48 protein-coding genes and 1 pseudogene (1 of these 49 cut by a window edge) are annotated in these 51,702 nt (G+C 68.4%); 19 read left to right on the plus strand and 30 right to left on the minus strand.

The window, feature by feature from the left end; all coding sequences use genetic code 11:
* The 11 genes from aspS to HAV18_RS30670 all read right to left on the minus strand — a co-directional run.
* Positions 1–1,765, minus strand: partial view of an aspartate--tRNA ligase gene (gene aspS / locus HAV18_RS30620; RefSeq protein WP_166963565.1) — the 5' portion only. 38 nt of this gene lie to the left of the window's left edge; 1,765 of the gene's 1,803 nt are visible here — the first part of the coding sequence; the start codon lies at positions 1,763–1,765; its stop codon lies off the left edge, out of view.
* Positions 1,766–1,832: 67 nt separating this feature from the next.
* Entirely contained in the window at positions 1,833–2,483 is a 651-nt protein-coding gene (locus HAV18_RS30625; protein WP_047898998.1) for a DUF502 domain-containing protein, read from the minus strand.
* Between the two features lie 61 nt (positions 2,484–2,544).
* Positions 2,545–2,892, minus strand: coding sequence for an FmdB family zinc ribbon protein (locus tag HAV18_RS30630; protein ID WP_166963567.1), 348 nt, complete (start codon positions 2,890–2,892; stop codon positions 2,545–2,547).
* A gap of 95 nt (positions 2,893–2,987) precedes the next feature.
* Positions 2,988–3,620 carry an SAM-dependent methyltransferase gene (locus tag HAV18_RS30635; RefSeq protein ID WP_166963568.1) on the minus strand — a complete coding sequence of 211 codons (633 nt, stop codon included), beginning with the start codon at positions 3,618–3,620 and terminating at the stop codon, positions 2,988–2,990.
* Between the two features lie 17 nt (positions 3,621–3,637).
* Complete coding sequence (gene ubiB / locus HAV18_RS30640; RefSeq protein WP_166963570.1) at positions 3,638–5,215, minus strand: ubiquinone biosynthesis regulatory protein kinase UbiB; 1,578 nt, start codon at positions 5,213–5,215, stop codon at positions 3,638–3,640.
* A 12-nt stretch (positions 5,216–5,227) separates the two neighbouring features.
* Positions 5,228–5,854 (minus strand): SCP2 domain-containing protein, encoded by a 627-nt coding sequence (locus HAV18_RS30645; RefSeq protein WP_166963572.1) that lies wholly within the window; start codon positions 5,852–5,854, stop codon positions 5,228–5,230.
* Between the two features lie 163 nt (positions 5,855–6,017).
* The gene (locus HAV18_RS30650) at positions 6,018–7,052 is read right to left on the minus strand and encodes a Tim44 domain-containing protein (protein ID WP_166963574.1); all 1,035 of its coding nucleotides are present in this window, start codon (positions 7,050–7,052) and stop codon (positions 6,018–6,020) included.
* A 41-nt stretch (positions 7,053–7,093) separates the two neighbouring features.
* Positions 7,094–7,825, minus strand: coding sequence for a bifunctional demethylmenaquinone methyltransferase/2-methoxy-6-polyprenyl-1,4-benzoquinol methylase UbiE (ubiE, locus tag HAV18_RS30655; RefSeq protein WP_166963656.1), 732 nt, complete (start codon positions 7,823–7,825; stop codon positions 7,094–7,096).
* A 53-nt stretch (positions 7,826–7,878) separates the two neighbouring features.
* Positions 7,879–8,292 (minus strand): gamma-butyrobetaine hydroxylase-like domain-containing protein, encoded by a 414-nt coding sequence (locus HAV18_RS30660; RefSeq protein ID WP_166963576.1) that lies wholly within the window; start codon positions 8,290–8,292, stop codon positions 7,879–7,881.
* Positions 8,289–8,732, minus strand: coding sequence for an HIT family protein (locus HAV18_RS30665; protein ID WP_166963578.1), 444 nt, complete (start codon positions 8,730–8,732; stop codon positions 8,289–8,291). Before HAV18_RS30665 ends, HAV18_RS30660 begins: the two co-directional genes overlap by 4 nt.
* Positions 8,733–8,817: 85 nt before the next feature.
* Positions 8,818–12,843 carry a DUF3683 domain-containing protein gene (locus HAV18_RS30670; RefSeq protein WP_166963580.1) on the minus strand — a complete coding sequence of 1,342 codons (4,026 nt, stop codon included), beginning with the start codon at positions 12,841–12,843 and terminating at the stop codon, positions 8,818–8,820.
* A 575-nt stretch (positions 12,844–13,418) separates the two neighbouring features.
* On the opposite strand from HAV18_RS30670, the gene ilvA reads away from it, so the two are divergent.
* Together ilvA and queF are read left to right on the plus strand one after the other, a co-directional pair.
* Positions 13,419–14,942: a threonine ammonia-lyase, biosynthetic gene (gene ilvA / locus HAV18_RS30680; RefSeq protein ID WP_166963582.1), complete on the plus strand. Its 1,524-nt coding sequence runs from the start codon at positions 13,419–13,421 to the stop codon at positions 14,940–14,942.
* A 9-nt stretch (positions 14,943–14,951) separates the two neighbouring features.
* Positions 14,952–15,782, plus strand: coding sequence for an NADPH-dependent 7-cyano-7-deazaguanine reductase QueF (queF, locus tag HAV18_RS30685; RefSeq protein WP_166963584.1), 831 nt, complete (start codon positions 14,952–14,954; stop codon positions 15,780–15,782).
* Positions 15,783–15,902: 120 nt separating this feature from the next.
* On the opposite strand, the gene HAV18_RS30690 is transcribed toward queF, so the two are convergent.
* The 4 genes from HAV18_RS30690 to HAV18_RS30705 all read right to left on the minus strand — a co-directional run bounded on the left by HAV18_RS30690 (position 15,903) and on the right by HAV18_RS30705 (position 19,431).
* Positions 15,903–16,322 (minus strand): VOC family protein, encoded by a 420-nt coding sequence (locus tag HAV18_RS30690; protein WP_166963586.1) that lies wholly within the window; start codon positions 16,320–16,322, stop codon positions 15,903–15,905.
* Positions 16,323–16,497: 175 nt separating this feature from the next.
* Positions 16,498–16,884, minus strand: a complete 387-nt coding sequence (locus HAV18_RS30695; RefSeq protein ID WP_166963588.1) for a RidA family protein — start codon at positions 16,882–16,884, stop codon at positions 16,498–16,500.
* Between the two features lie 124 nt (positions 16,885–17,008).
* Complete coding sequence (locus HAV18_RS30700) at positions 17,009–18,490, minus strand: amidohydrolase family protein (protein WP_166963590.1); 1,482 nt, start codon at positions 18,488–18,490, stop codon at positions 17,009–17,011.
* A 2-nt stretch (positions 18,491–18,492) separates the two neighbouring features.
* A complete protein-coding gene (locus tag HAV18_RS30705; RefSeq protein ID WP_166963592.1) occupies positions 18,493–19,431 on the minus strand; it encodes a MurR/RpiR family transcriptional regulator in 939 nt (312 codons plus the stop codon).
* Between the two features lie 119 nt (positions 19,432–19,550).
* Here HAV18_RS30705 and HAV18_RS30710 point away from each other — a divergent pair, with 119 nt between their 5' ends.
* Together HAV18_RS30710 and HAV18_RS30715 are read left to right on the plus strand one after the other, a co-directional pair.
* Positions 19,551–20,831 (plus strand): amino acid deaminase, encoded by a 1,281-nt coding sequence (locus tag HAV18_RS30710; RefSeq protein WP_166963594.1) that lies wholly within the window; start codon positions 19,551–19,553, stop codon positions 20,829–20,831.
* Between the two features lie 158 nt (positions 20,832–20,989).
* A complete protein-coding gene (locus HAV18_RS30715) occupies positions 20,990–21,571 on the plus strand; it encodes a DJ-1/PfpI family protein (RefSeq protein ID WP_166963596.1) in 582 nt (193 codons plus the stop codon).
* Positions 21,572–21,640: 69 nt separating this feature from the next.
* Here the strand turns inward: HAV18_RS30715 and HAV18_RS30720 are convergent, their stop codons facing one another.
* Together HAV18_RS30720 and HAV18_RS30725 are read right to left on the minus strand one after the other, a co-directional pair.
* Positions 21,641–22,087: a MarR family winged helix-turn-helix transcriptional regulator gene (locus tag HAV18_RS30720; RefSeq protein ID WP_039360135.1), complete on the minus strand. Its 447-nt coding sequence runs from the start codon at positions 22,085–22,087 to the stop codon at positions 21,641–21,643.
* A gap of 26 nt (positions 22,088–22,113) precedes the next feature.
* Positions 22,114–23,709, minus strand: a complete 1,596-nt coding sequence (locus HAV18_RS30725) for an MDR family MFS transporter (protein WP_166963598.1) — start codon at positions 23,707–23,709, stop codon at positions 22,114–22,116.
* 107 nt (positions 23,710–23,816) lie between these two features.
* Between HAV18_RS30725 and HAV18_RS30730 the strand changes: the two genes are divergently transcribed.
* On the plus strand, positions 23,817–24,659 hold the full coding sequence (locus HAV18_RS30730) for an EcsC family protein (RefSeq protein WP_166963600.1): 843 nt from the start codon (positions 23,817–23,819) through the stop codon (positions 24,657–24,659).
* Here HAV18_RS30730 and HAV18_RS30735 read toward each other — a convergent pair.
* From HAV18_RS30735 to HAV18_RS30755, 5 genes are all read right to left on the minus strand, one after another.
* Positions 24,629–25,591 carry an alpha/beta hydrolase gene (locus tag HAV18_RS30735; protein ID WP_166963602.1) on the minus strand — a complete coding sequence of 321 codons (963 nt, stop codon included), beginning with the start codon at positions 25,589–25,591 and terminating at the stop codon, positions 24,629–24,631. The two genes, HAV18_RS30730 and HAV18_RS30735, sit on opposite strands and share 31 nt — an antisense overlap.
* Positions 25,592–25,680: 89 nt before the next feature.
* Positions 25,681–26,115, minus strand: a complete 435-nt coding sequence (locus HAV18_RS30740) for a CHRD domain-containing protein (RefSeq protein WP_166963604.1) — start codon at positions 26,113–26,115, stop codon at positions 25,681–25,683.
* A 364-nt stretch (positions 26,116–26,479) separates the two neighbouring features.
* Positions 26,480–27,253 (minus strand): class II aldolase/adducin family protein, encoded by a 774-nt coding sequence (locus HAV18_RS30745; protein ID WP_089451259.1) that lies wholly within the window; start codon positions 27,251–27,253, stop codon positions 26,480–26,482.
* Positions 27,254–27,393: 140 nt separating this feature from the next.
* Positions 27,394–29,019 (minus strand): phospholipase D family protein, encoded by a 1,626-nt coding sequence (locus HAV18_RS30750; RefSeq protein ID WP_166963606.1) that lies wholly within the window; start codon positions 29,017–29,019, stop codon positions 27,394–27,396.
* 225 nt (positions 29,020–29,244) lie between these two features.
* Complete coding sequence (locus tag HAV18_RS30755; RefSeq protein ID WP_166963658.1) at positions 29,245–29,961, minus strand: FadR/GntR family transcriptional regulator; 717 nt, start codon at positions 29,959–29,961, stop codon at positions 29,245–29,247.
* 128 nt (positions 29,962–30,089) lie between these two features.
* Here HAV18_RS30755 and HAV18_RS30760 point away from each other — a divergent pair, with 128 nt between their 5' ends.
* The 4 genes from HAV18_RS30760 to HAV18_RS30775 are packed head-to-tail and all read left to right on the plus strand — an operon-like array spanning position 30,090 to position 34,823.
* Positions 30,090–30,890, plus strand: a complete 801-nt coding sequence (locus HAV18_RS30760) for a (Fe-S)-binding protein (RefSeq protein ID WP_166963608.1) — start codon at positions 30,090–30,092, stop codon at positions 30,888–30,890.
* A complete protein-coding gene (locus tag HAV18_RS30765; RefSeq protein ID WP_166963610.1) occupies positions 30,887–31,618 on the plus strand; it encodes a lactate utilization protein C in 732 nt (243 codons plus the stop codon). Before HAV18_RS30760 ends, HAV18_RS30765 begins: the two co-directional genes overlap by 4 nt.
* Positions 31,615–33,060, plus strand: a complete 1,446-nt coding sequence (locus HAV18_RS30770) for a LutB/LldF family L-lactate oxidation iron-sulfur protein (protein WP_166963612.1) — start codon at positions 31,615–31,617, stop codon at positions 33,058–33,060. Before HAV18_RS30765 ends, HAV18_RS30770 begins: the two co-directional genes overlap by 4 nt.
* 50 nt (positions 33,061–33,110) lie before the next feature.
* Entirely contained in the window at positions 33,111–34,823 is a 1,713-nt protein-coding gene (locus tag HAV18_RS30775; RefSeq protein WP_166963614.1) for a lactate permease LctP family transporter, read from the plus strand.
* A gap of 100 nt (positions 34,824–34,923) precedes the next feature.
* Here the strand turns inward: HAV18_RS30775 and HAV18_RS30780 are convergent, their stop codons facing one another.
* From HAV18_RS30780 to HAV18_RS30800, 5 genes are all read right to left on the minus strand, one after another.
* The gene (locus tag HAV18_RS30780; protein WP_166963616.1) at positions 34,924–35,685 is read right to left on the minus strand and encodes a M48 family metalloprotease; all 762 of its coding nucleotides are present in this window, start codon (positions 35,683–35,685) and stop codon (positions 34,924–34,926) included.
* Positions 35,686–35,880: 195 nt separating this feature from the next.
* A complete protein-coding gene (locus HAV18_RS30785; RefSeq protein ID WP_208102181.1) occupies positions 35,881–36,663 on the minus strand; it encodes a glycosyltransferase family 2 protein in 783 nt (260 codons plus the stop codon).
* Positions 36,664–36,779: 116 nt separating this feature from the next.
* The gene (locus HAV18_RS30790) at positions 36,780–38,084 is read right to left on the minus strand and encodes an endoribonuclease L-PSP (protein ID WP_347814788.1); all 1,305 of its coding nucleotides are present in this window, start codon (positions 38,082–38,084) and stop codon (positions 36,780–36,782) included.
* A gap of 87 nt (positions 38,085–38,171) precedes the next feature.
* Entirely contained in the window at positions 38,172–38,888 is a 717-nt protein-coding gene (fabG, locus tag HAV18_RS30795; RefSeq protein WP_021160651.1) for a 3-oxoacyl-ACP reductase FabG, read from the minus strand.
* 95 nt (positions 38,889–38,983) lie between these two features.
* Complete coding sequence (locus HAV18_RS30800; protein ID WP_166963622.1) at positions 38,984–39,244, minus strand: phosphopantetheine-binding protein; 261 nt, start codon at positions 39,242–39,244, stop codon at positions 38,984–38,986.
* 572 nt (positions 39,245–39,816) lie between these two features.
* Between HAV18_RS30800 and HAV18_RS30805 the strand changes: the two genes are divergently transcribed.
* The 10 genes from HAV18_RS30805 to HAV18_RS30850 all read left to right on the plus strand — a co-directional run bounded on the left by HAV18_RS30805 (position 39,817) and on the right by HAV18_RS30850 (position 50,202).
* The gene (locus HAV18_RS30805; protein ID WP_166963624.1) at positions 39,817–40,470 is read left to right on the plus strand and encodes a hypothetical protein; all 654 of its coding nucleotides are present in this window, start codon (positions 39,817–39,819) and stop codon (positions 40,468–40,470) included.
* 62 nt (positions 40,471–40,532) lie between these two features.
* Positions 40,533–42,287 carry an acyl-CoA synthetase family protein gene (locus HAV18_RS30810; protein ID WP_166963626.1) on the plus strand — a complete coding sequence of 585 codons (1,755 nt, stop codon included), beginning with the start codon at positions 40,533–40,535 and terminating at the stop codon, positions 42,285–42,287.
* Positions 42,284–43,264, plus strand: coding sequence for an acyl-CoA synthetase (locus HAV18_RS30815; protein ID WP_166963628.1), 981 nt, complete (start codon positions 42,284–42,286; stop codon positions 43,262–43,264). Before HAV18_RS30810 ends, HAV18_RS30815 begins: the two co-directional genes overlap by 4 nt.
* Positions 43,261–43,917 (plus strand): outer membrane lipoprotein carrier protein LolA, encoded by a 657-nt coding sequence (locus HAV18_RS30820; RefSeq protein ID WP_166963630.1) that lies wholly within the window; start codon positions 43,261–43,263, stop codon positions 43,915–43,917. The genes HAV18_RS30815 and HAV18_RS30820 overlap by 4 nt, the downstream gene beginning before the upstream one ends.
* Positions 43,917–46,388 (plus strand): MMPL family transporter, encoded by a 2,472-nt coding sequence (locus tag HAV18_RS30825; RefSeq protein WP_166963632.1) that lies wholly within the window; start codon positions 43,917–43,919, stop codon positions 46,386–46,388. Before HAV18_RS30820 ends, HAV18_RS30825 begins: the two co-directional genes overlap by 1 nt.
* A complete protein-coding gene (locus tag HAV18_RS30830) occupies positions 46,385–47,269 on the plus strand; it encodes a polysaccharide deacetylase family protein (RefSeq protein WP_166963634.1) in 885 nt (294 codons plus the stop codon). The genes HAV18_RS30825 and HAV18_RS30830 overlap by 4 nt, the downstream gene beginning before the upstream one ends.
* A gap of 63 nt (positions 47,270–47,332) precedes the next feature.
* Positions 47,333–48,544: a beta-ketoacyl-[acyl-carrier-protein] synthase family protein gene (locus HAV18_RS30835; RefSeq protein ID WP_166963636.1), complete on the plus strand. Its 1,212-nt coding sequence runs from the start codon at positions 47,333–47,335 to the stop codon at positions 48,542–48,544.
* Positions 48,545–48,552: 8 nt separating this feature from the next.
* Positions 48,553–49,368 (plus strand): beta-ketoacyl synthase chain length factor, encoded by an 816-nt coding sequence (locus HAV18_RS30840; protein ID WP_166963638.1) that lies wholly within the window; start codon positions 48,553–48,555, stop codon positions 49,366–49,368.
* A complete protein-coding gene (locus HAV18_RS30845) occupies positions 49,368–49,871 on the plus strand; it encodes a hotdog family protein (protein ID WP_166963640.1) in 504 nt (167 codons plus the stop codon). The genes HAV18_RS30840 and HAV18_RS30845 overlap by 1 nt, the downstream gene beginning before the upstream one ends.
* Positions 49,855–50,202: a hypothetical protein gene (locus tag HAV18_RS30850; protein WP_166963642.1), complete on the plus strand. Its 348-nt coding sequence runs from the start codon at positions 49,855–49,857 to the stop codon at positions 50,200–50,202. The genes HAV18_RS30845 and HAV18_RS30850 overlap by 17 nt, the downstream gene beginning before the upstream one ends.
* 89 nt (positions 50,203–50,291) lie before the next feature.
* On the opposite strand, the gene HAV18_RS30855 is transcribed toward HAV18_RS30850, so the two are convergent.
* The 3 genes and pseudogenes from HAV18_RS30855 to HAV18_RS30865 form a co-directional block, all read right to left on the minus strand.
* Positions 50,292–50,498, minus strand: coding sequence for a hypothetical protein (locus HAV18_RS30855; RefSeq protein WP_166963644.1), 207 nt, complete (start codon positions 50,496–50,498; stop codon positions 50,292–50,294).
* A gap of 109 nt (positions 50,499–50,607) precedes the next feature.
* Positions 50,608–51,351 (minus strand): acetoacetyl-CoA reductase, encoded by a 744-nt coding sequence (phbB, locus tag HAV18_RS30860; RefSeq protein WP_166963646.1) that lies wholly within the window; start codon positions 51,349–51,351, stop codon positions 50,608–50,610.
* Positions 51,352–51,568: 217 nt separating this feature from the next.
* Positions 51,569–51,702, minus strand: a pseudogene (locus tag HAV18_RS30865) (acetyl-CoA C-acetyltransferase); the annotation flags it as partial.

Below are 51,702 nucleotides of genomic sequence, written 5' to 3' on the forward strand. Positions count from 1 at the left end.
GCAGTTCGCGCAGCTGACGCTCGTCGACCGGGCTCGGCGCTTGCGTGAGCAGATCCTGCGCACGCTGCGTCTTCGGGAACGCGATCACGTCGCGGATCGAATCGGCGCCGGCCATCATCGTGACGATGCGGTCGAGACCGAATGCGATACCGCCGTGCGGCGGCGCGCCGTACTGCAGCGCGTCCAGCAGGAAGCCGAACTTCAGCTGAGCCTCTTCCGCGCCGATCTTCAGTGCGCGGAACACCTTGCTCTGCACTTCCTCCTGGTAGATACGCACCGAGCCGCCGCCGATTTCCCAGCCGTTCAGCACCATGTCGTATGCCTTCGCGAGGCAGCGGCCCGGGTCGGTCTCGAGGTACTCGAGGTGCTCGTCCTTCGGGCTCGTGAACGGGTGGTGCGCAGCGACGTAGCGTGCATCTTCGTCGTCGTATTCGAACATCGGGAAGTCGACGACCCACAGCGGCTTCCAGCCGGCCTGGACGAGGCCGTTCGCCTTGCCGAATTCCGAATGGCCGATCTTCAGGCGCAGCGCGCCGAGGCTGTCGTTGACGACCTTCGCGCGGTCGGCCGCGAAGAAGATGATGTCGCCGTCTTCTGCGCCCGTGCGCTCGAGGATCGCCGCGATCGATGCGTCGTGCAGGTTCTTGACGATCGGGCTCTGCAGGCCGTCACGACCCTTCGCCTTCTCGTTGACCTTGATCCATGCGAGGCCCTTCGCGCCATAGATGCGCACGAATTCGGTGTAGCCGTCGATGTCGCCACGCGACAGCTCGCTGCCCTTCGGCACGCGCAGCGCCGCGACACGGCCGTCCTTCGCGTTGGCCGGCGTGCTGAACACCTTGAAGTCGACGTCCTTCATCGCGTCGGTCAGCTCGGTGAATTCGAGCTGCACGCGCAGGTCCGGCTTGTCCGAACCAAAACGCGCCATCGCTTCCGAATACGGCATCACCGGGAATTTCGCGTCGAGCTCGACGTCGATCGTCGTCTTGAAGATGTGACGGATCATGTCTTCGAACAGGTCACGGATTTCCTGCTCGCCGAGGAACGACGTCTCGCAGTCGATCTGCGTGAATTCCGGCTGACGGTCGGCGCGAAGGTCTTCGTCGCGGAAGCACTTGGTGATCTGGTAGTAACGGTCGAAGTTCGCGACCATCAGCAGCTGCTTGAACAGCTGCGGCGACTGCGGCAGCGCGAAGAACTGGCCGGCGTTCACGCGCGACGGCACGAGGTAGTCGCGCGCGCCTTCCGGCGTGCTCTTCGTGAGCATCGGCGTTTCGATGTCGATGAAGCCCTGCTCGTCGAGGTACTTGCGCGCCTCGATCGCGACGCGGTAGCGCAGGCGCAGGTTGTGCTGCATCTGCGGACGGCGCAGGTCGAGCACGCGGTGCGTGAGGCGCGTCGTTTCCGACAGGTTGTCGTCGTCGAGCTGGAACGGCGGCGTGACCGACGCGTTCAGCACGTTCAGTTCGTGGCACAGCACTTCGATCTTGCCGCTCTTCAGGCCGGCGTTGACCGTGCCTTCCGGACGGTTGCGCACGAGGCCCTTGATCTGCACGCAGAACTCGTTGCGCACGCCTTCGGCGGTCGCGAACATTTCCGCGCGATCCGGGTCGCACACCACCTGCACGAGGCCTTCACGATCGCGCAGGTCGATGAAGATCACACCGCCGTGATCGCGGCGGCGCTGCACCCAGCCGCACAGCGACACGGTTTGGCCCAGCAGGTGTTCGGTCACGAGACCGCAGTATTCAGTACGCATCGACATGATGTTTGCTTTCGTTCGGTTTGATCAACGGGCGCCGCAACGCGCGGCCCGGGCGATGATTCTTTACTTACAGCGGCGGCTCGACGGGGCGGCGGGCGGGCGCCGGAGCCGGCGCCGGGGGCGCCACGACGCCCATCGAGACGATGTACTTCAGCGCGGCATCGACCGACATGTCGAGTTCGATGACTTCGCTCTTCGGCAGCATCAGGAAGAAGCCCGACGTCGGGTTCGGTGTCGTCGGAATATAGACGCTCACGTATTCTTCCGTCAGATGATTGAGCACGTCGCCGCCCGGCGTGCCGGTCAGAAACGCGATCGTATACGAGCCGCGACGCGGGTATTCGATCAGCAGCGCCTTGCGGAACGCGTTGCCGCTGCTCGACAGCAGCGTGTCCGACACCTGCTTGACGCTCGTGTAGATCGGCCCGACGACCGGGATGTGACGCACCACGGCGTTCCACCACGTGACGAGCTTCTGGCCGATGAAGTTCCGCGTGGCCAGCCCGACGACGAAGATGAACGCGAGCGTCAGCACCGCGCCGATCCCCGGCAGGTGGAAGCCGAGCAGCCGCTCGGGCTGCCACGATTCGGGCAGCAGGAGCAGTGTCTGGTCCATCGTGCCGATGATGAGACCGAGCACCCACAGCGTGATCGCGAGCGGGACGAGAACCAGCAGGCCGGTCAGAAACACCGATTTCAGGGTCGTCTTTTTCATCATCTGCCGTCAATGAACCGCGCCGGCGGCGCGGGTTGGTCGCAGCCCGGCCGGGCCGCGACGGTCAACTGCTGGCGGCGGGCGCTGCAGCCGGGGCGGGCGCAGCGCTCGTCGTCGTGCTTTCGGAACTGCTCGATGCAGCCGGCGCGGCCGCGGCAGGCGCGGCTTCCGCCGGTGCGGCCGGGGCTGCATCGCCCGTCGCAGTCGCCGGCGCGCTTGCGCCGCCCGAACCACCGCGGAAATCGGTGACATACCACCCCGAGCCCTTCAACTGGAAGCCCGCAGCGGTGACCTGCTTGCGAAATGCATCCTTCCCGCATTCCGGGCACTGCGACAGCGGCGCGTCGCTCATCTTCTGGAGCACGTCCTTCGCGAAACCACACGCTTCGCATCGATAGGCGTAGATCGGCATGATATTTTTCCCGCGGAAACTGGAAACGGCTTGCAAAACCTTGAATTATAGCCGAAACCCTGCCGCGCTCCGGCAATGGCCGCGACACCCGCGCATCAGCGGCGGCGCCATGTGAGCCAGCGCTCGTGCCCTTCGAACACGGGCAGCGAATCGGCCACCGGCAAATCCTCGATCAGTTCGAAGTGCGGCGTGAGCAGCGCATCGAGTTCGGCGCGTTCGATTCCGAACGGCGGCCCCTTCGGTTTCGCCATCAGGAAGAAATAACCTGCCAGCAATCCGTCGGCGGGCAGCAGCTCGGCCATGCGTGCCGCATAGCCGGCGCGCATGGCCGGCGGCAGCGCGCACAGGAACGCTCGCTCGTACACCCACTGCACGTCGAACGGCGGCCGGTATGCAAAGAAATCGGCCTGCTCGACGACGTCCGCATGCGCGCCGAGTTGCGCTTGCGCGGCAGCCACCGCCTGCGCGGCGAAATCGATCGCACGCACGGGCCAGCCGGCCTGCGCGAGCCACCCGGCCTCTTGCGCACTGCCGCAGCCGGGGATCAGCACGGCGCACGGCTCGAGCCGGTGCGCGAACACACGAAAACCGTCAGGTACGCCACCGAATTCCCATGGCGTCACGCCCCGTTCGAAACGCTCGTCCCAGAACGATGGGTCACCGGGGTCACGCGTCGCGAAATCGGCGGCGGGCGGCACATTCGGCTTCGGTTGTTTCGGATCGGACATCGCCCAGCTCCTTTCGGTCATCCGCCGTACGCGAGCGCGAGCAGCACGCGCGCGACGAGCGCTCCGACGCCGACGGCGAGGCCGAAGATCAGCAACGCCTGCAGCAGCCGGTTCGTCCGCTTCTGCTCGACGAGAATCTGGCGCATCAGGTCCTCGCTCGCCGCGCGCGGCGCGTCATGGCGCGCCGCCATCGCGTGATGGATCAGGCGCGGCAGCTGCGGCAGCGTCTTGCTCCACTGCGGCGCCTCGACCTTGAAGCGCTCGTACCAGCCGCGCAGGCCGATCTGCTCGGTCATCCAGCGCTCGAGGTACGGCTTCGCGGTCTTCCACAGGTCGAGTTCGGGGTCGAGCGAGCGGCCGAGCCCCTCGACGTTCAGCATCGTCTTCTGCAGCAGCACGAGCTGCGGCTGGATCTCGACGTTGAAGCGGCGCGACGTCGAGAACAGGCGCATCAGCACCTGGCCGAGCGAAATATCTTTCAGCGCCCGGTCGAAATACGGCTCGCACACCGCGCGAATCGCGCTTTCGAGTTCCTCGACGCGCGTCTCGGGCGGCACCCAGCCCGATTCGAGGTGGAGCGTCGCGACGCGGTGGTAGTCGCGCTTGAAGAACGCGAGGAAGTTCTGCGCGAGGTAGTTCTTGTCGAAATCGGACAGCGCACCGACGATCCCGAAATCGAGCGCGACGTAGCGGCCGAAGGTGCTCGGATCGAGGCTCACCTGGATGTTGCCCGGGTGCATGTCCGCATGGAAGAAGCCATCGCGAAACACCTGCGTGAAGAAAATCTCGACGCCTTCGCGCGCGAGCTTCTTGATGTCGACCCCGGCCGAGCGCAGCGTCTCGACCTGGCTGATCGGCACGCCGGTCATGCGCTCCATCACGAGCACCTGCGACGTCGAGAAATCCCAGAACATCTCGGGCACGAGCAGCAGGTCGAGGCCCGCGAAGTTGCGGCGCAACTGGCTGCCGTTGGCGGCCTCGCGCATCAGGTCGAGCTCGTCGTGCAGGTACTTGTCGAATTCGGCGACGACCTCGCGCGGCTTCAGGCGCCGGCCGTCGGCCCACATGCGCTCGGTCCAGATCGCGATGTCGCGCATCAGCGCGAGGTCGGAGTCGATCACGGACAGCATGTTCGGGCGCAGCACCTTCACGGCGACGGCCTTGCCCGCGTGCACGCCCTGCTTGAGCTTCGCGAAATGCACCTGCGCGATCGACGCGCTAGCGACCGGCTCGCGCTCGAATTCGTCGAACAGCTCGTCGACCGGCGCACCGAGCGACTTCTCGATGATCCCGATCGCGACCGCCGAATCGAACGGCGGCACCTGGTCCTGCAGCTTTGCGAGTTCGTTCGCGAAATCGACCGACAGCAGGTCGCGGCGCGTCGACAGCACCTGGCCGAACTTCACGAAGATCGGGCCGAGGCTTTCGAGCGCGTGGCGCAGCCGCACGGCAGGCGGATCGGAATAACGGCGGCCGATCGTCGTGATCCGCAGCAGCAGCTTCACGCGCCGGTCGTCGATCCGGGACAGCATCACTTCGTCGAGACCAAAGCGGATGACGGTGTAAACAATCTTGATGAAACGGAAAATGCGCATGCCCTGCGGCCCTCAGTGCGCGCCGCGCGGGCCGGAACCCGTGCGCGCGCCGATTTTTTGTTCGAGTCGCTCGACCCGCTTTTCGACCCGTGCAAGCGCATCGCGTGCGCGCGCCAGTTCGGCATCGAAGCCGCCGAGCGACGTGCGCCGGACGACTTGCGGGTTTTCGTCGAGCCAGTATTCTGCGACGGAATCAAGCACGTTGCGGCCGGTGCGTCGTGCGCGCGCGCCAGCGTCGCGCACGACCGTCGCGATCCGGAATGCCGCCGCGTCGCCGACCAGCTTCGCGAGATCTTCTTCAGGTTCCCAGCGCAGGTGCTCGGCCAGCTTCGCGATCTGCGTCGCGAACTCCGCGTCGCCCTCGATCTTCACGTGCTTCATCACGGCCGCCTGGCCGCCCTGCAGGAACGCGGCGACCGTGTCGCCCGCGAGCGCGATCGACACGTCGACCTGTTGCGCATCGTGCGCGTCGACGGCCGACAGATAACCGTCGGGCTGCACCAGCAGCGTGAGCGTAACGGGAGGCACGTCGATCCGGGCAGTCTTGCCCGCATACGGAATCAGGCGGTCGCGCGCCCACGATTCGCGGGCGAGCAGGTGATTGACAGCAGCAGCAAAAGGCTTGGCGGCAAAGGTCATCGGGCTGGGAAAGAAAAAACCCGCGCAGGCCGGGCGCCCACGCGGGTTTCTATTGTAACGTCGGATCGATGGCAGGCCGCGGCCAACCGCACACCCGGGCGGCAAGCGGTCGCAGTGCGGCGGCCGTTGCCCGGGAGTCCGGCGGCGCGGCCGCCGGCCACGCTCAGTGCGTGTTGATCTGCTGGATGCCCGCGAGCAGCCAGCCCTGACTGCCCGACTTCGACAGGTTCCACACCTCGTCGAACGGCGCGGCCGACGCACTCGCCGATTCGCGGATCAGGCCGTGGAAGCGCACGCTCGCCGACTGCTCGATGCCGCGATCCTCGATCGCGACCAGTTCCGCGTCGAGCTGCACGACGTCGGTCTGGTTCGACTCGTTGCCGCGCGAATCGAGGTCAATCTTGATCTCGGCGAACATTTCTGGCGTCGTGAACTCGCGAATGTCGGCCAGGTTGCCCTGGTCCCACGCGGCCTGCAGGCGCACGAAATAAACCTTCGAGCTGCGCAGGAATGCTTCGGTGTCGAAGCCGGCCGGCACCTGGAGCGGTGCTGCCGCAGCAGCCGCTGCCGCGCCGGCGGCCGCGGCACCGCCGCCGAACACGCCTTGCGCTTCGTTCGCGTAGCTGCTGCCGCTGCCCGCATAGTTGCCGCTGGTGCTGCCCTGCTGGAACGACGGACTTTGCGAGTAGCCGCCCGACGACGACGCCGAGCCACCTACCGAGTAGGCCGGCTCCTGCGGACGACGGCGATTCATGAACTTGCGGATCAGCCAGATGCCGACCATCGCGAGCAGCGCGATCACGATGACGTTCGCCATCATGCTCGCGAATGCGCCGCCCAGGCCGAAGTGCGACAGCAGCGCCGCGATGCCGAGACCGGCCGCGAGGCCGGCGATCGGCCCGAGCCAGCGCGAGCGGTTGGGCTGCGCGGCCGGCGCGGGCGCGGCCGGGTTCGCACGCTGCGCCTGCGACGGCGCAGCCTGCTGCATCGGCTGCTGCGCGGGCGGTGTGGCCTGGCGCTGCGTGACGGTGGAATTCTGGCGGCCGATGCTGCGCCCGCCGCCCATGCGCTTGGCTTCAGCGTCGAGCGATGCGAACGTGCCGGCCGTGAGCAGGCCGACCATCAGCAGCGTGCCGACTCGTCGAGCCCAGGGCTTCGACGGCTTGCTACGGTTGAACAACGAACGCGTTTCGGACATCAGCTTCTCCAGATGTAAGACAAATGTATGGAAAGAGCCCCTTAGTACTTGGCTCCCATGTGTAAAGCTACCACGCCACCTGACAAATTGTAATATTTGACGGCGTCGAGGCCCGCTTGTTCCATCATCGTCTTCAGCGTGTCCTGATCGGGGTGCATCCGGATAGATTCAGCAAGATACCGGTAACTTTCAGCATCTTTCGCGAACTTGTCGCCAAGCCACGGTAATACTTTGAAAGAATACAGATCGTACGCTTTTTTCAGCGGATCCCAGACTTTCGAGAATTCCAGCACCATCACGCGGCCGCCGGGCTTCGTCACGCGGCGCATCTCGGCCAGCGCGGCATCCTTGTGCGTCATGTTGCGCAGCCCGAACGCGACCGTGACCAGATCGAAGTAGTTGTCCGGAAAGGGAATTTTCTCCGCGTCGCACAGCAGCGACGGCGTCACGATGCCCTTGTCGAGCAGCCGGTCGCGGCCGACGCGCAGCATCGATTCGTTGATGTCCGTATGCCAGACCTCGCCCGTCGGCCCGGCCGCCTTCTTGAACGACTTCGTCAGGTCGCCGGTGCCGGCCGCGATGTCGAGCACCTTGAAGCCGGGGCGCACGTTCGCCTGCGCGATCGTGAACGCCTTCCACGCGCGGTGCATGCCCGCCGACATCAGGTCGTTCATCAGATCGTAGTTGCTCGCGACCGAATGGAACACACCCGCCACTTTCTTCGCTTTTTCGTTTTCCTCGACGCTTTCGAAGCCGAAGTGGGTTTTGCTCATCGCGTTGATCCTCAGTAAATGGCAAGACGGCGCCGAGCGGGCGCCGTCGAATTTCAGTGGCAGTGGCCGTGCGACGCGGCGGCCGCCTGCATCGGGGCGTCGCGCTCGACGCCCGCCGCCTTCAGTTTGTCGAAATAGTCGCGCCACAGCGCGTCCTGCTGCGTAGCCAGCTCGTACAGCAGGTCCCACGAGTAGATGCCGGTCGAATGGCCGTCGGAAAACGTCGGCTGCAACGCGTAGTTGCCGACGCCCTCGAGCGCGGTGATCGTCACTTCGCGCTTGCCCGTCTGCAGCGTCTCCTGGCCCGGCCCGTGGCCGCGCACCTCGGCCGACGGCGAATACACACGCATCAGCTCGAACGGAATCCGGAAACTGTCGCCGTTCGGGTACTGCAATTCGAGCACGCGCGACACCGCGTGCACGACGACGCCGGACGGAATCGGCGTCGTGGAAGTCAAACCGCTCATGGCTGCCTCGAATCGGTCATGCGTTGAATTTCCTCGCGCACCGCATTGTGCAGCAGCGAGGCCTGCGCTGCGCGCAAGCGCAGCAGCGCCTCGGACACGCTGCGCTGACGCGGCGCCCACACGGGCTGCGGGAAATGGGCGTCGTTGGAAAAGCGCGGGATCACGTGCCAGTGCACGTGCGGCACCATGTTGCCGAGGCTCGCGAGATTCACCTTGTTCGGCTGCATCACGCGGCGCACGGCCCGCTCGACCGCGTACACGACGCGCATCAGATGTGCCCGCTCGGGCTCGCCGAGATCGGAGAATTCGGCCACGTGCGCGCCCCAGATCACCCGGCAGAAGCCCGGATACTCGTGCTCGCCCGTCGCGAGGACGACACGCACCGCATCGTCCCGCCAGAGCACCTCGCCGCCGTCTTCACGGCAAAACACGCATTCCATTGTCGCTCCCATGTGGACGGGCGCCGGCATTGCTGCACCGGCGCCCGCTCATTCCCGGCCCGGTCGGGCGGTCGTCATGCCCGCATTAGACCAGCACGCGCTCGATCCCGCCATTGTTCGCACGTGCGACATAATCGGCCATCCAGTTCTCGCCGAGCACCTGACGCGCGATTTCGACCACGATGTAGTCGGCTTCGAGGTTCGCGTCCTCGCTGTAGCGCGACAAGCCCTGCAGGCACGACGGGCAGCTCGTCAGGATCTTCACGTCCGGGCCGTTCGCGGCCGCGGCCGCCGGCGCCGGCGCGTTGCCGGCCACGACCGGGATGCTGCGCAGCTTCGCGGCACCCTTGCGGATCTCCTCTTCCTTGCGGAAGCGAACCTGCGTCGACACGTCCGGGCGCGTGACCGCGAGCGTGCCCGATTCACCGCAGCAGCGCTCGTTCTTCTCGATCTTGTAGCCGTCCTTCTCCGCGCCCATCAGCTCGTTGACGAGCTTCACCGGATCCATCGTTTTGATCGGCGTGTGGCACGGGTCGTGATACATGTAGCGCGTGCCCGACACGCCGTCGAGCTTCATCCCCTTCTCGAGCAGGAACTCGTGGATGTCGATGATCCGGCAGCCCGGGAAGATCTTGTCGAATTCGTAGCCCGCGAGCTGGTCGTAGCAGGTGCCGCACGACACGACCACCGTCTTGATATCGAGGTAGTTCAGCGTGTTCGCGACCCGGTGGAACAGCACGCGGTTGTCGGTGACGATCTTCTCGGCCTTGTCGTACTGGCCCGAGCCGCGCTGCGGATAGCCGCAGCACAGGTAGCCCGGCGGCAATACGGTCTGCACGCCGGCTTCCCACAGCATCGCCTGCGTCGCGAGGCCGACCTGCGAGAACAAACGCTCGGAGCCGCAGCCCGGGAAGTAGAACACCGCTTCCGAATCGACGGTCGTCGACTTCGGGTTGCGGATGATCGGCACGACCTTGTTGTCCTCGATGTCGAGCAGCGCGCGCGCCGTCTTCTTCGGCAGGTTGCCCGGCATCTTCTTGTTGACGAAGTGGATCACCTGCTCGACGACGGGCGGCTTGCCGACCGTTGCCGGCGGGTGCTGCGTCTGCTTCGTCACGACCTTCTTCAGCATGTCGTTCGCGAAGCGCTGCACCTTGTAGCCGACGCCCATCATCACGCCGCGCGCGATGTTGATCGTCTGCGGGTTGGTCGCGTTCAGGAAGAACATGCCCGCCGCATTGCCGGCATTGAATTTCTTCTTGCCCATCTTGCGCAACAGGTTGCGCATGTTCATCGTGACGTCGCCGAAATCGATCTTCACCGGGCAAGGCGTCGCGCACTTGTGGCACACCGTGCAGTGGTCGGCCACGTCGTTGAATTCGTCCCAGTGCTTGATCGACACACCGCGGCGCGTCTGCTCTTCGTACAGGAACGCCTCGACCAGCAGCGACGTCGCGAGGATCTTGTTGCGCGGGCTGTACAGCAGGTTCGCGCGCGGCACGTGGGTCGCGCACACCGGCTTGCACTTGCCGCAGCGCAGGCAGTCCTTCACCGAATCGGCAATCGCGCCGATGTCGGACTGCTTCATGATCAGCGATTCGTACCCCATCAGCCCGAAGCTCGGCGTATAGGCGTTGCGAAGATCCGCGCCTTCGAGCAGCTTGCCCTTGTTGAAGCGGCCGTTCGGGTCGACGCGCTGCTTGTACGCGCGGAATTCGGCGATCTCGTCGTCGGTCAGGAACTCGAGCTTCGTGATGCCGATGCCATGCTCGCCGGAAATCACGCCGTCGAGCGAACGCGCGAGTTTCATGATGCGTGCAACCGCCGCATGGGCGTCCTGCAGCATCTCGTAGTTGTCGGAGTTGACCGGCAGGTTGGTGTGGACGTTGCCGTCGCCCGCGTGCATGTGCAGCGCGACGAACACGCGGCCGCGCAGCACCTGCTTGTGGATCGCCTGCGCCTCGTCGAGGATCTGCTTGAACGCGCCGCCGTTGAAGATCGCGCGCAACTCCGCGCGGATCTCCTGCTTCCACGAAATGCGGACCGTGCGGTCCTGCGTAATGTGGAACACGTTCGCGCCCGGCTGCTCGTCCGCGCGGTCCGCGAACTTCTCGGCCAGCGCCTCGTAACCGAGCTGCACGAGGTAGTGCTGCGCCTCGCGCAGCGGCTGGTCGAGCCGGTCGCGCACGAATTCCCAGCGCGCACGCACGCGCTTGAGCAACTCCAGCGCCTGCTGGACACGGTCTTCGAGCAGTTCGGCGCTCGGGATCTCGTTCGCGTCGTCGGTCTTGCCGAGCGGCAGGTTGCCGGCGCGGAAAAACGCTTCCAGCGCGTCGACGAGCTGCAGCTTGTTCTTCAGCGACAGCTCGATGTTGATCCGCTCGATGCCGTCGGTGTACTCGCCCATCCGGTTCAGCGGGATGACGACGTCTTCGTTGATCTTGAACGCGTTCGTGTGCTTCGCGATCGCGGCCGTGCGGCTGCGGTCGAGCCAGAAGCGCTTGCGCGCCTCCGCGCTGATCGCGACGAAGCCTTCGCCGCTCTTGCCGTTCGCCATCCGGATCACTTCGGACGTCGCGTGCGCGACCGCATCGGCATCGTCGCCGACGATGTCGCCGATGAGCACCATCTTGGGGAATGCATTGCGCTTGCTCTTGGTCGCATAGCCGACCGCGCGCAGGTAGCGCTCGTCGAGGTGCTCGAGGCCCGCGAGGATCGCGCCGCCCTGCTTCGACGTCTCGAACAGGTAGTCCTTGATCTCGACGATGCTCGGGATCGCCTCGCGCGCCTGGCCGAAGAATTCCAGGCAGACGGTGCGCGTGTGCGCGGGCATCTTGTGCAGCACCCAGCGCGCGGACGTGATGAGCCCGTCGCAGCCTTCCTTCTGCACGCCCGGCAGGCCGGCGAGGAACTTGTCGGTCACGTCCTTGCCGAGCCCTTCCTTGCGGAAGCGGCGGCCCTCGATCTCGAGCATCTCGCTCTTCAGCAGCTTCTCGCCCGGCGCGTATGCGCCGTCGAACCACTTCAGCTCGAAACGCGCGACCGCGATGTCGTGGATCTTGCCCTGGTTATGCTCGTGGCGCGTGACTTCGAGCCAGTTGCCGTCCGGGTCGACCATCCGCCACCAGGCCAGGTTGTCGAGCGCGGTGCCCCACAGCACGGCCTTCTTGCCGCCGGCGTTCATCGCGACGTTGCCGCCGATGCACGATGCGTCGAGCGAGGTCGGATCGACCGCGAACACGTAGCCGGCCGCTTCCGCCGCTTCCGTCACGCGGCGCGTGACGACACCCGCGCCGGAGAAGATCGTCGGCACCTTGTGCGCGACGCCCGGCATTTCGGTCAGCTCGACCGCGCCGAGTTGCTCGAGCTTTTCGGTGTTGATCACCGCGGAGAACGGCGTGAGCGGCACGGCGCCGCCCGTGTAGCCGGTGCCGCCGCCGCGCGGGATCACGGTCAGGCCGAGCTCGAAGCAGGCCTTGATGAGGCCGGCGATCTCGGCTTCGGTATCGGGGGTCAGCACGACGAACGGGTATTCGACACGCCAGTCGGTCGCGTCGGTCACGTGCGACACGCGCGACAGCCCGTCGAAACGGATGTTGTCCTTCTGCGTGCAGCGGCCGAGCGCCTTGGTCGCGCGGCGGCGCAGGTCGGCCATCTTCTCGAATTCGTCGGCGAACTCGTTGACCGCGCGCTGCGCGGCGGTTTCGAGCATCTCGACGCGCGATGCGCGCTCACGGCCCGCGTCGTCGCGGTGCGCGGTGAGATCCGCGCTGCGGCGCTTGCCGATTTCGGTGAGGCGGTGGTTCAGCGCCTCGATCAGCAGCGCGCGGCGCTTCGGGTTGTCGAGCAGGTCGTCCTGCAGGTACGGGTTGCGGCGTACGACCCAGATGTCGCCGAGCACTTCATACAGCATCCGTGCCGAGCGACCCGTGCGGCGCTCGGCACGCAATTCGTCGAGCACCGACCACGCCTCTTCGCCAAGCAGGCGGATCACGATCTCGCGATCCGAGAAGGACGTGTAGTTGTAGGGAATCTCGCGCAACCGGGGCGCGGGGTCGGCGGCGACGGCGGCGGCCGCGCCATGCGGATCGAAAACTTGTGGTGCGTTCATGTTCGGACGACTCGGAGGGCCGATACACCGTGCACGGGCGTCGGCAAGCGCGTGGGCGCAATCTTGGGGAAATCTGTTCTGTTACCAGGCGCGCGGCTGTCCTTCATGGGGCCGGAGCGGGCGGTGACTCGCCCCTCCTGGCCGGCGACAGGGCCTGGCGGCACTCGATCATCAGCACGATCGCGCGCGGCGCGCATGCCGTTCCGCCGCGGGGCTGGCTGCGCGCGGCGTCGGCTTCAACGGTGCGATCCGAGGGTGCCTCTGCATCTTCCGATCCTTGATTCAAAACGGAATTCTAACCCATGATCGGGCCACGCGTGACACGTCGGACAGGTCGTGGGGCTATCGCCGCGAGCCGCGCCAGGCTTGGCTCGGCGCGATTTCGCGCGAGCATTCGCCGTCCGTCCGGTCGGTAACCATGCGGTTAAGCCGGCAAAAGAGGCCGCGCGAGTCCGCCGACGCACCGTCCGCACGGCCTCGCGAGCGGGCGCTCGGCATGCCGCTTGCATGCGGGCGGACCCTTGGCGCTATCATTGATCTTTTACCGTCTGCTTCCGCACTGCACGCGAGCGCCCATGGCATCCCACGATTACCTGAAGAAAATCCTCACCGCGCGCGTCTACGACGTCGCGATCGAGACGGAACTCGAATCCGCCCGCAACCTGTCGGCCCGCCTGCGCAACGCCGTCTACCTGAAGCGCGAGGACAACCAGCCGGTGTTCTCGTTCAAGCTGCGCGGCGCGTACAACAAGATGGCGCACATTCCGGCGGACGCGCTCGCGCGCGGCGTGATTACGGCATCGGCCGGCAACCACGCGCAGGGGGTCGCGTTCTCGGCGGCCCGGATGGGCGTCAAGGCCGTGATCGTCGTGCCCGTCACGACGCCGCAGGTGAAGGTCGATGCAGTGCGCGCGCACGGCGGCCCGAGCGTCGAGGTGATCCAGGCCGGTGAGTCGTACAGCGACGCGTACGCATACGCGGTCAAGGTGCAGGAGGAGCGTGGCCTCACGTTCGTCCACCCGTTCGACGATCCGTACGTGATCGCCGGCCAGGGCACGATCGCGATGGAGATCCTGCGCCAGCACCAGGGCCCGATCCACGCGATCTTCGTGCCGATCGGCGGCGGCGGGCTCGCGTCCGGCGTCGCGGCCTACGTGAAGGCGGTGCGGCCGGAGATCAAGGTGATCGGTGTGCAGGCCGAGGATTCGTGCGCGATGGCGCAGTCGCTCGACGCAGGCAAGCGCGTCGAGCTGAGCGAGGTCGGCCTGTTCGCGGACGGCACCGCCGTGAAGCTGGTCGGCGAGGAAACCTTCCGGCTCTGCAGCGAGTACCTCGACGGCGTGGTGACGGTGAACACCGACGCGCTGTGCGCGGCGATCAAGGACGTCTTCCAGGACACGCGCAGCGTGCTCGAGCCGTCCGGCGCGCTCGCGGTCGCGGGCGCGAAGCTCTACGCGGAACGCGAAGGCATCGAGAACCAGACGCTCGTCGCGGTCACGTCCGGCGCGAACATGAACTTCGACCGGATGCGCTTCGTCGCCGAGCGCGCGGAAGTCGGTGAAGCGCGCGAAGCCGTGTTCGCGGTCACGATCCCCGAGGAGCGCGGCAGCTTCAAGCGCTTCTGCTCGCTCGTCGGCGACCGCAACGTCACCGAGTTCAACTACCGGATCGCCGATGCGCAGGCCGCGCACATCTTCGTCGGCGTGCAGATCAAGCGCCGCGGCGAATCGGCCGAGATCGCCGCGAACTTCGAATCGCATGGCTTCAAGAGCGTCGACCTGACGCACGACGAACTGTCGAAGGAACACATCCGCTACATGGTGGGCGGCCGTTCGCCGCTCGCGCACGACGAGCGGCTGTTCCGCTTCGAATTCCCGGAGCGGCCGGGCGCGCTGATGAAGTTCCTGTCGTCGATGGCGCCGGACTGGAACATCAGCCTGTTCCACTACCGCAACCAGGGCGCGGACTACAGCTCGATCCTCGTTGGCCTGCAGGTGCCGCAGGCCGATCGCGCCGAATTCGAGCGCTTCCTCGCGGCACTCGGCTATCCGTATGTCGAGGAGAGCGCCAACCCGGCTTACCGCCTCTTCCTGTCGTAAAGGCGTCGCATGAATCCCGAACATTCCCCGCTCGGCAAGGCCACCGCCTACGCGGCCCAGTACGACGCGTCGCTGCTGTTCCCGATCCCGCGCGCCGGCGCGCGCGAGCAGCTCGGCATCACGTCGGCGCTGCCGTTCTTCGGCACCGACATCTGGAACGCGTACGAGCTGTCGTGGCTCAACATGCGCGGCAAGCCGCAGATCGCGGTTGCGACCTTCTACGTGCCGGCCGAATCGCCGGCCATCGTCGAATCGAAGTCGTTCAAGCTGTATCTCGGCTCGTTCGCGCAGACCAAGTTCGACTCGATCGACGCGGTGCGCGACACGCTGAAGCACGACGTATCGGCCGCGTGCGGCGCGAGCGTCGCCGTGCAGCTCGTGTCGCCGCACGATTTCGGCAAGCTCCAAATGGACGAGCTCGACGGGCTGTCGCTCGACCGGCTCGACCTCGACACCGACGTGTACGAACCCGATCCGTCGCTGCTGTCGGCGGCCGACGCCGAGGACGAAGCGCCGGTCGAGGAGACGCTCGTGTCCGACCTGCTGCGCTCGAACTGCCCGGTCACCGGCCAGCCCGACTGGGGCAGCGTGCAGATCCACTACGTCGGGCCGCAGATCGATCATGCCGGCCTGCTGCGCTACATCATCTCGTTCCGCAATCACACGGGCTTTCACGAGCAGTGCGTCGAGCGGATCTTCCTCGACATCCTGCAGGCGTGCAAACCGGTGAAGCTCGCGGTGTACGCGCGCTATACGCGCCGCGGCGGGCTCGACATCAACCCGTTCCGTACCAACTACAACCAGCCGATGCCGGACAACGCGCGCAACGCGCGGCAGTGACGGCGGCGGGTGGCCGCCGCAGTTGGCGACGTGCGGCCGCCACACCAGACAAAACGGCCCGACCGGATTCAACCGGCCGGGCCGTTTTTCATTGCACGTGGGAGCGCCAACGGCCCGCGGTCACCCGCTCACCGGCCGCTCAGGCAGGATCTCCACCAGGCGCAGCAGGTAACCGTCGGGATCCTGCACCAGCATCTCGATCTGGCCATGCTCGATCTCGTCCTCCCGATACCAGGACGTGCGCGGCTCGACGAACAGCGTCACGCCCGCGGCGCGGATCCGGTCGAGAATGGGATCGAGCGCATCGACCTCGATCTGAAAATTGATCCCGCGCCCGAACGGCCGCTCCAGCGGACCGGTCAGCCAGCCCTCCGGGCTGTACTGCTCGAGCATCAGCTGAGCACGCCCGATCTCAAGATAAGCGAACCCGTCTTCCGGACGTTCGAAGCGAATCCGGAATCCCAGCACGTCACGATAGAAGCGAACGCTTCCGGCAAGGTCCGAGCAGATCAGCTCCGGCACCAGCGCAGCCCATTCCATGCATTTCCCCTCAGTACGATCATGCGGCACATTACCTGAACGGGCGGATGGCGCTGCGGCGGTTGCCGCCGCAGGAGCGCCGAGCAACGATCGAACAGTGCCCGGCACATGACAAAACGGGCCCGGCGCACGTGAATGCGCCGGGCCCGTTGCGTAGCGGCTCGCCGTTGCGGCGTTACTTCGCCGGCGCCTTGTACGCGATGCAGTCGACCTCGACCTTGCAGTCGATGACCATGCTCGACTGCACGCATGCGCGTGCCGGCGGATGCTCGCCGAAGTACGAAATGAACACCTTGTTGAACGACGCGAAATCGCGCGCGTCGTCGAGCCACACGCCGCAGCGCACGACGTGCTCGAGGCCGTAGCCGGCTTCCCTCAGGATCGCGATCACGTTCTCGATCGTCTGCTTCGACTGCGTGACGATGCCGCCTTCGACGACCTCGCCGTTCACCATCGGCGTCTGGCCCGACACGTACAGCCAGCCGTCGGCCTCGACCGCGCGTGCAAACGGCATCACCTGGCCGCCCGTCCCCTTCGCTTCGCCTACGCCATATCGCTTCATCGTTTCACTCCTTGTGTGTCGACCGGCGCTGGCGCGTCCGCGCCGGCTCCGGTCCATGCAACGCACGGTTGCGGATGCGCGCACCGACGATGGCACGCGCGGCAGATCGGAACAACAACCGCGTTCAGAACGCGGCGTCGGCACTCGCCGGCACGCGTTCGCCGCGCGCGACGAAGCCGCCGGCGCGCTCGCCAGTCGGCTGGCCGTTCTCGTAGGTCAGTACGCCGTTCACCCACACGGCGTCGATCCCGTGCGCAGGCTGCTGCGGCTTCTCGAACGTCGCGGCATCGATCACGCGCGCCGGGTCGAACAGCACGAGGTCCGCGTGGTAGCCCACATGCACCTCGCCGCGCCGCGCGATCCCGTAGCGGCGCGCGGACAGCGACGTCATCTTGCGGATCGCTTCCTCGAGCGGCAGCAGGTTCGTGTCGCGCACGTAATGGCCGAGCACGCGCGGGAACGCGCCCCACAGCCGCGGGTGCGGCAGCGGATCGTTCGGCAGGCCGTCGGAGCCGACCATCGTCGCGGGATGCGACAGGATCCGGCGCACGTCGTCCTCGGACATGTTGTGGTACACGGCACCCGCCGGGCGGATCCGCTGCGCGGCTTCCTGCTCGGTCACGCCCCAGTCGGCCGCGATCGCCTTCAGCAGCTTGCCCGCCACTTCCGGGTGCGGCTCCGACCACGTGATCGTGATGTCGATGTCGCCCGTCACCTGCTTCAGGTCGAGCGTCGACGAGCTGCGGCTGTACGGATAGCAGTCGCAGCCGACCGGCTGGTAGCGGCGCGCGCCTTCGAGCGACGCGAGCACTTCGGTGCTGCGCCCCCAGTTCGACGGGCCCGCACACTTCAGGTGCGAGATCACGACCGGCACGCGCGCATGGCGGCCAACCTGGTACGCCTCTTCCATCGCATCGAGGATCGCGTCGAATTCGGTACGCATGTGCGTCGTGTACAGCGCACCCGCGTTCGCGAGCGGTTCGGCGAGCGCCATCACTTCCTCGGCCGGCGCCGCGAACGCGGAGCCGTACGCGAGGCCCGACGACAGGCCGAGCGCGCCGTTCGCGAGCGCCTCCTCGAGCTGCGCGCGCATCCCGGCGATCTCGCCGTCGGTCGCCGCGCGGTCGAGGCGGTCCATCTGGTTGTTGCGCAGCGCCGTGTGGCCGACGAGCGCCGCGACATTCACGGCCGGACGCGCATCGTTCACGGCCGCGACGTAGTCGGCGAAGGTCGGGTACTGGAACGCGGCGCGCTCGCCGAGCAGGTTCATCGGGTCGGGCGGATCGCCCGCGAGCGTCACCGGCGACGCGCTGATCCCGCAGTTGCCGACGATCACGGTCGTCACGCCCTGCGAGATCTTCGGCAGCATCTCCGGCGCGCGGATCACGTGCGTGTCGTCGTGCGTGTGCACGTCGACGAAGCCCGGCGCGAGCGCGCGGCCGTTCGCATCGACGACATTCTCGGCGAGCCAGTTCGACAGGTTGCCGATCGCCGCGATCACGCCGTTGCGGATCGCGACGTCGCGCGTGACGGGCGGTGCGCCGGTGCCGTCGTACAACTGCGCGCCGACGATCAGCGTATCGGCGGCTTCGGGATGCGAATGCATGGTCAGTCTCCTACCGGTTGACGGTCTCCGCCGCCGCGATGCGCATCGAGCGCATGCTTGATGCGGCGCAGCGATTCTCGGCCCGCATCGCCGAGCCGCAGCGCGACTCCGGTGACGAGCACGTCGATCGCCATCATCATCGCGTAGCGCGATGTCGACGGCTTGTAAATGAAATCGGTTTCGAACGCGACGACCGGGATCAGGTGGTCGGCGAGCTTCGCGAGCGGCGAAGCCGGCGCGGTGATCGCGATCAGCTTCGCGCCGTAGCGCTTCGCGAGCCGGCAGCTCTCGAGCAGCTCGGGCACGCGCCCGCTCACCGACAACGCGACGACGACCGCGTCGCGCGACAGCGTCGCGGCCACCATCCGCTGCAGCAAGCTGTCCTGGTAACTCGCGACCGGCCGGCCGAAGCGCACGAGCCGGAAGCGCAGCTCGTCGGCGAGCGCGGTCGAGCCGCCGCCCTGCCCGTACACGTAGATCATCTTCGCGCCGGCGAGCAGGTCGGCCGCTTCCTCGAACGACGTGTTGCGCAGCAGCTGGTGATTGTGCGCGAGCGCCATGCGGATCTCGTCGTAGACCATCGACGCGGGGCTCGTGTCGTCGGCCGGCCCATCGTCGGACGGCACCAGAAAGCGCTGGCCGACGGCCGCCGCCTGCGCGACCAGCACCTTCAGTTCGCGCACGTCGCGGCAGCCGACGGCCTTCGCGAAACGCGTGACCGTCGCGACGCTGACCTCCGCGTCGCGCGCAAGCGCGCCGATGCTCGCATGCGCGGCGCGCGCCAGGTCGGCGAGAATGAACGCGGCGACCTTGCGCTCGGCTTCGCGCAGCTCGGGCGCGCATTCGGCGATCCGCGCGACGATGTCGAGGATCGGCGGAGCGGCCGGAACCGGATGGTGCTCGGCCGCGAGCGGAACGGACGGGGTGGCGGGCGTATTCATCGGCGGGAAAGGGTGCGAAGCTCGATGTTACTAAATAACATCACCGCGCAGATGCTACTTTCTGTACCATCTGCGTGTCAACTTCAGTGCAATGCATAGTGATGATGGAGCGGGATGACATGAAAGTTACAAACTATCAGGAAGCGACGATCGATCCTTTCGGCAAGGGCCTCGGCAACCTGCCGAGCGCGAGCGTGCCGCTCGGCGACGCAAGCCGCCTCGAGTGGAACCTGCTTGCCGAAGACGTCAGCCTGCCGGCCGCCGTGCTTTACGAGGACCGCATCGAACACAACCTGAACTGGATGCAGGCATTCGTCCAGAAGTACGGCGTCAAGTTTGCGCCGCACGGCAAGACGACGATGGCGCCGCAACTGTTCCGCCGCCAGCTCGACGCCGGCGCGTGGGGCATCACGCTCGCGACCGCGCACCAGACGCAGGCCGCGTATCACGGCGGTGTGCGGCGCGTGCTGCTCGCGAACCAGCTGGTCGGCCGCCAGAACATGACGATCATCGCCGGGCTGCTTTCCGATCCCGACTTCGAGTTCTTCTGTCTCGTCGATTCCGCGGAGAGCGTCGATCAGCTCGGCCAGTTCTTCGGCGCACTGAAGAAGCCGCTGAACGTGCTGCTCGAGCTCGGCGTGCCGGGCGGCCGCGCGGGCGTGCGCGATGCCGCGCAGCGCGAGGCCGTGCTCGCCGCGCTCGCACGCTATCCGGACACGCTGAAGCTGGCCGGCATCGAACTCTACGAAGGCGTGCTGAAGGAGGAAGGCGAGATCCGCACGTTCCTGCAGGACGCGGTCGCGCTCACGCGCGAGCTGGCCGAGGCAGGCCGCTTCGCGCGTACGCCGGCGATCCTGTCCGGCGCCGGTTCGGCATGGTACGACGTGGTCGCGGAAGAATTCGCGAAGGCGTCCAACGCCGGCTTCGCGGAAGTCGTGCTGCGTCCGGGCTGCTACCTGACGCACGATGTCGGCATCTACAAGAAGGCGCAGACCGACGTGTTCGCGCGCAACCCGATCGCACGCACGATGGGCGAAGGGCTGCTGCCCGCGCTGCAGCTGTGGGCCTACGTGCAGTCGGTGCCGGAGGCCAATCGCGCGATCGTCGCGCTCGGCAAGCGCGACGCGGCGTTCGACGCGGGGCTGCCGGAGCCGGCGCGCCACTTCCGCCCGGGCCGGGACACCGCACCGCGCGATGTCGCCGCCGCCGAAGGCTGGGCCGTCACCGGGATGATGGACCAGCACGCGTACCTGCAGATCCCGCCGGGCGCGGACGTAAAGGTCGGCGACATGGTCGCGTTCGACATCTCGCACCCGTGCCTGACGTTCGACAAGTGGCGCCAGGTGCTCGTGCTCGATCCGCAGTTCCGCGTGACGGAAGTCGTCGAAACCTTCTTCTGACGCACCTCGCGCGCACCGCCCCGCCGCTCGTGCGGGGCGGCCGTCACGCGCGCTTCAAGCGGCCGGAGTACACTGCGCTTTCGTCCTCGGGGCCCCAGGCGGGCATTGCACGCGCCTGCCGCGCGCGGGCCCTCAATGCAGCTCCACTGGAGAAAGCCATGGCCGCGAAGAAGATCCTGTTCCTGACCGGCGATTTCGCCGAAGACTACGAAACGATGGTGCCGTTCCAGGCGCTGCAGGCTGTCGGCCACCACGTCGATGCAGTCTGCCCGGGCAAGCGCGCGGGCGACAAGATCAAGACCGCGATCCACGATTTCGAAGGCGACCAGACCTACACCGAGAAGCCCGGCCACCAGTTCACGCTGAACGCGGCGTTCGACGACGTCGACGCATCGCGCTACGACGCGCTCGCGATCGCGGGCGGCCGTGCTCCCGAATACCTGCGGCTCGATCCGAGGGTGATTTCGCTCGTGCGCGAGTTCGCCGAAGCCGGCAAGCCGATCGCCGCGATCTGCCACGCGGCACAACTGCTCGCAGCCGCCGACGTGATCCGCGGCAAGCGCATCTCGGCCTACCCGGCCTGCGCGCCCGAGGTGAAGCTCGCGGGCGGCGAATATGCGGACATCCCGGTCGACGCGGCCGTGACCGACGCGCCGTTCGTCACCGCACCCGCATGGCCCGCGCATCCGGCCTGGCTCGCGCAGTTCCTCGCGCTGCTGGGCACGCGCATCGAGCTTTGAACCCGAAGTGAATTGAGATGAGATGAGGCGACGGGCCGGCGGCGCATTCGCGCCGACCTGCGCCGAGCTTCAGCGCGCGGCCGGCGTCGAGCCGACGTCCGCGATCCTCGACTCCAGCATCGCCAGCGCGCCCGACAGCGCATTCAGCACGTCGTCCGGCAACTGCGCCATCGTCTGTTCGAGAAACGCCTTGCGGCGCGGCAGGCACGCGTCGAACGCGGCGCGACCGTCGTCCGTCAGCGTCACGTTGGTCACGCGGTTGTCGCGTGCGTCGGATTCGCGCTGGATCCAGCCGAGCGCGTCGAGCGACTTCAACTGGCGCGTGAGCGCACCCGGATCGACGCGCAGCACTTCGACGAGCTTCTTCTGCGACGAATGCCCGCCCATCGTGTGCAACGCGACCATGATGCGCCAGCGCGGCATCGGTTGCCCGACGTGCGCTTCGAACGCGGTCATGAACGCGCGATACGTGCGTCCGAATTGCTGCAAGATCGCGACGCGGTCCTGTTCTTCCATGCGCTCAGTTCTACTCGTTCAATCGTTCAATCGGCCGCGACATGCGGTTCGATCTTGTGCCGCAGCGCGATCGGCGGCACGCGGCGGCACTGCCACACCGACACCACGGCGACGACAGCCGCCATTGCGACACCCAGGTGAATCGCGCCGACGAGCGATTCGCGGGCCGCTTCCAGCAGCAGCGCGCCATTATGCCCGGCACGCGTCAGCTCCGCGACGAGACCGCCCTGCGCGGCACGATCGATCAGGATCTGCGGATCGGCGAGCTGCGCATGCCACTGCATTGCGTGATCGGCCGACAGCGCATCGCGCACGCCGCCCGAGTACATCTGGTTGACGAGCGTGCCGGTCAGCGCGGTGCCGATCATCCCGCCGACCATCCGCAGCGACTGCAGCAGCGCCGTCGCGATGCCGAGGTGCTCGCGGCCGGCCGTCTGCTGCGCGAAAACGGTGAGGTTCGGCAGCACGAAGCCGAGCCCGATGCCGCCGGCGACCATCAGCGCCATCAGCACCCACTTGGGCGTCGTGTGGGTCGACACGACGATGCCCGCGCACGTGATCGCGAACAGCACGAAGCCGACGTGCAGCATCGCGTTCGGATTGCGGATGCGCGTGACGACACGGCCGTTCATGATGCTGCCGATCGTGATGAACACGACGAGCGGCGTGATCACGAGCCCGGCCTCCTTCGGCGACATCCCGAATCCGCCCTGGAACAGCAGCGGCGCGTAGAACAGCAGCGAGAACATCGAGAAGCCGGCGAGGATCGCCAGCACGAAGAGCGCCGACAGCGCGCGGTTGCCGAACATGTCGAACGGCAAGATCGGCTGCGCGCAGCGCCGCTCCCAATGCCACAGGCCGAAACCGGCCGCGACCGCGACGACGAGCAGCAGCGACGCCCAGCTCGCGACGCCGTACTTCGGCAGCCATTCGACGAACAGCTGGAGCGCACCGAGCGACAGCGCGATCAGCAGCGCGCCCGGCCAGTCGAGCCGCATCTTGCGATCGTGCTCGACGTGGCGCAGGTGCGGCAGGTAACGCCACACGAACAGCAGCGACAGCAGGCCGACCGGCAGGTTCACGTAGAACACCGAGCGCCAGCCGAACGACTGGGTCAGCACGCCGCCGAGCGACGGGCCGACCGCATTCGCGATGCCGAACGCGGAGCTCATCAGCACCTGCCAGCGCAGCCGCACGACGGAATCGGGGAACAGGTCGGGAATGCACGCGAACGCGGTGCCGACCAGCATCCCGCCGCCGATCCCCTGCAGCCCGCGCGCGAGCACGAGCATCAGCATGTCGTTCGCCATCCCGCACAGCACGGACGCGCCGGTGAACACGACGATCGACACGATGACGAACGGCTTGCGGCCGTAATAATCGCCGAGCCGGCCGAAGATCGGCACCGTGATCACGGAACTGAGCAGGTACGAGGTCGCGACCCACGCGTACAGGTCGAAACCCCGAAGCTCGGCGACGATGGTCGGCAACGCGGTGCCGACGACGGTCTGGTCGAGCGCGACGAGCATGGTGACAAACGAGATCCCGATCATCGCCAGCAGCGATTCGCGGAACGGCAGGACTTGCCCGGTCGAATGGTGGGCGGCAGTATGGACGGCCATTTTTTGTTGGCGCAACTTTTGACGAGTCAAACAATTTCAAAATTCTAGCATGGCGGAGTAATCTAGGCTGGCGACGGTCAAACCGACTCAGACCGCCAAGGAGAAAGATGGAACCGATTTCAATCACCCCCGCGACCACGCTGTCGCCGGAGGATCGGGACGCGCTGTGGCGCGCGAAGCAGGTGCTGGAAAGCCCGTCGCTGACGATGAAGCTGACGGGCATGCTTGGCGCGCCGGTCGAAAAAATGATCGCCCGGCTGCCGGATTTCGCGACCGGCAAGATCAACGACGCGACGCAGCTCGCGCTGCGCAAGTGCCTGAACATCGCGCTGCGCACGCTCGGCAAGCCGCCCGCGCCGGACGCCGAGCCCGACAAGCCGAGCAACCTGCTGCACAAGCTCGCGGTTGCGACGACCGGCGCGGCCGGCGGTGCGTTCGGCTTTCTCGCGCTGCCGGTCGAGCTGCCGGTGACGACGACGCTGATCTTCCGCTCGGTGTGCGACATCGCGCGCAGCGAGGGTGAGGACCTGAGCTCGGTCGACACGCAGCTGCAATGCCTGGCCGTGCTCGGCATGGGCGGCAACCCCGACAAGCAGGAAGAGGATGCCGATCTCGGCTATTTCGTGCTGCGCGGCGCGCTCGCGCAGGCGATCTCGAAGGCATCGTCCGACATCACGACGAAGGGCATCGCCGCGCACAGCTCGGCGGCCGTGTTCAAGCTCGTGCAGACGGTGGCGTCGCGCTTCTCGGTGCAGGTGACCGAGCAGATGGCCGCGAAGTCGATCCCGGCGATCGGCGCCGTGCTCGGCGCGACCGTCAACACGCTGTTCATCGACCACTTCCAGCAGATGGCGCACGGCCACTTCACGGTGCGCCGGCTCGAGCGCAAGTACGGCTCGGTGGCCGTCAAGGCCGCCTATCAGGCGATCGACGTCTCGCCGGCGCGCTGAACCGCACGTTCGACCGCGACGCGGCGCAGGAACGCGGCCGCGCGGTCGAGCGCGTCGCGGGCTTCCGGCACCATCGGCGCGTACAGCTGCCATACGTGCGGCATGTCCGGCCACACCTCGATCTCCACCGCCACCCCGGCCGCCTTCGCCTTCTCGGCGACGCGGCGCGAATCGTCGAGCAGCACCTCGGTGCTGCCGACCTGGATATACAGCGGCGGCAGACCCGCGAAATCCGCATAGAGCGGCGATGCGTACGGATTCGTCCCTGGCTCGTCACCCAGGTACAGCTTCGCGGCTTTCGGCAGCGCCGCGCCCGCGAACATCGGATCGGCGCCATCGTTCGTGCGCAGCGTGGCGCCGGTGGCGGCCAGGTCGGTCCACGGCGAGAACAGGATCGCACCGGCCGGCAGCGGCTCGCCGCGGTCGCGCAGCGCGACGAGCGTCGCGAGCGCGAGGCCGCCGCCCGCCGAATCGCCGCCGAGCACGATCGACTCGGGCGGCGTGCCGAGCGCCAGCAGTTGCCGGTACGCGGCCAGCGCATCGTCGAGCGCGGCCGGGAAACGGTTTTCGGGTGCCAAGCGGTAGTCGAGCGAGAACGAGCGCACACCCGCGCGCTTCGTCAGGCCGAACACGAGCGGACGGTGGGTCTTCGTCGAACAGAAGTAATAGCCGCCGCCGTGGAAGTACAGCAGCGTGCGGCCGGGCCCGCGACCCGCGAGCGCGTCGGTGCGTTCGAGCCATTCGCCACGCAGCGGCGCGTCGCCCGCGCCGTAGCACTGGCGCAGCCGGTAGCCCGACGGCGCGCGGCGCGGCACGACCATCCGCAAGTCGGTAAAGCGCCGTGCGCGGGCGGGATCGAGCACCTCGCGCGTGGTCTCGGGACGGAACTGCCAGCGCAGCAGCCAGCAGGCGAGCTTGCTTTGCCAACTCATCGGACGCACTCCGTATTCGCAGTGTGACGATGGTACGTGCGATCGTTCCCGCACCACTCGACAGGTGCCTCTATATCAAACGGCGGGACTCAGTTCGCCGGCATCACCTGGCCGCGGATCTCGCCGGCCGGATGCTCCTTCGTATGGACGTTGAAATACCACTTGCCGCCCATCAGGTCGGTGACCTGCGCGTCGGTGAGTTCCTTCGAGCCCTTGATCGGGCTCGCCAGCTCGTCCTTCGGAATCGGCACCTGCACGCCCGCATTCTGGCCAACCGGCGCCGGCCCGTGGAAATGCGCGGCGGTGGCCGGGCCCGTGAGGTGTTCGTAAGTGACCGCCCACTGCAGCATGTGCGTTGCCGTGTCGTAGGTGGCCTCGACGTCGCCCGAGCCCTTGGTCGCGGTCGGCGGCACTTCGCTCGACGGCTGGAGATTGGCGGACAGGCGCACCGTTTCGGCGGCGGCGCTGCCGGCGGCCAGCACGCCCGCGAGTAACGCGACCTGGAGCAAACGCAGCTTGAGCATGGACTCTCCTTGTACGACGTTGTACGCCGCCCGAGCGGGGGCGCCAGACACGATGGTAGTCGATCGCCACCGATCCGGGAGTCCGTCGAATGGCCATGCTGCGAATCGCCGCAGCGCGCGTGGCAGGTTATCTCGCGCAGCGCGCGGTATGCCAGTCTGCCTCAGCGTGGAATGGACTTTTGCAGCCTGATGGCTCAATCCGCGCGCAGCCTTTCGCTACACTTCTTCTCACAGTTGCTTGTTTCCTTCGTCCGAAGGAGTCTGCGAGTATTCACGCGGCCACCCGGCCGCGTTTTTTTTGCGCGCGCCGCCGGATCCGGGTCACGCCGTATCAGGCATGACGATGCGATCACGCCGCTGCACGTCACGCCCGATAGCCAGGATCGATGCGATCGACGATACGCTGCAGCGCGTCGAACGCATCCTGCCCCGCGCCATGCTTCGGATCGAAATTCAGCGAATCGCGCACACACCCTTCAAGCACGGGCGGCGCGATCGACAGCGCGTCGCCGATCGCGTGGGTCGCGACCTGCACCTCGCACGCGCGATTGAGCAGCCACATCAGCGAGAACGTCTGCGCGAGCGTCGCGCCGATCGTCACGGGCCCATGGTTGCGCAACAGCAGCACGGGCCGCCCGCCCGCGCTCTCGACGATGCGCCGCCCCTCTTCGAGATGCACGGTGATGCCCTCGAAGTCGTGGTACGCGATCTTCCCGTACAGCTGCGCCGAATAGAAATTCGAGAACGACAGCCCGTCGCGCGAACAGCACACGGCCATCGTCGGCGTCGTGTGTACGTGCATCACGCAGTGCGCATCGGGCAGCGCCGCATGGATCGCGCTGTGGAACGTGAAGCCGGCCGGATTGATCGGCCAGTCGGAATGACCGATCACGTTGCCGTCGATGTCGATCTTCACGAGGTTCGACGCGCACACCTCGCGGTAATGGAGCCCGAACGGGTTGATCAGGAAATGCCCGTCCTCGCCCGGCACGCGCAACGAAATATGGTTGTAGATCAGCTCGGTCCAGCCGAGATGGTCGAAGATGCGGTAAGCCGCCGCGAGCTGCACGCGCGCCTGCCATTCGGCTTCGGAGAAACGGGCGGGACGCGTGAACGGCTGGTTCGGGACACGTTGCATGGGGGAACTCCGGTTGCGGGTGTGCGCGGCGCGGGCCGCCCGGCGGCATCGTCTTGCGCGCCATACTAGTTGCGCGCACAACCATATCACCTTTCCCCGCGCACCGGAAACGCGGGTTTAGCCGGAGCGCTTCCGTCCCTCTATAGCTGGTCGTCGACCGGCAGCAGCATGAAGACGCCGGTCATCAGGTTGCGCAGCAGCCCCGCGTGCGGATCGACGTGATAGGTGGTCGGCCGGCCGTTGTCGATGCCCGTCCATTCGAGTTCGGGCGACCCGCCGCTCGCCGGCGTCACGAGGCTCACGCGATAGCTGTCGTCCGGCTGCGTCACGCGCGCGAAGATCGTCGCGACCTGCTGCGCGAGCGCCGGGCTGTGGATCACGAGTGCCAGTTCGGTATTCAGGTGCGCGGAACGCGGATCGAGATTCATCGAGCCGATCACGAGAATCTGCCGGTCGATCACGTATGCCTTCGCATGCAGGCTCGCACGCGAGCGCGAACCGAACAGGCGCGGGCGCTGCCGCCCCGGCTGGGCCTTGAACTCGTACAACTCGACGCCGTGCTGCAGCAACGGCACGCGGTACGGCCCGTAGCCGGCCTGCACGGCGACCGCGTCGGTCGCCGCGAGCGAATTGGTCAGGATCGCGACGCGCACGCCGCGCGCGGTCGTGTCGCCGAGGATCTTCACGCCCGCGTCGTGCGGCACGAAATATGGCGAGAACACGAGGAATTCCCGCTGGGCGCCGCGCGTGAGCTCGACGAGGCGCTGCATCGGCGGGCTCACGTACGCGTCGGTCGGCTGCGCGACCTTGTCGGGCGCATCGGCCTTGAACTCGGCCGGCGCCCACACGAGCGCGAGCTCGTCGCGCGCGATCTGCTGCGCGAGCGGCGTCGCGTTCAGCGGCTTCGCGTTGTACGGATCGGCATTCTTGCGCCAGTGGTCGCGCAGCTCGTCGCGCATCGCGTCGAGATCCTTCGCATCGAACGACTGATGATTCAGCACGCGCAGCGGATAGCTGCTCGCGCTCGACCAGTAGGTGTCGAAGCTCGCCGAGACGTCGTTCGTCACGGGGCCCGCGGCGAGCACGTCGAGATCGCGGAACTGCAGCGTCGGGCTCGCGCTGAAGTATTCGTCGCCCAGGTTACGGCCGCCGACGATCGCGATCTGGTTGTCCGCGATCATCGCCTTGTTGTGCATCCGGCGCGTGAAGCTGTCGATGCGCGTGAAGAAGTTGGCCGTACGCTCGACCATCCCCTGCCGCGACGCGCCGAACGGGTTGAACACGCGGATCTCGATGTTCGGGTGCGTGTTCAGCGCGGCCATGATGCGATCGATGTCGCGGAAGTTCAGGTCGTCGACCAGCATCCGTACGCGCACGCCGCGATCGGCCGCATACAGCGCCGCGGCGAGCAGCAGCTTGCCGGTCGTGTCCTCGGTCGCGATGTAGTACTGCATGTCGAGCGTTTTCGTCGCGGCCCGCGCGAGCGCGATACGCATCTGCAGTGCCTCGGTGCCTTCCGGCAGCAGCCGGAAACCCGACTGGCCCGGATGCGCGGCCTCGGGCGCGGCCAGCGCGTCGCGCAGCGGTGTCACGGTATCGGGCGGCAGCGCGTGAGAGACCGGGCGATCGAGCGCGGTGGCGGGCGGATGCGTCGCGCACGCGGCGACGAGCGACAGCAGGATGCCGACGGCCAGCGCGCGGGCCGGGCGGCATGCAGCGCGCCACGACGGCACGGCCGGCGCGCGCCGGATCAAAGACGTGAACACGGAAGCTACCTCGACTGGCGGAACAAAAGGCCCGCATGCGCCGCAACGCGCGGCTGGCGCGCGGTTCCGGCCGATTCTAGAGGGCGCCTGATGAACGGGTCAATCGCGCGGGGCGGCGCCGACCGCTTTGGACCGCAGACGGACACCCGCCTGCCGGGCATCGATGCCCCGTCGCACCGGAGGCGCCCGCCGGACGGGCCACGCATCGAAGCGGTCCGACCAATCTCAGGCCGCATCGCCGCTGCGCTCGAAATGGCTGCGCACGTAGTCGATATGGGTCTGCATCGCGGTGCGCGCCTCTTCGGGCCGTTGCGCGCAGATCGCTTCGCACACGACGCGGTGCTGCAGCAACAGCAGCTCGGACGCCTGCTCGTCGTGCGTCGTCATGCCCGCCACGTTGATCGAGATGTGTTCGCGCAGCATCCCGATCACGCTCGTATGCAGGTGCAGGAACATCGTGTTGTGCGATGCGAGCGCGATCGCCTCGTGCAGCTTCGCGTCGGTCGCGGCTTCGACGGCCGCCGCGCCGTTCGCGTGCGCGGTTTCGAGCTCGCGCAGCAGCGTGCGGATCCGGCGCCGGTCGTTCGCATCGGCGCGCAGCGCGGCGAAATAGGCGGTCGCGCCTTCGAGCACGCGACGGAATTCGAGGATGTCGTCGCGCAGCGCCGGATGATCGGCGACCAGCTGGCCCCACGGCGACGCGATGCCCGCGCGCAACTGATCCGTCACGTAGACGCCCGCGCCGCGCCGGCTCTGCAGCAGCCCGCGCGCAACGAGCCGCTGCGTCGCCTCGCGCACCGTATTGCGTGCGACGCCGTACTGCTGCGCGAGCACGCGCTCGGCCGGCAGCCGCGCGCCGGCCGGCCAGGTGCCGTCGAGCAGCGCCGTCTCGATCTTGCGCATCACCACTTCGGTCCGGCCTCGTGCCGTCATCGCCGCCATCGTCGCGTCTCCCTGCTCCATGCGTGCCGCGCCGATTGGCCCAACCAATTTGAGCTGCGGCGCCGTCGCGGGAATTATGCAGCGAAATCGTCGACCCGCATGCCGGGCCGTCGCCTCTGGAGCGAGACATGAACGAAAGGCAGTACCCCGCCGCCGCCCCCGCGCACGTCTATCTGTTCGCGACCTGCCTGGTCGACCTGTTCGTCCCCGAAGCGGGGCTCGACGCGGTCCGCCTGCTGGAGCGCGAAGGTTTGACCGTCCACTACCCACGCGGCCAGAGCTGCTGCGGGCAGCCGGCCTACAGCAGCGGCAGCCCCGACGAAGCGCGCCGCGTCGCGGCCGCGCAACTCGACCTGTTCGCCGAAGCATGGCCCGTGATCGTGCCGTCCGGCTCGTGCGCGGGCATGATCCGGCACCATTGGCCGGCGCTGTTCGCCGACGATCCCGTCAACGGCCCGAAGGCCCGCGCGATCGCCGAACGGACCTACGAACTCGCGGAATTCCTCGTCCATGTACTCGATGTGCAGCTCGACGCGGCCACGGCCAGCGCCGGGCCCGACGAGCGCGTCGTGCTGCACACGTCGTGCGCGGCACGCCGCGAGATGGGCACGCGCGTGCATGGTGTCGCGCTCGTCGACGCGCTGCCGGGCGTCACGCGGATCGAACACGAACGCGAATCCGAATGCTGCGGTTTCGGCGGCACGTTCTCGCTGAAACATCCGGACATCTCCGGCGCGATGGTGCGCGACAAGGTCGCGTCGGCCTGCGCGACGGGCTGCGACCGGCTCGTGTCCGCCGACTGCGGCTGCCTGCTGAACATCGGCCACGCTGCGGCCAAGGCCGGCGCGCCGCTGCCGGTCGAGCACCTCGCCAGCTTCCTGTGGCGGCGCACGGCCGGCGCCGCGTCGTTGCGTGGAGACCAGCAATGAGCGCGCGCGACGCGATCCTGAAGCGGCTGCGCGCCGCCGCGCCGGGCGTCGCCGCGACGGCCGCCCCCGCGCTCGACGCACGCATCGACACGCATTACGACATGCGCCGCTCGCAGGCCGGGACCGCACACGATCCGCACACGCTTGTCCGCACGATGCAGGCCGCGCTCGCCGCATCGCACGCGGACGTCTGGTGCGCGACCGGCGACGCATGGCCCGCTCAGCTCGCCGCGCGGCTCGCGGAAGCCGGCGTGCGCCGCCTGCTGCTCGACCCGGCCCGCGCCGAATCCGCGGCACTCTCCCGTGCGCTGTCCGACACGATCGCGCCCGTGCCGTTCGACCGGCCGATCGACGCGTGGAAGACCGAACTGTTCGACACGATCGACGCGGGCTTCACCGTCGCGCGTTCGGGCATCGCGGCCACCGGCACCGTCGTGCTCGCCCCCGATGCCGGCTCGCCGCGCACGGTGTCGCTGGTGCCGCCGCTGCATGTCGCGCTCGTCCACGCGAACACGCTGCATCCCGACCTGCACGCGGCCGTACGCGCAGAGCGCTGGCACGCCGGCATGCCGACCAACCTCGTGCTGGTGTCGGGCCCGTCGAAGACGTCCGACATCCAGCAGACGCTCGCCTATGGCGCACACGGCCCGCGCCGCCTGTGGGTCGTGATCGTCACCGATTCTGCCGCCCGGCCGGCCGCCACCGCCGGCGAGGACCTCCCGCAATGAGCGACCACACGCTGCAATTCGTCACCCCCGGCGACTTCAAGGCCCGCGCGCGCGCCGCGCTCGACGATCCCGCATTGCGCCAGAGCTTTCGCGGCGCGATGGACTTCCTGCAGGGCAAGCGCGCGACGCAGTTCCCCGACGACGCCGAGCTGCAGCAGCTGCGCGAGCTCGGCGAAGCGGCGCGGCAGCACGCGCTCGCGCAGTTGCCCGCGCTGCTCGAACGGCTGGAGACGAAGCTCACCGAAGCCGGCGTGCACGTGCACTGGGCCGAGACGGCCGCCGACGCAAACGCGATCGTGCTCGGCATCGCGCAGGCGAAGAAGGCACGCCGCGTGATCAAGGGCAAGTCGATGGCGAGCGAGGAAATCGAGCTGAACCATTACCTCGCGGAGCACGGCGTCGACTGCATCGAATCCGACATGGGCGAATTCATCGTGCAACTCGCGGGCGAGAAGCCGTCGCACATCGTGATGCCGGCGATCCACAAGACGCGTAGCGACATTGCCGAGCTGTTCGAAGAACACATCCCCGGCACGCGCTACACGGAAGACGTCGACGAACTGATCCAGACCGGCCGGCGCGCACTGCGGCGCGCGTTCGCCGACGCCGACATCGGTCTCTCGGGCGTGAACTTCGCGGCAGCCGACACCGGCACGCTGTGGCTCGTCGAGAACGAAGGCAACGGCCGCCTGTCGACGACGGTGCCCGACACGCACGTCGCGATCATGGGGATCGAGAAGGTCGTCGAGAAGCTCGAGCACATCGTGCCGCTGTCGAGCCTGCTCACGCGCTCGGCCACCGGCCAGGCAATCACGACCTACTTCAACCTGATCTCGGGCCCGCGCCGCGACGGCGAACGCGACGGCCCGCGCGAGCTGCATCTCGTGCTGCTCGACAACGGCCGCACGCAGGCCTATGCGGACGAACAGCTGCGCGCGACGCTGCAGTGCATCCGCTGCGGCGCGTGCATGAACCACTGCCCCGTCTACACGCGCATCGGCGGCCACGCGTACGGCACGACCTATCCCGGCCCGATCGGCAAGATCATCTCGCCGCACCTGCTCGGCCTCGACGCGACGGCCGACCTGCCGACCGCGTCGACGCTGTGCGGCGCCTGCGGCGAGGTGTGCCCGGTGCGGATCCCGATCCCGCAACTGCTCGTGCGGCTGCGTACCGAGGCGAACCGCAAGCCCGACGAACCCGTCGCGCATCCGCTGCGCGGCCAGGGTGCGAACTACAACCGCGCGGAAGACCTCGTGTGGCGCTTCTGGTCGGGCGCGTTCGCGCATCCGCGCGCGTACCGCGCATTCCGCTGGACCGCGACGCGCCTGCGTGCGCTGACACCCGCAAAACAGATGGGCTGGACGCAGCACCGCACGCCGCTCGAACCGGCACCGCACAGCCTGTCCGACCTGCTGCGCGCACGCGGCCAGCCCGAGTAGCCGTTTCGTTTTTCAAGCCGTACCGACAAAAACCTATGGAGGAGACATCCATGCAGGCCTGGCACCAGATCTACACCCCGCTCGGCAGCCTCGGGCTGTCGGCGTTCGTCGCCGCAATCCCGATCATTTTCTTTTTCGTCGCGCTGGCCGCGCTGCGGCTCAAGGGCCACGTCGCCGCGGCGATCACGCTGCTGCTGTCGCTCGGCGTCGCGATCCTCGCGTACGGAATGCCCGTGCCGCAGGCGCTCGCGGCGGCCGGCTTCGGCTTCGCCTACGGCCTGTGGCCGATCGCGTGGATCATCGTCGCGGCCGTGTTCCTGTACAAGATCGTCGTGAAGACCGGCCAGTTCGACGTCATCCGCGCGTCCGTGCTGTCGATCACCGACGACCAGCGCCTGCAGATGCTGCTGATCGGCTTCTCGTTCGGCGCGTTCCTCGAAGGCGCGGCCGGCTTCGGCGCGCCCGTCGCGATCACGGCCGCGCTGCTCGTCGGGCTCGGCTTCAAGCCGCTGCACGCGGCAGGACTGTGTCTGATTGCAAACACCGCGCCGGTCGCGTTCGGTGCGATGGGTATCCCGATCATCGTCGCCGGACAGGTGACGGGCATCGACCCGTTCCACATCGGCGCGATGGCCGGCCGCCAGTTGCCGCTGCTGTCGCTCGCGGTACCGTTCTGGCTCGTGTTCATGATGGACGGGCTGCGCGGCGTGCGGCAGACCTGGCCCGCCGCGCTCGTCGCGGGCGGCAGCTTCGCGGTGACGCAATACTTCACGTCGAACCACATCGGGCCCGAGCTGCCGGACATCACGTCGTCGCTCGTCAGCCTCGTCGCGCTCGCCGCGTTCCTGAAGGTCTGGCAGCCGCGCACCGCGAGGCAGACGGCCGGCAGCGTCGTCGCATCGGGCGGCGGCGCCGCGCTCGCGGGCTTCGGCGGCGCGGGCTCGCGCAACGGCTTCAACACGGGCACGAGCCGGCAGGCATCGCCGTACACGCTCGCGCAGACCGTACGTGCGTGGTCGCCGTTCCTGATCCTGACGGCGGTCGTCACCGTATGGAGCATCGCGCCGTTCAAGGCGCTGTTCGCCGCGCACGGCGCGCTCGCGTCGACCGTGCTGAAGTTCCACGTGGCGGGGCTCGACCAGCTCGTCGTGAAGACCGCACCGATCGCCGCGACGCCGAAGGCGCTCGACGCCGTGCTGAAGCTCGATCTCGTGTCGGCGGTCGGCAGCGCGATCCTCGTGACCGCGCTGATCTCGATGGCGCTGCTGCGGATGAAACCGCGCGACGCGCTCGTCACGTTCGGCGAGACGCTAAAGGAGTTGACGCGCCCGATCCTGTCGATCGGCCTCGTGCTTGCATTCGCGTTCGTCGCGAACTATTCGGGGATGTCGTCGACGCTCGCGCTGATGCTGGCCGCGACCGGCGCCGCGTTCCCGTTCTTCTCGCCGTTCCTCGGCTGGCTCGGGGTGTTCCTGACGGGCTCGGACACGTCGTCGAATGCGCTGTTCTGCTCGCTGCAGCAGGCCACGGCCCATCAGCTCGGCGTACCCGAGACGCTCGCGGTGGCCGCGAACACGACGGGCGGCGTGACCGCGAAGATGATCTCGCCGCAGTCGATCGCGGTCGCCTGCGCGGCAACGGGCCTCGTCGGCAAGGAGTCGGAGCTGTTCCGCTTCACGGTGCGGCACAGCCTGCTGTTCGCGGTGATCGTCGGATTGATCACGCTCGCGCAGGCGTATGTGCTGCCGGGTATGGTGCCGTAAGCGGCGCACGCCCCAAAAACAAAACCCCACGCCCGCGAGGGCGTGGGGTTTTTCGTGTCGCCGGTCGATCGCCCGCTTCGGCAGGCGATCCGTCACGCGATCAGCTGCCCTTCGCGATGCGATCCTCGATGTGCTGCGCACGGCTCGACGACGACGGGTGCGAGCTCATCATCGAGCTTTGGCCGCCGTCGAGCTTCGCGAGCTTCTGGAATGCGGTGACGAGGCCCTTCTGGCTCATGCCCTTCTGCTTCATCAGGTCGAACGAGTAGTCGTCGGCCGCGCTTTCCTGCGTCTGCGAGAACTGCGCGTTGATGAACTTCTCGGTGATGTCGCCGAGCTGCGAGCTCGTCAGTGCCGCCACGCCCGGCGATGCCGCGCCGGCCGCGGTGCGCGCCGCGCTGACCGCGTAGGCCGTCTGCATCGCCTTCTTCGAGTGACCCAGTGCGACGTGGCCCATTTCATGGCCGATCACGCCGCGCAGCTCGTCGTCGTTCATCATGTCCATCAGGCCGCTGTACACGCGCACGCAGCCGTTGCCCATCGCCCACGCGTTGACGTCCTTGGTCATGTAGACCTTGTAATTGATCTGCTGGCCGTTCAGCGTCATGTTGCCGAAGCCCTTCATCACTTTCGTCAGACGCTTCGAGTACGCGCTGTTTGCCGCCGCGACCTTCGATTCGGCATCGCTCGACTTGCACGAGTCGTTCGACAGCGCGGCGATGTCGGCATCCGACAGCGTCGCTGCCTTGTACAGGCTCGTCCCCGCCGACGTCAGGCTGTTCGCGTCAAGGCCCTGTACTCCACCGCACGCGCTCAACAGAAACGCCACGCCACACGCTGCCACCGCTTTCTTGAGTTGCATCCCGGATCCCTCGATAGTTGTATTTGGGAGCGGCGATTTTGCATAATCCGGCAGAAAATTACCAGATGTTTACATCCTATGACACGTTCATTACTCAGCGGATTGAAATGAAGCGGCGCGCCGCCACGGGATTGACGACGAAAAATAGAGCAATCGCCGCGGCCGGGCGACGATCGGAATGGAAATCGGGCTCGCTCAGGCCGTCTGATCGTGGCGTCGCGTCAGCTTCCGCGCGACCAGCATCGGCAGCCGCACCGCAAAGCCGGTGAAAAGGCGCAGGTGCATCCACGCAAGCAGCGCGTTGTCGCGGCCGTAATGGAAGTGCGAGACGCCGCCCTCGTGCCGGCCGAAATAGCGCACCGGCGCGTCGATGCGGATCGGGCGCACGCCGGCCCAGCACAGCCGCACGGCCGCCTCGGGATCGAAGTCGAAGCCGCGCATCCACGGCTGGCGGCGCATGATCGCGGCCAGCGGCGCGACCGGATACACGCGAAACCCGTACAGCGAATCGCCGATTCCGGCCCACAGCGTCTCGAGGTCGGCCCATGCGTTCGACAGCCGGCGGCCCTGCACGCGCAACTGCGGCGCGCTCGCGTCGAACTTCGGCACGCCCAGCACCATCGCGTCGGGTGCGGCCTGTGACGCAGCCATGAACGCGGGAATCAGGTCGGCCGGATGCTGGCCGTCGGAATCCATCGTCAATACATGCGTAAAACCGCTCGCGGCCGCCGCGTCGAGCCCGGCGAGCACCGCGGCGCCCTTGCCGCGGTTCTCCGGCAGCACGATCACGCGCAACCCCGGGTCGCGCTCGGCCATGGCCTGCAGCCGTTCGGCGCTGCCGTCGGTGCTGCCGTCGACGACGACCCACACCGGATTCCACTGCGCTCGCGCATTGCGCACGGTCGTGTCGACCTTGGTGCCCGGGTTGTAGCTCGGAATCAGGACGAGATGGGTGGACGAGGCGTGCAGCTTGGACATGGAAACGGCCGATTGCGGAGACAGGGATCCTGACAAAAGTTTATGACTTGCCGGCGACCGCCGGCAGGCTTCGTCGACGCCCGGGGCCGGCTGCCGGATCGTGAGGCTCTCGCGCTTCATGACAGCCACGCCTCCTCATGACCCGCGCTGGCCTCGATCTCGACCAGCAGGTCGTCACGGCACACGTCCGCATGGACGACGAGCGGCCGCACGCCGGGGCCGGCCGCCTCGCGCAGCACGTGCTCGATGGCGGCCAGCGCCGCGGCATCGCCGGCGTCGCGCACGTAGACGCGATAGCTCAGGTCGGCGAGCGTGAACGGGCCGTGCCCCTGGCGCGCGGCCTGCTCGAGCACGGCCGCGAGGTTCGCGACCGTCTCGCGCGTTTGCGCGACGACGTCGCCGGGATGCACGGTGCGATGCCCGACGATGCTCGCGGTGCCCGAAACGAACAGCACCGGCGCGGCATCGCCCGCCGACCATGCGGCTGCGCGCGCGAACGTCGGGGCACGCGGGCCGTACTGCGCCGGATAGTGATACGCGCTGACCTGGCGCGGGTTCTCGACCGGATCGGCCGGCGTGCGGCTCGCGAGGAAATGGATCGCGAGCGGCGCGTCCGGTGACGCATCGCCCGCGACCGGCTCGACCGAACCGAGCGCGCACGCGGCCGGCACGCCGCCCGTCAGCGCGCGGCGGCACGCGTCGAAGGCGTGCTGGCGGCCGATATTGAACTGACGATAGCGCTCGACCCCGAACTGCACCGCATTGATCGCCGGCACGGTATTCCAGATGCGCAGCGGATGCGGCATGCCGAGCGAATCGAGCACGTCGAACAGCGCGCGGTACGCATCGTGCGTCGCGCGCTCGAGCGGCGTGCCGCCGTCGTGATGCGCGTCGGGCATTTCGTGCTCGTGCACGACGATGCTGCCGAACACGAGGCCCGCCGTTTCGCTGTAGCGATAGTGCAGCGCGCCGCGTCGTTCGCTGCGCAGGTCGCGCGCATTGCATTGCCAGATTTCGCAGACGGCATCGTCGGGCGCGATGCCGGCGCCGAGCAGCGCCATCGGCACCGGCGCGACCGGCAGGTCGGGCACGACATCCGCCAGCATCCGCGCCGCGGCGTCCGCGTGCGATTCGGTTCGGGATGCGTGCTGCAGGTCGGCCGCGCCGATGCACACCGCGCCCAATGCGCCGGGCAACACGTGGTCGAACCCGTCACCGCGGCTGCATGCATCGTGCAGCAACGCGGCGAGCCGCGCATGGCTCATCCGGACGAGCCGCAGCGCGCGGTCACTGTCGTGCGCGAGCGGCGCGCAGGGTCGCGATGCGGCCGGCCCACCCGCCGTCTGCCCGCTTGCGACCGGCGCGACGGAGGACGACAGGGAACACGGACGCCATTCGGCGTCGACTGGATGCACGGACACTTCGATTTCCTCACTATGCGGCGCTGGCCGCATAACTTCGCGGCATGCGCCGCGTTGCGTTACGTCACGCCGACGCTGCGCGCTTCGTCATGCGAGCCCGCCGTTGACGGACAGCACCTGCCCCGTCACATAGGCCGCGGCGTCGGACACCAGGTACGCGACCATCGCCGCGACTTCGTCGGGCCGGCCCGCGCGCTGCGCGGGCACGAGCTGCTTGATGCGTTCGGCGGGAAACGCCTGTTCGGCCATCGGCGATTCGATGATGCCGGGCGCGACCGCGTTCACGGTGATGCCGCGCGACGCGAGCTCCAGCGACAGCGACTTCGTCGCGCCAATCAGCCCCGCCTTCGCGGCCGCGTAGTTGACCTGCCCGCGATTGCCGGTCACGCCGGCCACCGACGCGATGTTGACGATCCGTCCGCGCCGCGTGCGGATCATCGGCAACAGCAGCGGCTGCGTGACGTTGAAGAAGCCGTTGAGCGTCACGTCGATCACGCTGTGCCACTGCCGGCGCGACATGCCGGCCATCGGCGCATCGTCGTGAATGCCCGCGTTGTTGACGAGGATCTGCACCGGCGCGTCGTCGGCAAGCGGCGCGAGCGCGGCGAGCGTCGCATCGGCGTCGGTCACGTCGAACGCGATCGCGCGCGCGGTGCCGCCGGCCGCGACGATCTGCTGCGCGACTGCCTCCGCCTGCGCGAGATGGCGGTTCGCATGCACCCACACTTCATGGCCGGCCTGCGCGAGCGCCGTGCAGATCGCCTGCCCGAGTGCGCCGCTGCCGCCCGTCACGAGCGCCCGCATCGAATTGCTCCGTTCATCGCGTTTCACCTCGATCGACGCGGCCGCGTATCGTCTGCCGATCGCGGCCGCCTGCCGTCATCATCTGCGCGCCGCCGTCACTTCGTGCGGTGCGCGGCGACGTACCCAGCCAGTGCACCGAGCGTCGCGAAGATCTTCTGGTTGTCCGGATTGTCCGAACGCAGCTCGAAGCCGTACTTCTTCGAGATCAGCAGTGCGATTTCCAGGATGTCGATGGAGTCGAGCCCGAACCCCTCGCCATACAGCGGGGTGTCGGCCGTCACTGTTTCGAGCGGGACGTCTTCGAGATTCAGTTCGCCGATGATCAGCGTAGCGAGCTCTTGTTCCAGTGCGTTCATCATGCGTGCGGGCAGGCGGCCCGTGGCAGCGGAAGGCGCCCGGAAACGGCAATCGCCATGCACGCCCGGCGCGTGCAAATCTCCGTCCCTCCGGCGTCTGCCGGCTTCCCCGCCTGCGTTATTTGGGGATCGTTTGTAAAAGTTACGCGGATTCTAGACGAACGGGTATCGGGCCGTATACCGCCAATGGTTACAGACTGGCGGGCCGGCGCCGCGGCCCGTTGCGGGACCCGAATGCACCAGACGCTTGAGCCGCTTTGGAAGGAAATGGACCGACCCCGAGAAACCGTTCGTCCGGCGCCATACAATCGGTTACAAAAGCCGTTCGCGCCCGCCCCGAACACGCGGTGCCGCGGCCCTAAAATGAGCGTGCCCGACCACCGGCCCGGACCTGCGTCCCGGCCGCCATTCATATGATGTTTGACGGCCCGACCCTCGCGTCCGGCCACGATCCGCCCGATGTCGCCAGTCATGCCGCACCCGCCCTTCCGCTCCGTTCCGGTTCGCCTCTCCGCCCGCTGCTGCCCGGCTGCCGGTAGCGGGTACCCGCGCCATGCGTGTGGAGGCCGCCGATGAGCCGGCTGCTGCCTGTCGCACGCGGCGTCGCCGCGGTCGGCGCCGTCGCGGCGTACCAGGCCGGCGCGCACTACGCGGCCGCGACGCCCGGCGCGCACGGCTTCGGCCTCGCGATGGCGCTCGTGCCGCCGCTGCTGCTCGCGCTCGGCGCGGCACTGCGCTCGCCGCATCGCATCGGGTTCGTGCCGGCGTGGCTGCTGGTCGCCGCCGCACTGTGGGCCGCGCGCGCGCCGCTCGCCCGGCATTTCGAATGGGGCCTGTACCTGGAACACGCAAGTTTCAACCTCGCGATGGCGCTGCTGTTCGGCCGCACGCTCGCGGCCGGCAAGGTGCCGCTGTGCACGCGTTTCGCGACGATGATTCACGGCACGATCACGCCGGCCGTCGCGCACTACACGCGGCAGATCACGCTTGCGTGGACGCTGTTCTTCGTCGCGATCGCCGCCGTGTCGACGCTGCTGTTCGCGACCGCACCGATCGTCACGTGGTCGACGTTCGCGAACTACCTGTCGCTGCCGCTCGTCGCCGTGATGTTCGCGGCCGAGCATGCGTGCCGACGCTTCGCACTGCCGCACGAACCGCGGCCGCGCATGGTCGATGCGGTGCGCGCGTATCGCGCGACGACACACGCCTCGCAGGCGTCACGATGAATTCACGGCCGGCGCCGCCGCAACGCGGCCGCGCCGGCTTTCGCTCCTGTTTAGACCGTTTTATGCCGACTCACCCGCTGGTTTTCCATTCGTCGCCGGACCAGACGATCGCCTGGCGCGACGGCGCGCCCGTCACCGTGCGCGCGTTCGTCGCCGACGTCGTGCGCGTGGCCGCCGCGCTGCCCGCGGGCGCGCACGTGTTCAACGTGTGCCGCGACCGCTACCGCTTCGCGGTCAGCCTGTGCGCCGCGCTCGTTGCCGGCAAGGTCAGCCTGCTGCCGTCGACGCACACCCCGGAAATGGTCCGCCAGCTCGCCTCGTTCGCGCCCGACGCGTTCTGCCTGCACGACGCGCCCGACTGCATGATCGACCTGCCGCGCTTCGCGTACCCCGATGCCGCCCCCGGCGAGCTTGCGAACGACGCGCCGTTCGCCGTACCGCAGATCGATGCGGCGCGGATCATGGCCTACGTATTCACGTCCGGCTCGACCGGCGCGCCGGTGCCGCACCGCAAGACCTGGGGCTTCCTGGTCGGCTGCGTGCGCGCGGCGGCCGACCGCCTCGGGCTGCTCGACGGCCGCGCGGCCACGCTGATCGGCACGGTGCCTGCGCAGCACATGTACGGCTTCGAGTCGACGGTGCTGCTCGCGCTGATCGGCGGCCTCGCGTTCAGCAACCGCCAGCCGTTCTACCCGGTCGACATTCGCGACGAACTCGACGCGATCCCGCAGCCGCGCGTGCTCGTCACGTCGCCGATCCACCTGCGGGCGCTGCTGGCGGCCGGCCATGCGCTGCCGCGCGCGGCGCTCGTGCTGTCGGCCACCGCGCCGCTGTCGGAAAAGCTCGCGTGCGAAGCCGAGGCCGCGCTCGACGCGCCGCTCGTCGAGATCTACGGCAGCACCGAAACCGGCCAGATCGCCACCCGTCGCACGTCGCAAGGCGCGACGTGGGAGCTGTTCCCGGATATCCGGCTCGACGCGCGCGACGAACCGGAAAGTGACGACGGCGAGCCGACGATCTGGGTATCGGGCGGGCACGTCGAGGCGCCCGTGCCGATGGGCGATGCGCTCGAACCGCTCGGCGACGGCCGGTTCCTGCTGCACGGCCGCAAGGCCGACCTCGTCAACATCGCCGGCAAGCGCACGTCGCTCGCGTACCTGAACCATCAGCTCAATGCGATTCCGCAGGTGATCGACGGCGTGTTCTTCATGCCCGACGAAGCCGCGCCTGCGCACGCCGACGCGGGCCTCGAACCGGTCACGCGCCTCGTCGCGCTAGTTGTCGCACCAACGCTCGCGGCAGCCGATCTGCAGCGCGCGCTGCGCGAGCGGATCGATCCCGCGTTCATGCCGCGCCCGCTCGTGTTCGTCGATGCGCTGCCGCGCAACGAAACCGGCAAGCTGCCGCGCGACGTGCTCGCCGCACTCGTTGCGCAGCATGCGCGCGCGGCGGCCGTGCCAGTGCCAGTGCCAGTGCCAGTGCCCGATACGGCCAGCACACCCGTGCTCGAGTTCACGATTCCCGTCGATCACCCGGCACTACCCGGCCACTTCCCCGACCATCCGGTCGTGCCGGGCGTCGTGCTGCTCGATCACGCGATCCATGCGCTCGGCACGGCGCTGAAGCGCCCGCTGCACGCGTGGCGGCTCGGGTCCGCGAAATTCCTGAGCCCGGTCGCGCCGGGCGAACCGCTCGATCTCGCGTACGACGCCGCGCCCAGCGGCGCGATCCGCTTCACGCTGCGTGCCGGGTCGCGCGAGGTCGCGAGCGGCGTGCTGTCCGCGCCGCCGGCCATGCAGGATGGCGCGCAGCCATGAAGCGCACCACCGCGTGGGCCGAACGCCAGGAGCGCAGCAATGCGGGCTTGCTGCGCGCGATGACGTGGATCTCGCTGCGCTTCGGCCGGCAGCGCGCGCGCGTCGTGCTGCACCTGATCGCGACGTATTTCGTGCTGTTTTCGCCGGTCGCGTGCGCGGCGTCGCGCGACTACCTGCGCCGCGTGCTCGGCCGCCCCGCGCGCTGGCGCGACGTATACCGGCACGTGTTCACGTTCGCGGCAACGATCCACGATCGCATCTACCTGATGAACGGGCGCTTCGACCTGTTCGACATCCGGCTGCACGGCGAAACGCTCGTCGATGACGCGCTCGCGGGCGGACGCGGCGCGTTCCTGATGGGCGCGCATCTCGGCAGCTTCGAGGTCGTGCGCGCAATCGGCCGCACGCACCCGGACCTGCGCGTCGTCGTGACGATGTACGAGAAGAACGCGCGCAAGATCAACGCGACGCTCGCCGCGGTGAATCCCGCCGCGCAGCCGGAAGTGATTCCGCTCGGGCAGGTCGACTCGATGCTGAAGGTGCGCGAGCGCCTCGACGCGAACTGCATGGTCGGCATGCTCGCCGACCGCACGCTGCTCGACGACGCGGCCGCGTCGCTGCGGCGGCTGCCGCTGCTCGGCGCGCCGGCCGCGTTCCCGCTCGGGCCGCTCTACATGGCCGCGATGCTGCGGCGCCCGGTGATCTTCATGACGGGCCTCTATCGCGACGGCAACCGCTACGATGTGCACTTCGAAACGCTCGCCGATTTCTCCGACGTGCGGCGCGACGCGCGCGCGGCGGCCGTCGACGCGGCACTCGCGCGCTACGTCGCGCTGCTCGACAAGCACTGTCGCGAGGCACCGTACAACTGGTTCAACTATTTCGATTTCTGGCACGGCGGCGATGCCGCGACCGCGCGCCGCGACGCCGCGAGCGCCGGTGCCGGCCTGTCCGCCACGAGGGATTCCGACGCATGACCGCTGCTCGCCGCTGCCTGCCCACGCTCACGCCCGCGCTGCTTCGCGCCGTCCGCACGCTGGCCGCCGCCATCGCTGCCAGCACCGCCGCGATCGTGCTGGCCGCCACGCCCGCGCAGGCGGCCGACACCACGCCGGCGTGGACTCTCGACCGGCTGATGTCGACGCTCGCGCAGCACAAGTCGGGGCGTGCGACGTTCACCGAGACGAAGTACCTGTCGATCGCGACGCAGCCGGTCGAGTCGTCCGGCGAACTCGTGTTCGTCGCGCCCGACCATCTCGAGAAGCACACGCTGAGCCCGAAGCCCGAACACCTCGTCGTCGACGGCGACATGCTCACCGTCGAGCGCAACAACCACAAGTACACGCTCGCGCTCGCACGCTATCCGGAACTCGGCGCGTTCATCGACAGCATCCGCGCGACGCTCGCCGGCAACCGCTTCGCGCTCGAGCAGGTCTACAAGGTCGCACTCGCCGGGCGCGGCGACGACTGGACACTGACGCTCACGCCGCTCGACTCGCGGATGCTGAAGGTCGTCAGCACGATCACGCTCGACGGCTCGCGCGACCTGTTGCGCAGTGTCGCGATCCGGCAGGCCGACGGCGACCGTTCGGTGATGCGCCTGCAACCCGTTCCGGCGAACCCGAACTGATGGACGAGCGCACCCGGCCCCCTTCGTCGCCGGTCGCCCGCCGCCTGCACGCGCTGCGGCAGCGCGCGGTGCTCGTGTGGCTGCTCGCGCTGCTCGCGTGCGGCGTCGCGATCGGGCGCGCGCACTTCACGGCCGACCTGTCCGCATTCCTGCCGAGTTCGCCGAGCGCCGGGCAGCGCGTGCTCGTCGACCAGTTGCGCGACGGCATCGTGTCACGGCTGATCCTCGTCGCGATCGACGGCGGCGATGCGGCCACGCGCGCCGCACTGTCGCGGCGCGTTGCCGGCGCACTGCGCACCGAACCGCAATTCGCGGCCGTGCACAACGGCGAAGCCGCGAACGACGCCCGCGACCGGCAGTTCATCTTCGATCACCGTTACCTGCTGAGCCCGGCCGTCACGCCGCAGCACTTCAGCACCGCCGGCCTGCACCTGGCGCTCGGCGACAGCCTCGACCTGCTGAGCTCGTCGGCCGGCCTCGTGGCCAAGGCGATGCTGCCGCGCGACCCGACCGGCGAAGTCGCCACGCTCGTCGACCAGCTCGACAGCGCGGCGGAACCGGCGAGCCGCGACGGCGTGTGGGCATCGCGCGACGGCACGCGCGCGGTGCTCGTCGTGCAGACGGCCGCCGCCGGTTCCGCTACCGACGCCCAGGCCCGCGCGATCGACACGGTGCGCCGCGCGTTCGCCGCCGCAAAGCAGGCCGTGCCGAACGCCGCCGCGGCCACGCTCGCGATGACGGGCCCCGGCGTGTTCTCGGTCGACACGCGCGACACGATCCGGCACGACGTCGAACGGCTGTCGACGGCGAGCGTCGTGCTGATCGTCGCGCTGCTGCTGACGCTGTACCGCTCGCCGCGCACGCTCGCGCTCGGCTTGCTGCCGGTGCTGACGGGCGTCGCTGCGGGAATCGCGGCGGTCAGCGTCGTGTTCGGCACGGTCCACGGGCTGACGCTCGGCTTCGGTACGACGCTGATCGGCGAAGCCGTCGACTATTCGATCTACCTGTTCGTGCAATCGGCGCAGGGCGGCACGCGCGGCACGGTACGCCCGGGCGATGCGACGCGCGCATGGGTCGCCGCGTACTGGCCGACGATCCGGCTCGGCGTGCTGACGTCCGTGTGCGGTTTCGCGTCGATGCTGTTCTCCGGGTTCCCGGGCCTCGTGCAACTCGGGCTGTATTCGATCGTCGGACTGACGGCCGCCGCGCTCGTCACGCGCTTCGTGCTGCCGCACCTGCGCGGCGAGCATGTCGCGATCCGCGACGTGTCGCGCGTCGGCGCCGTGCTCGCGCGCGCGGCCGACGCCGCGCCGCGGCTGCGCTGGCCGCTCGCCGTGCTGGTGATCGCCGCGGGCGCGACGCTCGTGCTGCATCGCGACGGCCTGTGGAGCCGCGAGCTCGCCGCGCTCAGCCCCGTGCCGGCGCAAGCGCAGGCGCTCGACGCACGCCTGCGCGCCGACGTCGGTGCGCCCGACGTGCGCTTCCTCGTCGTAATTGCCGCGCCGACCGAACAGGCCGCGCTCGAACGCGCTGAACAGGTCGCCGCGCAATTGCAGCCGCTCGTCGACCAGGGCACGCTCGCGGGTTTCGAAAGCCCCGCGCGCTACCTGCCGAGCGACGCGGCGCAGCGCGCGCGCCTGGCGAGCCTGCCGGATGCCGACGTGCTCGCCGCGCGGATGCGCGACGCCGTCGCGAACCAGCCGATATCGGTCAAGCCCGACCTGTTCGCGCCGTTCATCGCCGACGTCGAGGCCGCTCGCCACGCGCCGCTGCTGACGCACGCGGACCTGCGCGGCACGTCGATGGCGCTCGCCGTCGATGCGCTGCTGACCGAACGTGACGGCCGCTGGAGCGCGATGCTGCCGCTGCGCGCGCCGGATGCCGCCCGCACCGCGCAACCGGCATCGAGTCTCGATGCAACGCCGATTCGCGCGGCCGTCGCGCGCGCGGGCGTGCCCGATGCGCTGTTCGTCGACATGAAGGCCGAAGCCGATCGCCTGTACGTGAGCTATGTGCACGAGGACATCCGGCTGTCGCTCGCGGGTTTTGTCGCGATCACCGTGCTGCTGCTGATCGCACTACGCTCGCCGCGCCGTGTCATGCGCGCGCTCGCACCGCTCGTCGCGGCCGTGCTGGTCGTGACGGCCGGCTTCGCGCTCGCCGGCGTGCAACTGACGATCCTGCATCTGGTCGGGATGCTGCTGATCGTGGCGGTCGGCTCGAACTACGCGCTGTTCTTCTGCAAGCGCGACGACGCGCAGCCCGTCACGCCCCACACGCTCGTGTCGCTGCTGATCGCGAACCTCGCGACGGTCGCCGGCTTCGGGCTGCTGGCGCTGTCGCGCGTGCCGCTGCTCGAAACCTTCGGGCTGACCGTCGGCCCGGGCGCGATGCTCGCGCTCGCGTTCGCGGCGATTCTCGCGCCGCGCACGGCCGCAGCCGGCAACCGTCAGCAAGGAAGCCGCGCATGAATGCACCGTCGTCCGTTCCGTCGCGACCGCCCGGCGATGCGCGCCGCTGGAAGCCCACGCCGCTGATCGCGGGCACTGCCGCGCTGCATGCGGGCGCGGCAGCAGCCGTCGTCGCGCAGCCGGCCGCGTGGCCGTGGGCGGTCGGCGGTGTGGTCGCGTCGCATCTCGTGCTGACCGCCGCCGGCCTGTGGCCGCGCAGCACGCTGCTCGGGCCGAACTGGACGCGCCTGCCGCCCGGTGCCGGCCGCCGGATCGCATTGACGATCGACGACGGCCCGGACCCGGACGTCACGCCGCGCGTGCTCGACCTGCTCGACCGTTACGACGCGCGCGCGACGTTCTTCTGCATCGGCGATCTCGCGCGCCGTCATCCGCGCTGGGTCGAGGCGATCGTCGCGCGCGGTCACACGATCGAGAATCACAGCCAGCGGCACCGGCACACGTTCTCGCTGTCGGGGCCCGCCGCGCTGCGGCGCGAGATCGCGGCCGCGCAAGAGACGCTGACCGAGATCGCCGGTACGCGCCCGCTGTTCTTCCGCGCGCCGGCCGGCCTGCGCAATCCGTTTCTCGAACCCGTGCTGTGCGAACTCGGCCTGCAGCTTGCGAGCTGGACGCGGCGCGGCTTCGACACGCGCGCACGCGATGCCGCGACCGTCACGCGCCGCCTGCTGCACGGTCTCGCGCCGCGCGACATCCTGCTCGTGCACGACGGCCACGCGGCGCGCGACGCGCGCGGCGAACCGGTCGTGCTCGACGTGTTGCAAGCGGTACTGCGCGCGGCCGCCGACGCGCAGCTGCCGTGGACCACGCTGCGTGCGGCGCTTGCGCCCGAACCGCCCGGCCAGCCGGGCGTTCCGGCAACCCCGTTTGATAAAATCTGACCTCGAACGACTCGCCTGCCAGCCCCGCTGCGGCGCCCGTTCCGGCCACCGGATGCGACCCTCGTGAAACCTCTCCTGCTCTCGCACTTCACCGCCACCAGCTGCATCGGCCGCGGCCTCGACGCGACCCTCGATGCGCTGCGCCACGCGCGCGGCGGGCTCACGCCCTGCGACTTCGAGCGGGCGGATCTCGACACGTGGATCGGCGCGGTGGACGGCGTCGATGCGCAGCCCGTGCGTGCCGACCTCGCCGATTTCGAGTGCCGCAACAACCGCCTCGCACAGCTCGGCCTCATGCAGGACGGCTTCGACGCACGCGTCGCGGCGGCCGTGGCGCGCCATGGCGCGGCGCGCGTCGGCGTGTTCGTCGGCACGAGCACGGCCGGCATCCTCGAGACCGAGCACGCATACCAGCGCCGCGATCCGGCGAGCGGCGCGCTGCCCGCCGACTTCCGCTACGCCCACACGCACAACCCGTATTCGCCGGCCGCGTTCGTGCGCGCGTTTTTCGCGCTGCGCGGGCCGGCGATGGCGATCTCGTCCGCATGCTCGTCCGGCGCGAAGGTGTTCGGCTCCGCGCGCCGCATGATCGAGGCGGGATTGATCGATGCGGCCGTCGTCGGCGGCGTCGATTCGCTGTGCCTGACGACGCTGTACGGCTTCAATTCGCTCGAACTGCTGTCGCGCCGGCCGTGCCGACCGTTCGACGTCGCGCGCGACGGCATCTCGATCGGCGAGGCCGCCGCGTTCGCGCTCGTCGAACGCGTGCCCGACCCGCCCGCCACGCTCGATGCCGATGCGATCCTGCTGCTCGGCATCGGCGAATCGAGCGACGCGCATCACATGTCGTCGCCGCATCCGGACGGGCTCGGCGCACGCGTCGCCATCGAGCTGGCGCTCGCGTCCGCCGGCCTTGGCGCGAACGACATCGACTACGTGAACCTGCACGGCACCGCGACGCCCAGCAACGACGCGGCCGAAAGCCGCGCGATCGGCGCGCTGTTCGCCAGCACGCCGTACAGCTCGACGAAGGGCGCGACCGGCCATACGCTCGGCGCGGCGGGCGCGCTGGAGGCGGTCGTCACCGCGCTCGCGCTGCGCGAGCAGTTCGTGCCGGCCGGCGTCAACACGACGCAACCCGACCCGGCACTCGTCGCCGACTACGTGCTCGCGAGCCGCGATGCGCGCGTGCGCGCCGTCCTCTCCAATTCGTTCGGCTTCGGCGGCACGAATTGCAGCCTGATCCTCGGCCGCGCCGACCACGCACGCCGTTGAGGCCCGCCATGACACTGACCGCCTTCATCGAAAGCATCGGCCTCGTCGGGCCCGGATTGAACGACTGGCCGCACGCGGCCGACGTGCTCGCGGGACGCGCGCCATATGCGCCGGCCCGCACCGAGCTGCCGCCGCCGGCCGGCCTGCCGTCTGCCGAGCGGCGCCGCACGGGTCCCGTCGTGCGCGTGGCGCTCGCGGCCGGCCACGAAGCTGTGGCCGCAAGCGGTCGCGACGCCGCGGCGCTCGCGACCGTGTTCAGCGCATCGGGCGGCGACGGCCAGAATTGCCACGCGATCTGCGAAACGCTGGCCGGCGACGATCGCCAGCTGTCGCCGACGCGCTTCCACAACTCCGTGCACAACGCGCCAGCCGGCTACTGGAGCATCGCGACCCGCGCGATGGCGACGTCGAACGTGCTCTGCGCGCACGACGGCAGCTTCGCCGCGGGCCTGCTCGAAAGCCTGTGCCAGGTCGTGGTCGATCACGTGCCGACCCTGTTGATCGTGTACGACACCGACTATCCGGAACCGCTGCGCGCGGTGCGGCCGATCGGCGACGCGTTCGGCGTGGCACTCGTGCTCGCGCCGGAAGCAAGCGAACGCGTGCTCGCCCGCATCGACGTGCAACTCACCGACGCACCCGCGACGACGCTCGCGCATGCTGAACTCGACGTGCTGCGCGCCGGCAATCCGGCAGCGCGCGTGCTGCCGCTGCTCGAGGCGCTCGCCGCGCGGCGTTCGACGCGCGTCGTGCTCGACTACCTGGCCGATACCCGCGTGCAGGTCGATGTCGCGATGCCGGATACGTTCGCGGAGCGCGCGTGATGACCACGACGATCCCGCTCGCGCCGCCGCTCGACCACACGTGGATCGCCGCGCACATTCCGCACGACGGCGCGATGTGCCTGCTCGATACGGTCGATGCGTGGGATGCCGCCCGCATCCGCTGCACCGCGACGAGCCACCGCGATCCGCACAACCCGCTGCGCTCGCACGGTCGGCTCGCATCCGTCTGCGGAATCGAATACGCGGCGCAGGCGATGGCCGTGCACGGCGCGCTGCTCGGTGCGCAGGAAGCGCGTCCGCGCGTCGGTTATCTGGCGAGCGTGCGCAACGTCGACGCGTTCGTCGACCGGCTCGACACGTTCGCGCAGCCGCTCGTCGTCGAGGCGGAACGCGTGAGCGGCGACGCCCGCTCGGTGCTGTACGGCTTCGCGCTGCGCTGCGGCGAGCGCGTGCTGCTGTCCGGCCGCGCCGCGGTGATGCTCGACGCATCGGCACCCGGCACGTTTCGGCCGGCACCCGCCGGCCATGCGAATCCTCGATGACGAGGCTTACCCAACGGAAGGAAACCAGGTCGTGAAAGTTCGTCAGTTCATTGGCACCGCGCTCGTTCTGGCGCTGATCAGCCCGATCGCGCACGCAGACATGTCGGAAGTGAAGCAGGACATCAAGCGCGATTCGAAGGAAGCCGCGCACAAGACCGGCGAGGCGGCCCGCAGCTTCGGCCACGCGACCGCAAGCGCCGCGAAGGCGGTCGGGCACGGGGTCGCACACGTGTCGCGCGAAGGCTGGGACGCCACCAAGCGCACGACGAAGCGGATCTTCCACAAGAACGACTCGGGCGAGTCGGGTGGAAAAAGCGAAAAGAGCGATTGAGCACGGGCATCGCGCGCATCGCCGGTGGCATGCGCGCGATGCGTGACCGCTCTCAACGGTGATACGTGACTGCCGCCATGTCGCCGCCGTCAACGCGCGCCGCGCATGCGGCGCGCCGGCCTTGCCCGCACGCGCGCGAAGCACTTGCCGTACGCGACGAGCCAGCAATCGCGATGATCGAAGTTCCGCAGCAGCCGCGCACGGCGCCGCTCGAGCCAGTAGAGCGAGATCGCCATCGTCAGCGCGACGGCCAGTGCCGCGCCGCCGATCGCGAGTCCCATCCAGGTGTCGCTCATGCCTTCTCCGGAATGCGGGGCCGCATTGGCACACCTGCACCGCTGCGGCACTTGGAACCAGCGAATCACGGCCCGGCACGTGCGTGCACGCCGTCCGGGCCGCCGCGCGTCAGTGCATGTGCTGGCCGCCGTTGATCGCGATGTTGGAGCCCGTCACGAAGCCGGCCTCCTCCGAGCACAGGTAAGCGACCAGCGCCGCGACTTCCTCGGGCTTGCCGAGCCGGCCCGCCGGAATCTGCGGGAGGATCTTCGAGTCGAGGATGTCCTGCGGGATCGCCGTGACCATCTTCGTCGCGAGGTAGCCCGGCGACACCGTGTTCACCGTCACGCCCTTGCGCGCGATCTCGAGCGCGAGCGATTTCGTGAAGCCGTGCATGCCGGCCTTCGCGGCCGCGTAGTTGGTCTGGCCGACCGAACCCTTCGAGCCGTTCACCGACGAGATGTTGACGATGCGGCCCCAGCCGCGCTCGATCATGCTTTCGCAGACCGGCTTCGTCATGTTGAACACGGAATCGAGGTTCGTGCGGATCACCGCATCCCAGTTGACCTTGTCGAGCTTGCGCAGTGTCATGTCGCGCGTGATGCCCGCGTTGTTCACGAGAATGTCGACCGGGCCAACATCCCGGGCGATCTTCTCGATGCATTGCTGGCACGAATCGTGATCGGCCACGTCCACCGGATACGCGTGGAACTCGCGGCCGGCCGCATGCATCTCGGTCAGCCAGCGGTCCGCGCCGGTGTTGTTCGGCGAATACGTGACGACTACCCGGTGGCCCGCGTCGTTCAACCTGATGCTGACCGCTTCGCCGAGGCCGCCCATTCCACCAGTCACAACTGCAATTCGCTTAGTCATCCTATAAATTACCGACAAAAAAGTAATCGATGAAGGCGGGGCGACGGCATCACACATGCTGCCGCCCCACCGCTTCGATGCGCAGCCGCCCGCGTCGCGGACGCAGCACGCACCGGCACCTCGCGCTTGTTCTTGACTGCTTGTCGTGCGCGAAAACCGCTTCACCCACGCGCGGCGCCGGCCGGCGCCGCACGCGGGACGAATCGTCAGACCCCGCTCAGGCGCGCTCGACCGCGAGCGCGACGCCCATCCCGCCGCCGATGCACAGCGACGCCAGCCCGCGCTTCGCGTCGCGCTTGGCCATCTCGTGCAGCAGCGTCACCAGGATCCGGCAGCCCGACGCGCCGATCG

This window comes from Burkholderia sp. D-99, from assembly GCF_011605345.1.
GTDB lineage: Bacteria > Pseudomonadota > Gammaproteobacteria > Burkholderiales > Burkholderiaceae > Burkholderia.

Coding starts and splice junctions, on each gene's coding strand:
- HAV18_RS30850 (WP_166963642.1), top strand. CDS start 49,855: ATGCGAATCCTCGATGACGAGGCTTACCCAACGGAAGGAAACCAGGTC.
- HAV18_RS30665 (WP_166963578.1), bottom strand. CDS start 8,732: ATGGAATGCGTGTTTTGCCGTGAAGACGGCGGCGAGGTGCTCTGGCGG.
- HAV18_RS30785 (WP_208102181.1), bottom strand. CDS start 36,663: ATGTCCAAGCTGCACGCCTCGTCCACCCATCTCGTCCTGATTCCGAGC.
- HAV18_RS30630 (WP_166963567.1), bottom strand. CDS start 2,892: ATGCCGATCTACGCCTATCGATGCGAAGCGTGTGGTTTCGCGAAGGAC.
- HAV18_RS30775 (WP_166963614.1), top strand. CDS start 33,111: ATGCAGGCCTGGCACCAGATCTACACCCCGCTCGGCAGCCTCGGGCTG.
- HAV18_RS30715 (WP_166963596.1), top strand. CDS start 20,990: ATGGCCGCGAAGAAGATCCTGTTCCTGACCGGCGATTTCGCCGAAGAC.
- queF (WP_166963584.1), top strand. CDS start 14,952: ATGAATCCCGAACATTCCCCGCTCGGCAAGGCCACCGCCTACGCGGCC.
- HAV18_RS30725 (WP_166963598.1), bottom strand. CDS start 23,709: ATGGCCGTCCATACTGCCGCCCACCATTCGACCGGGCAAGTCCTGCCG.
- phbB (WP_166963646.1), bottom strand. CDS start 51,351: ATGACTAAGCGAATTGCAGTTGTGACTGGTGGAATGGGCGGCCTCGGC.
- HAV18_RS30690 (WP_166963586.1), bottom strand. CDS start 16,322: ATGGAATGGGCTGCGCTGGTGCCGGAGCTGATCTGCTCGGACCTTGCC.
- HAV18_RS30650 (WP_166963574.1), bottom strand. CDS start 7,052: ATGTCCGAAACGCGTTCGTTGTTCAACCGTAGCAAGCCGTCGAAGCCC.
- HAV18_RS30695 (WP_166963588.1), bottom strand. CDS start 16,884: ATGAAGCGATATGGCGTAGGCGAAGCGAAGGGGACGGGCGGCCAGGTG.
- HAV18_RS30670 (WP_166963580.1), bottom strand. CDS start 12,843: ATGAACGCACCACAAGTTTTCGATCCGCATGGCGCGGCCGCCGCCGTC.
- HAV18_RS30820 (WP_166963630.1), top strand. CDS start 43,261: ATGACCGCTGCTCGCCGCTGCCTGCCCACGCTCACGCCCGCGCTGCTT.
- HAV18_RS30700 (WP_166963590.1), bottom strand. CDS start 18,490: ATGCATTCGCATCCCGAAGCCGCCGATACGCTGATCGTCGGCGCGCAG.
- HAV18_RS30645 (WP_166963572.1), bottom strand. CDS start 5,854: ATGACCTTTGCCGCCAAGCCTTTTGCTGCTGCTGTCAATCACCTGCTC.
- HAV18_RS30770 (WP_166963612.1), top strand. CDS start 31,615: ATGAGCGACCACACGCTGCAATTCGTCACCCCCGGCGACTTCAAGGCC.
- HAV18_RS30740 (WP_166963604.1), bottom strand. CDS start 26,115: ATGCTCAAGCTGCGTTTGCTCCAGGTCGCGTTACTCGCGGGCGTGCTG.
- ilvA (WP_166963582.1), top strand. CDS start 13,419: ATGGCATCCCACGATTACCTGAAGAAAATCCTCACCGCGCGCGTCTAC.
- HAV18_RS30855 (WP_166963644.1), bottom strand. CDS start 50,498: ATGAGCGACACCTGGATGGGACTCGCGATCGGCGGCGCGGCACTGGCC.
- HAV18_RS30730 (WP_166963600.1), top strand. CDS start 23,817: ATGGAACCGATTTCAATCACCCCCGCGACCACGCTGTCGCCGGAGGAT.
- HAV18_RS30635 (WP_166963568.1), bottom strand. CDS start 3,620: ATGTCCGATCCGAAACAACCGAAGCCGAATGTGCCGCCCGCCGCCGAT.
- HAV18_RS30805 (WP_166963624.1), top strand. CDS start 39,817: ATGAGCCGGCTGCTGCCTGTCGCACGCGGCGTCGCCGCGGTCGGCGCC.
- HAV18_RS30830 (WP_166963634.1), top strand. CDS start 46,385: ATGAATGCACCGTCGTCCGTTCCGTCGCGACCGCCCGGCGATGCGCGC.
- HAV18_RS30840 (WP_166963638.1), top strand. CDS start 48,553: ATGACACTGACCGCCTTCATCGAAAGCATCGGCCTCGTCGGGCCCGGA.
- HAV18_RS30745 (WP_089451259.1), bottom strand. CDS start 27,253: ATGCAACGTGTCCCGAACCAGCCGTTCACGCGTCCCGCCCGTTTCTCC.
- HAV18_RS30735 (WP_166963602.1), bottom strand. CDS start 25,591: ATGAGTTGGCAAAGCAAGCTCGCCTGCTGGCTGCTGCGCTGGCAGTTC.
- HAV18_RS30765 (WP_166963610.1), top strand. CDS start 30,887: ATGAGCGCGCGCGACGCGATCCTGAAGCGGCTGCGCGCCGCCGCGCCG.
- HAV18_RS30755 (WP_166963658.1), bottom strand. CDS start 29,961: ATGGCGGCGATGACGGCACGAGGCCGGACCGAAGTGGTGATGCGCAAG.
- HAV18_RS30845 (WP_166963640.1), top strand. CDS start 49,368: ATGACCACGACGATCCCGCTCGCGCCGCCGCTCGACCACACGTGGATC.
- HAV18_RS30760 (WP_166963608.1), top strand. CDS start 30,090: ATGAACGAAAGGCAGTACCCCGCCGCCGCCCCCGCGCACGTCTATCTG.
- HAV18_RS30660 (WP_166963576.1), bottom strand. CDS start 8,292: ATGAGCGGTTTGACTTCCACGACGCCGATTCCGTCCGGCGTCGTCGTG.
- HAV18_RS30825 (WP_166963632.1), top strand. CDS start 43,917: ATGGACGAGCGCACCCGGCCCCCTTCGTCGCCGGTCGCCCGCCGCCTG.
- HAV18_RS30705 (WP_166963592.1), bottom strand. CDS start 19,431: ATGAATACGCCCGCCACCCCGTCCGTTCCGCTCGCGGCCGAGCACCAT.
- HAV18_RS30720 (WP_039360135.1), bottom strand. CDS start 22,087: ATGGAAGAACAGGACCGCGTCGCGATCTTGCAGCAATTCGGACGCACG.
- HAV18_RS30625 (WP_047898998.1), bottom strand. CDS start 2,483: ATGATGAAAAAGACGACCCTGAAATCGGTGTTTCTGACCGGCCTGCTG.
- HAV18_RS30810 (WP_166963626.1), top strand. CDS start 40,533: ATGCCGACTCACCCGCTGGTTTTCCATTCGTCGCCGGACCAGACGATC.
- HAV18_RS30780 (WP_166963616.1), bottom strand. CDS start 35,685: ATGCAACTCAAGAAAGCGGTGGCAGCGTGTGGCGTGGCGTTTCTGTTG.
- HAV18_RS30800 (WP_166963622.1), bottom strand. CDS start 39,244: ATGAACGCACTGGAACAAGAGCTCGCTACGCTGATCATCGGCGAACTG.
- ubiE (WP_166963656.1), bottom strand. CDS start 7,825: ATGAGCAAAACCCACTTCGGCTTCGAAAGCGTCGAGGAAAACGAAAAA.
- HAV18_RS30710 (WP_166963594.1), top strand. CDS start 19,551: ATGAAAGTTACAAACTATCAGGAAGCGACGATCGATCCTTTCGGCAAG.
- ubiB (WP_166963570.1), bottom strand. CDS start 5,215: ATGCGCATTTTCCGTTTCATCAAGATTGTTTACACCGTCATCCGCTTT.
- fabG (WP_021160651.1), bottom strand. CDS start 38,888: ATGCGGGCGCTCGTGACGGGCGGCAGCGGCGCACTCGGGCAGGCGATC.
- HAV18_RS30815 (WP_166963628.1), top strand. CDS start 42,284: ATGAAGCGCACCACCGCGTGGGCCGAACGCCAGGAGCGCAGCAATGCG.